48 protein-coding genes, 1 other RNA gene and 1 riboswitch (2 of these 50 running past the window's edge) are annotated in these 57396 nt (G+C 68.4%); of the genes, 23 read left to right on the top strand and 26 right to left on the bottom strand.

Annotated elements, in window-relative coordinates; all coding sequences use genetic code 11:
- The 3 genes from I5803_RS01250 to I5803_RS01240 form a co-directional block, all read right to left on the bottom strand.
- A protein-coding gene (locus tag I5803_RS01250; RefSeq protein ID WP_196984611.1) for an alpha/beta hydrolase family protein crosses the window boundary here: on the bottom strand, positions 1-810 show its start. 1206 nt of this gene lie to the left of the window's left edge; the window shows 810 of its 2016 coding nt (coding positions 1-810); the start codon lies at positions 808-810; the stop codon falls past the left edge of the window.
- Between the two features lie 45 nt (positions 811-855).
- Positions 856-1962 (bottom strand): ABC transporter substrate-binding protein, encoded by a 1107-nt coding sequence (locus I5803_RS01245; RefSeq protein ID WP_196984610.1) that lies wholly within the window; start codon positions 1960-1962, stop codon positions 856-858.
- Positions 1963-2114: 152 nt separating this feature from the next.
- Positions 2115-3719, bottom strand: a complete 1605-nt coding sequence (locus I5803_RS01240; protein WP_196984609.1) for a gamma-glutamyltransferase family protein — start codon at positions 3717-3719, stop codon at positions 2115-2117.
- A gap of 139 nt (positions 3720-3858) precedes the next feature.
- On the opposite strand from I5803_RS01240, the gene nth reads away from it, so the two are divergent.
- The 3 genes from nth to I5803_RS01225 are packed head-to-tail and all read left to right on the top strand — an operon-like array spanning position 3859 to position 6000.
- Positions 3859-4509 (top strand): endonuclease III, encoded by a 651-nt coding sequence (nth, locus tag I5803_RS01235; protein ID WP_196984608.1) that lies wholly within the window; start codon positions 3859-3861, stop codon positions 4507-4509.
- 16 nt (positions 4510-4525) lie between these two features.
- The gene (locus tag I5803_RS01230; RefSeq protein WP_196984607.1) at positions 4526-4801 is read left to right on the top strand and encodes a hypothetical protein; all 276 of its coding nucleotides are present in this window, start codon (positions 4526-4528) and stop codon (positions 4799-4801) included.
- Positions 4802-4833: 32 nt separating this feature from the next.
- Positions 4834-6000: an MFS transporter gene (locus I5803_RS01225; RefSeq protein WP_196988421.1), complete on the top strand. Its 1167-nt coding sequence runs from the start codon at positions 4834-4836 to the stop codon at positions 5998-6000.
- On the opposite strand, the gene I5803_RS01220 is transcribed toward I5803_RS01225, so the two are convergent.
- The 14 genes from I5803_RS01220 to I5803_RS01155 form a co-directional block, all read right to left on the bottom strand.
- Positions 5997-7535, bottom strand: a complete 1539-nt coding sequence (locus tag I5803_RS01220) for an adenylate/guanylate cyclase domain-containing protein (protein WP_196984606.1) — start codon at positions 7533-7535, stop codon at positions 5997-5999. The genes I5803_RS01225 and I5803_RS01220 overlap by 4 nt on opposite strands.
- Positions 7536-7592: 57 nt before the next feature.
- Positions 7593-8993: an efflux transporter outer membrane subunit gene (locus tag I5803_RS01215; protein ID WP_196984605.1), complete on the bottom strand. Its 1401-nt coding sequence runs from the start codon at positions 8991-8993 to the stop codon at positions 7593-7595.
- Positions 8990-12244 (bottom strand): efflux RND transporter permease subunit, encoded by a 3255-nt coding sequence (locus I5803_RS01210; RefSeq protein ID WP_196984604.1) that lies wholly within the window; start codon positions 12242-12244, stop codon positions 8990-8992. Before I5803_RS01210 ends, I5803_RS01215 begins: the two co-directional genes overlap by 4 nt.
- Positions 12241-15345 (bottom strand): efflux RND transporter permease subunit, encoded by a 3105-nt coding sequence (locus I5803_RS01205; RefSeq protein WP_196984603.1) that lies wholly within the window; start codon positions 15343-15345, stop codon positions 12241-12243. The genes I5803_RS01210 and I5803_RS01205 overlap by 4 nt, the downstream gene beginning before the upstream one ends.
- A gap of 22 nt (positions 15346-15367) precedes the next feature.
- Complete coding sequence (locus I5803_RS01200) at positions 15368-17068, bottom strand: efflux RND transporter periplasmic adaptor subunit (RefSeq protein ID WP_196984602.1); 1701 nt, start codon at positions 17066-17068, stop codon at positions 15368-15370.
- A 406-nt stretch (positions 17069-17474) separates the two neighbouring features.
- Positions 17475-18968, bottom strand: coding sequence for an acid phosphatase (gene acpA, locus I5803_RS01195; RefSeq protein WP_196984601.1), 1494 nt, complete (start codon positions 18966-18968; stop codon positions 17475-17477).
- A 36-nt stretch (positions 18969-19004) separates the two neighbouring features.
- On the bottom strand, positions 19005-19673 hold the full coding sequence (locus tag I5803_RS01190) for a class I SAM-dependent methyltransferase (RefSeq protein WP_196984600.1): 669 nt from the start codon (positions 19671-19673) through the stop codon (positions 19005-19007).
- A gap of 11 nt (positions 19674-19684) precedes the next feature.
- Complete coding sequence (locus I5803_RS01185) at positions 19685-20122, bottom strand: universal stress protein (protein WP_196984599.1); 438 nt, start codon at positions 20120-20122, stop codon at positions 19685-19687.
- A gap of 54 nt (positions 20123-20176) precedes the next feature.
- Positions 20177-21649, bottom strand: coding sequence for a cobyric acid synthase (locus I5803_RS01180; protein ID WP_435520869.1), 1473 nt, complete (start codon positions 21647-21649; stop codon positions 20177-20179).
- 31 nt (positions 21650-21680) lie between these two features.
- A complete protein-coding gene (locus tag I5803_RS01175) occupies positions 21681-22442 on the bottom strand; it encodes an ABC transporter ATP-binding protein (RefSeq protein ID WP_196984597.1) in 762 nt (253 codons plus the stop codon).
- Positions 22439-23425, bottom strand: coding sequence for a FecCD family ABC transporter permease (locus I5803_RS01170; RefSeq protein WP_196984596.1), 987 nt, complete (start codon positions 23423-23425; stop codon positions 22439-22441). The genes I5803_RS01175 and I5803_RS01170 overlap by 4 nt, the downstream gene beginning before the upstream one ends.
- The gene (locus I5803_RS01165; RefSeq protein WP_196984595.1) at positions 23422-24300 is read right to left on the bottom strand and encodes an ABC transporter substrate-binding protein; all 879 of its coding nucleotides are present in this window, start codon (positions 24298-24300) and stop codon (positions 23422-23424) included. Before I5803_RS01165 ends, I5803_RS01170 begins: the two co-directional genes overlap by 4 nt.
- Positions 24270-25088: a cobalamin-binding protein gene (locus I5803_RS01160; protein WP_196984594.1), complete on the bottom strand. Its 819-nt coding sequence runs from the start codon at positions 25086-25088 to the stop codon at positions 24270-24272. The genes I5803_RS01165 and I5803_RS01160 overlap by 31 nt, the downstream gene beginning before the upstream one ends.
- 8 nt (positions 25089-25096) lie before the next feature.
- A complete protein-coding gene (locus tag I5803_RS01155; RefSeq protein WP_196984593.1) occupies positions 25097-27043 on the bottom strand; it encodes a TonB-dependent receptor in 1947 nt (648 codons plus the stop codon).
- Positions 27044-27124: 81 nt separating this feature from the next.
- Positions 27125-27368: riboswitch (cobalamin riboswitch) on the bottom strand.
- Positions 27369-27404: 36 nt separating this feature from the next.
- Here I5803_RS01155 and I5803_RS01150 point away from each other — a divergent pair.
- From I5803_RS01150 to I5803_RS01130, 6 genes are all read left to right on the top strand, one after another.
- Positions 27405-27617 carry a cell division protein ZapB gene (locus tag I5803_RS01150; RefSeq protein ID WP_196984592.1) on the top strand — a complete coding sequence of 71 codons (213 nt, stop codon included), beginning with the start codon at positions 27405-27407 and terminating at the stop codon, positions 27615-27617.
- A 67-nt stretch (positions 27618-27684) separates the two neighbouring features.
- A complete protein-coding gene (locus I5803_RS01145; RefSeq protein ID WP_196984591.1) occupies positions 27685-28017 on the top strand; it encodes a cell division protein ZapA in 333 nt (110 codons plus the stop codon).
- Between the two features lie 219 nt (positions 28018-28236).
- Positions 28237-28417, top strand: a non-coding RNA gene (gene ssrS, locus I5803_RS22480) — 6S RNA.
- Between the two features lie 46 nt (positions 28418-28463).
- Positions 28464-29876 (top strand): adenylate/guanylate cyclase domain-containing protein, encoded by a 1413-nt coding sequence (locus tag I5803_RS01140; RefSeq protein WP_196984590.1) that lies wholly within the window; start codon positions 28464-28466, stop codon positions 29874-29876.
- Positions 29877-29920: 44 nt separating this feature from the next.
- On the top strand, positions 29921-30721 hold the full coding sequence (locus tag I5803_RS01135) for a sulfite exporter TauE/SafE family protein (protein ID WP_196984589.1): 801 nt from the start codon (positions 29921-29923) through the stop codon (positions 30719-30721).
- A gap of 20 nt (positions 30722-30741) precedes the next feature.
- Positions 30742-31659: a methionyl-tRNA formyltransferase gene (locus I5803_RS01130; RefSeq protein WP_196984588.1), complete on the top strand. Its 918-nt coding sequence runs from the start codon at positions 30742-30744 to the stop codon at positions 31657-31659.
- 162 nt (positions 31660-31821) lie between these two features.
- Here I5803_RS01130 and I5803_RS01125 read toward each other — a convergent pair whose 3' ends face one another.
- Positions 31822-32751: a LysR family transcriptional regulator gene (locus tag I5803_RS01125; RefSeq protein WP_196984587.1), complete on the bottom strand. Its 930-nt coding sequence runs from the start codon at positions 32749-32751 to the stop codon at positions 31822-31824.
- A 109-nt stretch (positions 32752-32860) separates the two neighbouring features.
- Between I5803_RS01125 and I5803_RS01120 the strand changes: the two genes are divergently transcribed.
- From I5803_RS01120 to I5803_RS01100, 5 genes are all read left to right on the top strand, one after another.
- The gene (locus I5803_RS01120) at positions 32861-33178 is read left to right on the top strand and encodes an HAD family hydrolase (RefSeq protein ID WP_231402316.1); all 318 of its coding nucleotides are present in this window, start codon (positions 32861-32863) and stop codon (positions 33176-33178) included.
- Positions 33179-33347: 169 nt separating this feature from the next.
- On the top strand, positions 33348-34361 hold the full coding sequence (locus tag I5803_RS01115; protein WP_196984586.1) for a Bug family tripartite tricarboxylate transporter substrate binding protein: 1014 nt from the start codon (positions 33348-33350) through the stop codon (positions 34359-34361).
- Between the two features lie 16 nt (positions 34362-34377).
- On the top strand, positions 34378-34899 hold the full coding sequence (locus I5803_RS01110) for a tripartite tricarboxylate transporter TctB family protein (protein ID WP_196984585.1): 522 nt from the start codon (positions 34378-34380) through the stop codon (positions 34897-34899).
- 27 nt (positions 34900-34926) lie between these two features.
- Positions 34927-36456 carry a tripartite tricarboxylate transporter permease gene (locus I5803_RS01105; protein ID WP_196984584.1) on the top strand — a complete coding sequence of 510 codons (1530 nt, stop codon included), beginning with the start codon at positions 34927-34929 and terminating at the stop codon, positions 36454-36456.
- A 20-nt stretch (positions 36457-36476) separates the two neighbouring features.
- On the top strand, positions 36477-37310 hold the full coding sequence (locus I5803_RS01100) for a cytidylate kinase family protein (protein WP_196984583.1): 834 nt from the start codon (positions 36477-36479) through the stop codon (positions 37308-37310).
- 125 nt (positions 37311-37435) lie between these two features.
- On the opposite strand, the gene I5803_RS01095 is transcribed toward I5803_RS01100, so the two are convergent.
- The gene (locus I5803_RS01095; RefSeq protein ID WP_196984582.1) at positions 37436-38044 is read right to left on the bottom strand and encodes a Crp/Fnr family transcriptional regulator; all 609 of its coding nucleotides are present in this window, start codon (positions 38042-38044) and stop codon (positions 37436-37438) included.
- A gap of 162 nt (positions 38045-38206) precedes the next feature.
- Between I5803_RS01095 and oxc the strand changes: the two genes are divergently transcribed.
- The 5 genes from oxc (at position 38207) to fdhF (ending at position 48087) form a co-directional block, all read left to right on the top strand.
- Positions 38207-39931 (top strand): oxalyl-CoA decarboxylase, encoded by a 1725-nt coding sequence (oxc, locus tag I5803_RS01090; RefSeq protein WP_196984581.1) that lies wholly within the window; start codon positions 38207-38209, stop codon positions 39929-39931.
- A 35-nt stretch (positions 39932-39966) separates the two neighbouring features.
- Positions 39967-41214 (top strand): formyl-CoA transferase, encoded by a 1248-nt coding sequence (gene frc / locus I5803_RS01085; RefSeq protein WP_196984580.1) that lies wholly within the window; start codon positions 39967-39969, stop codon positions 41212-41214.
- 10 nt (positions 41215-41224) lie between these two features.
- A complete protein-coding gene (locus tag I5803_RS01080; protein WP_196984579.1) occupies positions 41225-43357 on the top strand; it encodes an acetate--CoA ligase family protein in 2133 nt (710 codons plus the stop codon).
- 24 nt (positions 43358-43381) lie between these two features.
- On the top strand, positions 43382-45082 hold the full coding sequence (locus I5803_RS01075) for an NAD(P)H-dependent oxidoreductase subunit E (protein ID WP_196984578.1): 1701 nt from the start codon (positions 43382-43384) through the stop codon (positions 45080-45082).
- A gap of 164 nt (positions 45083-45246) precedes the next feature.
- On the top strand, positions 45247-48087 hold the full coding sequence (fdhF, locus tag I5803_RS01070; protein ID WP_196984577.1) for a formate dehydrogenase subunit alpha: 2841 nt from the start codon (positions 45247-45249) through the stop codon (positions 48085-48087).
- Here fdhF and I5803_RS01065 read toward each other — a convergent pair.
- Complete coding sequence (locus I5803_RS01065; protein WP_231402315.1) at positions 48084-49874, bottom strand: sensor histidine kinase; 1791 nt, start codon at positions 49872-49874, stop codon at positions 48084-48086. The two genes, fdhF and I5803_RS01065, sit on opposite strands and share 4 nt — an antisense overlap.
- Before the next feature lie 62 nt (positions 49875-49936).
- Entirely contained in the window at positions 49937-50413 is a 477-nt protein-coding gene (locus I5803_RS01060; protein WP_196984575.1) for a BLUF domain-containing protein, read from the bottom strand.
- 203 nt (positions 50414-50616) lie between these two features.
- Here I5803_RS01060 and I5803_RS01055 point away from each other — a divergent pair, with 203 nt between their 5' ends.
- From I5803_RS01055 to I5803_RS01040, 4 genes are read left to right on the top strand one after another with little or no spacing between them, the layout of a single operon-like run.
- A complete protein-coding gene (locus I5803_RS01055; protein ID WP_196984574.1) occupies positions 50617-51651 on the top strand; it encodes an ABC transporter substrate-binding protein in 1035 nt (344 codons plus the stop codon).
- Entirely contained in the window at positions 51652-52428 is a 777-nt protein-coding gene (locus tag I5803_RS01050) for an ABC transporter ATP-binding protein (RefSeq protein ID WP_196984573.1), read from the top strand.
- A 4-nt stretch (positions 52429-52432) separates the two neighbouring features.
- Positions 52433-53197, top strand: coding sequence for an ABC transporter permease (locus I5803_RS01045; RefSeq protein ID WP_196984572.1), 765 nt, complete (start codon positions 52433-52435; stop codon positions 53195-53197).
- A gap of 17 nt (positions 53198-53214) precedes the next feature.
- On the top strand, positions 53215-54129 hold the full coding sequence (locus tag I5803_RS01040) for a LysR family transcriptional regulator (protein WP_196984571.1): 915 nt from the start codon (positions 53215-53217) through the stop codon (positions 54127-54129).
- Between the two features lie 2 nt (positions 54130-54131).
- Here the strand turns inward: I5803_RS01040 and I5803_RS01035 are convergent, their stop codons facing one another.
- The 5 genes in view from I5803_RS01035 to I5803_RS01015 are tightly spaced (at most 59 nt apart) and all read right to left on the bottom strand, a layout consistent with a single transcriptional unit that may run on beyond the window.
- The gene (locus tag I5803_RS01035; RefSeq protein ID WP_196984570.1) at positions 54132-55205 is read right to left on the bottom strand and encodes a cytochrome P450; all 1074 of its coding nucleotides are present in this window, start codon (positions 55203-55205) and stop codon (positions 54132-54134) included.
- Positions 55205-55981, bottom strand: a complete 777-nt coding sequence (locus tag I5803_RS01030; RefSeq protein WP_196984569.1) for an SDR family NAD(P)-dependent oxidoreductase — start codon at positions 55979-55981, stop codon at positions 55205-55207. Before I5803_RS01030 ends, I5803_RS01035 begins: the two co-directional genes overlap by 1 nt.
- 52 nt (positions 55982-56033) lie before the next feature.
- The gene (locus I5803_RS01025; protein ID WP_196984568.1) at positions 56034-56192 is read right to left on the bottom strand and encodes a hypothetical protein; all 159 of its coding nucleotides are present in this window, start codon (positions 56190-56192) and stop codon (positions 56034-56036) included.
- A 59-nt stretch (positions 56193-56251) separates the two neighbouring features.
- Positions 56252-57028 carry an enoyl-CoA hydratase/isomerase family protein gene (locus I5803_RS01020; protein ID WP_196984567.1) on the bottom strand — a complete coding sequence of 259 codons (777 nt, stop codon included), beginning with the start codon at positions 57026-57028 and terminating at the stop codon, positions 56252-56254.
- A protein-coding gene (locus I5803_RS01015; protein ID WP_255553360.1) for a CaiB/BaiF CoA transferase family protein crosses the window boundary here: on the bottom strand, positions 57025-57396 show its 3' end. 834 nt of this gene lie beyond the right edge of the window; only the last 372 of its 1206 coding nucleotides appear in the window; its start codon lies beyond the right edge, outside the window; its stop codon occupies positions 57025-57027. Before I5803_RS01015 ends, I5803_RS01020 begins: the two co-directional genes overlap by 4 nt.

The raw sequence follows: 57396 nt of genomic DNA, 5'->3' as shown, positions 1-57396 counted from the left end.
ACCGTCCGGCGCGAAGCCGATCGGCGTCATGCGGTCCTCGCCCGTGACAGCGTCGTATTCCACGAGCTTCGTCCACTGGTTCTTCTCCGGGTCCAGGTAGTACACCGCGCCGCGGCCTGCCTCCTCGGTCACGGTCGCGCGCGGAACGTCCTTGGCGTCCATGTACCACGCCGTGGACTTGCCGGGCCGGTTGTACGGGCTCGCGATGCCGGTGCGCGTGTTCAGGCGATAGAGGGTGAGCGCCTCCAGCTCGTGCGTGGTGTCGCTGAACCGCGCCTGCGTGACGAAGATGTCGTCCGAGTTCACGTTGTTGGTGGCCGCGACGAAGCGCGTGGTCGGGTCCATCAGCTGGCGGTCACCGACGGAGCGCTCCATCCCCCAATCGAGCCGCGCGAGCTGCTTGTCGCCCGTCCCGTCGAAGTCCACCGCGAACAGGCCCGGACTGACATAGTTGGCGCGCTCCCCGATGCCCGCCTTGAAGTCGTACACGCTATAGACCAGCCGCTTGTCGCTGATCCAATGGACGCTGTTGATGTCGCCATCGGTGTAGCTCGCGATGGCCTTGGCGGTGAACTTCGCCGTGTCCACGACCACGAGCTGGATGCGGCCCGTGGTTTTGGAAGCGACCAGCAGGGCGACGTGCGCGCCCGTGGGCGACATCTCGCCGCCGGCGAAGGCGGGGTTCTGGAAGAAGGCTTCGATCGGCGGGCGACTGGCGGGCTGGGCGCCCGCGTGGGGAGGAAGTGCGAGCGCCCAGGCAAGAACACTGAAGGCGCACAGCAAAGTGCGTCGAACGAGCTTGAAATTCATGGGCAGCATTCTGCCCGCCCGTGGCCCGTCGCGATCTCAGGGTTTTCAGTTGCTCATCAAGCGGCCGTCGCGCGTGACCATCGCGAGGTCCACGAACTTGCTGCCGTGCTGCGCGCCCGCGCCGAAGGTGATCTTGTAGCCGCCGAGGTCATACGCGCCCAGGTTGGTCAGGGCCTCCAGCAGCGTCTTGGCGGTGACGGGCTTCTTCGCGCGCCGCATGCCTTCGGTCAGCACCTTCGCCGCGAAGCACGCCTCGAGCTGCGTGCTGTTCATGCCCTTCATGCCCGCGGCTTCCATCACCTTCGCGCATTCGCGCACGGCGGGAATCTGCGAATTCGGGTTGGGCACGACCTGCGAGATCGACACGCCCGCGCTGGCCGGCCCCGCCGCCACGATGAACTGGTCCGCACCGACGAAGGACAGGCTCGACGTCGGGATGACGCGCCCCATCTCCACCAGCGACTTCTGCATCTGCGCAGCCGCGCCCGAGAGGACCGTCGTGAGGATCAATTCGGGCTGCTGCGCGATCAGGGCCTGGATCTCCGGCTTGCCGACCTGGGCGTTCCGCTTGAGCGGAAATGCCTGCGGCGCGAGATTGATCTTCTTCAGGTAATTGACGACGACTTCCAGGTTCTGCTTGCCGACCTCGTCGTCGTAGTGGACGACGGTGACGCGCTTGAGGCCCAGGCTGGTCCAGAACTTGAGGATCTTCTCCATCTCGTCGCCGTAGGATGCGCGCACGGTGAAGAGCACAGGGTTGTTCACGCGCACCGGGTTCGCGCCGGAGAACGGCGCGAAGAAGGGAACCTCCTTCGCTTCGGCTTGCGGGATCGCGTCGAGGCTCAACGTGGCCGAGGCGAAGCCGAAGAGCGCGACGACGTTCTTGTTCTCGAGCAGCGTCTTCGCGTTGGCGCCGGCCGTCTTGCGGTCGTTCTTGTCGTCGATGGACAACAACTCGATCGGCTTGCCGCCGATGCCGCCCTTGGCGTTGACCGATTCGAAATATGCATTCGCACCGTCACGGATGTCCTTGCCGAATTGCGCATTGCCGCCGGTGAGCGGCGCGGACTGGCCGACGATGATCTTGTCCTGTGCGTGGACGGAGACGGCCGCAGCCCAGATTACCGCCGCGATGCCTGCCTTTGAAAACATGGATGTCTCCCGGTGTTACGTTCTAACGGGTGAGCCTAGCGGCTTCCAGCACGGCTGCACGCCGTTGCTAGCTCCTAAGTTCTAAGGAAAGTCGCAAGCGTTTGTTACCCGTGTGACGGGTTGCATGCTTACGGAACAACTTCACGCGCGCTCTAGAAGCCCGCGGCCAGGCCGTCCCGCCTCGAATCGGACGCCACGACATAGCCCTCGCGCGAGGGGTCGCCCGCGCGCCAGATGAACTGGCCCGAGCCGAAGTCCTGGTAGCTGTCGTTGATCACGTCGACCTTGTGGCCGCGGCGCTTGAGTTCCTCGACGGTGCCGGCGTCCATCTGGTGTTCCACGTTGATTTCCATCCCCGCGTTGAAGCGCCAGCGCGGCGCATCGCACGCGGCCTGCGGGCTCTGCTTGTAGTCGATCATGCGCACCAGCGTCTGCATGTGGCCCTGCGGCTGCATGTTGCCGCCCATCACGCCGAAGGACATCACGGGCTGCCCGTCCTTCGAGAGGAACGCGGGGATGATCGTGTGGAAGGGCCGCTTGCCCGGCGCCACGAGGTTGGCCGGGTTCACCAGGCTGAAGCCATGGCCGCGGTTCTGCAGGCTGATGCCGAAGGTCGGCTCGACGCAGCCGGAGCCGAAGCCCATGTAGTTGCTCTGGATGAAGGAGATCATCATCCCGCTCTCGTCGGCGGCGGTGAGGTAGATGGTGCCGCCCTTGACCGGGTTGCCCGCCTTGAAATCCTGCGCGCGCTTCATGTCGATCAGCTTCGCGCGGCTCGCGAGGTAGGTCGGGTCCAGCAGCTGCTGCGAGGTCACGCTCATGCTGTCGCCGACGTGATGGTAGACGTCCGCGAAGGCGAGCTTCATCGCCTCGATCTGCACGTGCTGCGAGTCCGCGCCGTCGACCTTCATGCCGGCGAGGTCGAACTGCTCCACGATGCCCAGCGCCATCAGCGCGGCGATGCCCTGCCCGTTGGGCGGGATCTCGTGCATGGTGAACCCGCGGTAGTTCTTCGCGATAGGCGTGACCCACTCGGGCTTGTACGACGCGAAGTCCTTCGCGGTGAGGCTGCCGCCGTTCGCGGTGGAAAACTTCTCGACGGCCTGTGCAATCTCGCCGCCGTAGAACGCAGCACCCTTCGTCTCGGCGATCGCACGCAGGCCGCGCGCCGCGCCCTTGAACTGGAACAGCTCGCCGACCTCGGGCGCGCGGCCCCAGGGCAGGAACGACTGCGCGAAGCCGGGCTGCGAGCCCAGCTCCTGCGTCGCCGCGGCCCATTTCTGCTGCACGACGACCGGCATGAGGTAGCCGCGCTCCGCGATCTCGATGGCGGGCTCCAGCAGGTCGGCGAAGGGCAGCTTGCCGAAGCGCTCGCTCAGCGCCACCCAGCTCGCGACCGCGCCGGGCACGCTGATGGAATCGATGCCGCGCTTGGGCGGCGCCTTCGCATCGCTGCCGTACTTGCGCCTGAAGTAGTCGACCGACCACGCGGCGGGCGCCGGGCCGGAGGCGTTCAATCCGTGCAGTTCCTTGCCGTCCCACAGGATGGCGAAGGAGTCGCTGCCCAGCCCGTTGCTCACGGGCTCCACGACGGTCATCGCGGCCGCAGCGGCAATCGCGGCGTCCACCGCGTTGCCGCCCTTCCACAACATGCGCAGGCCGGCCTGCGAGCCGAGGGGATGCGAGGTGGAGACCGCATTGCGCGCGAAGACCGGCAGGCGGGTGGTGGGATAGGGATTGTCGAAATTGAACTTCATGACGGCATTATCGTTTTTGGACGCAGAATTCGCAGAGGTTACGCAGAATGAAGACAAGAAAAAATCAAATGCAGTTTTGTCTTTTCTGCATTCCTTCTGCGTAACCTCTGCGAATTCTGCGTCCTTGAATTGAAAGCCAGTGAGAAAAGAATACATAGCCCCCTTCTTTGCCACCCTGCGCGCAGCCAATCCCCTGCCCACGACGGAGCTGGAATTCACGACGCCGTTCGAACTGCTCACGGCCGTGCTGCTCTCCGCCCAGGCGACCGACGTCGGCGTCAACAAGGCGACGCGCAGGCTCTTCCCCGTCGCCAACACGCCGCAAGCCATCCTGGACCTCGGGCTGGCGAAGCTCGAGGACTACATCAAGACCATCGGCCTCTTTCGCACCAAGGCCGCGAACCTGATGAAGACCTGCGCCATCCTGGTCGAGCAGCACGGCGGGCGCGTGCCGCGCACGCGCGAGGCGCTCGAAGCGCTGCCGGGCGTCGGCCGCAAGACCGCGAACGTCGTGCTCAACGTCGCCTTCGGGGAAGAAACGCTGGCCGTCGACACGCACATCTTCCGCGTCGCCAACCGCACGGGCCTCGCGCCCGGCAAGGATGTGCTGGAGGTCGAGCAGAAACTGATGAAGCGGGTGCCGAAGGAATTCATGGCGGATGCGCATCACTGGCTCATCCTTCACGGCCGCTACGTGTGCGTGGCACGCACGCCGCGCTGCTGGGAGTGCGCCGTGATCCAATACTGCGACTACCAACCCAAGACGCCGCCCCCGGCGGCGTCTTCCTGATACGGGCGAGGCCACCATGGACGACGAAGCGAAGCAGATGCAGGAGATGCTGGCGATGTACAGCGACAACATCAACGGCCTGATGGAAAACCAGCTCGCGCTCACCGCGCAGGTGCAGGTGCTGCAGGCCGCGCTCGCGAGCATGCTGCTGCACCACGGCAGCCGCGCGTCGCTGCTCGGCACCTTCCAGCAATACATGAAGCTCTCCAAGCAATCGGCGCCGCAGCTCGCCAGCCGCATGGAAGGCCTGGAAGCGGGGATGCTCTCGCTCATGGGGCAGCACCAGGCGTGACGCCCGCCGACGGCCGGCGGGCCACCTGGGTGATGCTGATCGCGCTGGCCAGCGCCTTCGCGCTCAGCCAGGCCTTTCGCACCGTCACGGCCATGATGGCCTCGCAGCTGAAGACGGACTTCAGCCTGACGCCGCAGCAGCTCGGCGTGTTCGCGGGCACCTTCCACTTCACCTTCGGCGCGATGCAGCTCTTCATGGGCATCGGCATCGACCTGCACGGCGTGCGCCGCACCATCCTCGCCGCGTTCCCGGTGGCGGTGGCCGGCGCCCTGCTCTCCGCGCTCGCACACGACTTCTGGGTCGTCGTCGCCGGGCAGGCGCTCATCGGCGTCGGCTGCGCGCCGGCCTTCCTCGTGTGCACGGTGTTCATCGCGCGCAGGTTCCCGGTCGCGCGCTTCGCCTCGGTGTCGGGCCTGGTGATGGGCATCGGCGGCATCGGCATGCTGCTCACCGCGACGCCGCTCGCGTGGGTGGTGCAGCACAGCTCCTGGCGCAACGGATTCCTGCTGCTGGCGGCGGGTTCGGCATTGGCGTGGATCGCGGTGTTCATCTTCGTGCGCGAAGAGGCCGCCGCGCGCAACCGCGGTGGGGAGACGGTGATGCAGGCCGTCAGGCAATTCGGCTCGCTCTTCGCGCTGCCCCATACCTGGGGCATCGTGGCGCTCGGCTCCGTGACATACGCATCGTTCATCACCTTGCGTGGCCTGTGGCTCGGCCCCCTCCTGATCGAACGCTACGGCTTCTCGCTGGTCGCAAGCGGCAATGTCGCACTCGCGGTGTCCATCGTCAGCCTGTTCGGCCCGCCCCTCTTCGGGCGCTTCGATCCGAACGGCGCGCGGCGGGGGTGGATCACGGGCTTCACCGCGGCGATGGCCGCGCTGTTCGCGGTGCTCGCGTTCGTGCATGTCGCCGCGCTTGCGGTAGCCATCGCACTAGTCGTGTCCTTCCTCACCGGCTACATCATCCTGCAGTACGCCGACGTGCGCATCGCCTACCCCGAGGCCCTCACGGGCCGCGCGATGGCCGTGTTCACGATGGCGATGTTCCTGGGCATTGCGCTGATGCAGTGGCTCACCGGCGTCGCGGCCACCGTCGGAGCCGCGCACGGCGTGGACCCGTTCGAGGCCGTGATGTTGACGACCGCGGTGATGCTCGCGGCAGGTGCCGCCGCCTTCCGCCTCCTGCCTGCGCCGCGCTAGGCGGACGAAAGCAGCTCGGACGCCTCCACGTCCGCCGCCTTGCCCTTCAGCTCGAAGGATCGCGGCGCACCGAACCTGAAGGCATCGCCCACCAGCGCGCGCGTGGTCGCGCTCACGAGCACCTGCCCGGCCTTGGCGCGCGACTCCAGCCGCGCCGCCGTGTTGACCGCATCGCCGAGCACGGTGTATTCCATGCGCTTGTCGGTGCCGATGCAGCCGGCCATCGCGGTGCCGGAATTGATGCCCATGCCGACGGCGATCGGGGTGTTCGACGGATGAGCCGCGTTGAATGCGCCCACGCGATCGCGGATCGCCAGGGAGCAGGAGAGCGCGCGCTGCGCCTGGTCCGGCTGCGCGAGCGGCGCGCCGAAGACCACCATCACCGCGTCCCCGATGAACTTGTCGATGGTTCCCTCATGGGTGAGCACGCAGTCCACCACCACCGCGAAGTAGCGATTGAGCTCCATGAACAGCTGGTCCGGCGCGAGCGACTCCGCGCGCGAGGTGAAGCCGCGGATGTCGCAGAAGAGGCAGGTCACCTCGCGCGATTCGCCGTTGACGACCGAGTCGATGGTGCGACTGTCCATCAACCGCCGCTTGACTTCCGGCGACACGAACTTTTCGAACACGCTGCCCAGCCGCGAAGAGTGCGCGCGTTCGCGCTCCAGCATGTTCTGCGCGCGCAGCAGCGGGTTGCGCCGGATCGCGTCGCGGTACACATCCACGCCGATGCCGCCCTCCTCGAGCAAGCGCCGCGCCTGCTGGTGGACGGTGAGGTGCCAGCCCGGGTCGCCTTCCAGCGCCGTGCCCTCGTTGAGGGCGGCGGAAACGGCCGGCCGCACCGCGTCCGTGATGAGCACGACTTCGCTCGCGGCCAGGCGCCCCACGCTCCCGCGGCCGGAACACGTGGCGCAGCCGCGCGCGCTGCGCAGCGACGCAGGCGCCTGGGTGCCCGGGAAGAGGTAATCGAGCTCGCTCGGCGCCAGGCTTGCCGGTTGGGCGCACGCCTCGCAGATCTGCGGGAGCAGGAACTGCGACCAGACGCAGCGCACGCGCGCGAGGAAGTCTTCGTAACTCACATTCATCTCGCGCAGCGCATACGCGACGTCCTGTCCGAGCAGGGGCGTCTCCACGGTCGCGAGCAGCCAGCGCCCCGGCGCCATCTGCCAGAAGGCCGGCGCGCTCTCGCGGTCGAGGAACACGAGCACGACCAATGCGGAGGGACTCGCGTCACGCAGCGCCGCCTCCCATCCGTCACGCCCGCCGGCCACCATCTGGTGCCGCCAGCCCCTGGGCAGCGGCTGGAACATGTCGAACTCGCGGGGCCGGTCGCTGGCGCTGAACAGGACGACCTCCTGGCCGGGCTTGGCGAGCATCTGCGCCAGGGCCATGAGCATGGTCTGCTTGCCGCTGGTCGCCTGCCCCGTGGCGAGCACGATGCCCGGCGGCTGCGCGGCGAGATTGCGGGCGATGGCGAGCAGCGCGTTGTCACCGGGCAAGGCTTCGGTGAGCGTCTCTATGGAATGGATCGGCATGGAATCCCTCCGCGGCCTGCGATGGCCGCGGACCAGTCTATGCCCGGCCCTGCCGCGCTACAAGCCCCGCCAGCCCCCGCCCAGTGACTGAATTAACGCTACCGCCGAAACTTGGCGGTCCGACTGCGCCTGCACCAGCGCGCGGCGTGCATTTTGCGCAGTCACCTGCGCCGTCACCACCTCGGTGTAGCTCACCTGCCCGGCCTGGTAGCGATTGAGCACCTGCTGCTCCACCAGCGTCGCGGCCTGCGCCGCCTGCTGGCGCAGCGCGAGCTGCTGCTGCAGCACCCGCGAGGCGACGAGCTGGTCCTCGACGTCCTGGAAGGCCGCGAGCACCGTCTGGCGGTAGCGCGCCGCGGCCTCTTCCAGCCCGGCGCGCGCGCCTTCCACCTGCGCGCGCGTCGCGCCCGCATTGAAGATCGACTGCGCGAGCGAGGCGCCGAGCGACCACACCAGCGCCGATGTGCTGAACAGGTCGCCGATGGTGGCCGACGCCGCGCCGATGTTGCCCGTGAGGCGCAGGCTCGGGAAGTACGCCGCCTGCGCGATGCCGATCTGCTCGTTGGCCTGTGCCGCACGGCGTTCGGCCGCGGCGATGTCGGGGCGGCGCTGCAGCAGCGTGGACGGCACGTCGAAGGGGATGTCGGGGATCATCCCCGCGAACACCGGCCGCGGCGCGATGGAGAAGTTGCCCGGCGCCTTGCCCACCAGCACCGCGATGGCATGTTCCAGCACCGCGCGCTGCCGCTCCAGCGTTAGTTGCTCGGCCTGCGCGTTCGCGAGCTGCGTCTGCGCCTGCAGCACGTCCGTGCGCGCGACGATGCCCGCGTCGTAGCGGTTCTGCGTGATCTTCACCGAGCGCTGGTAGCCCTCGATGGTGTCCGCCTGCAGCGCGCGCGCGGCGTCGAGCTGGCGCAGGTTGAAGTAGTTGATCGCCAGCTCGCCCTGGGACGCCAGCCTGGCCGCCTGCAGGTCCGCGAGGCTGGCCTGCGCGCCCGCGCGTGCGCTGTCCACGCCGCGGCGCAGGCGCCCGAACACGTCCGGCTCCCAGCTGCCGCCGATGCCGACCTGGTAGCTGCTGCGCTCGGCCGTGTCGCCGCGGCCGCCGCTGCGGTTGGCGCCCAGGCTCAGGTCGACGGTCGGGAAGAGCGACGCGCGCTGCTGCGCGACGAGCGCGCGCGCCTGCGCATACGAGGCAACCGCCGCGGCGACGTTCTGGTTGGACACCTCGACCTGCGATGCGAGCGCCGTGAGCTCCGGATCGTTGAACAGTTCCCACCACGGCCCGCGTTCCAGCGCATCGGCAGGCACGGCCTTGACCCATTCGCCCCGCCCTTCCTTGAAGGCGGCGGGCGTCTCCACCGTGGGGCGCTGGTAGGTCGGCCCGACGGCGCAGGCCGCGAGCAGGAGGGACGCCGCGAGGGCGACGCAGGTGATTCGATGTGGAACGGGTTTCATGTGCTTTGTGGCTCCGGCGCGGCGTCGTGATGCCGGCCGAGCTGGCGCTCGAGCGGGCTGCGGCGGCGCAGCTTGTCCAAAAGGAGGTAGACGACCGGCGTCGTGAGCAGCGTGATCACCTGGCTCGCGATCAGCCCGCCGATGATGGAGATGCCCAGCGGCCGGCGCAGCTCGGCGCCTTCTCCGAAGCCGATCGCGAGCGGCAGCGCGCCGAGGCCGGCGGCCAGCGTCGTCATGAGAATCGGGCGGAAGCGCAGCAGGCAGGCCTCCCGCACAGCCGCATAGGGCGAGAGCCCGCGCGATCGCTCCGCGTCGAGCGCGAAGTCGATGATGAGGATGGCGTTCTTCTTCACGATGCCGATCAGGAGGAACAACCCGATGAGCGCGATGATGGACAGCTCCATCTTGAAGATCAGCAGGGCCAGCACCGCGCCGATGCCCGCCGACGGCAGCGTGGATAGCACGGTGATGGGGTGCACGAGGCTCTCGTAGAGCACGCCCAGCACGATGTAGATGACCACCAGCGCCGCGAGGATCAGCATCGGCTGCTCCTTCTGGGAATCCTGCGCCGCGCGCGCCGTGCCCTGGAAGCTGCCGCGCACGTTGATCGGCATGCCGATCTGCGCCTCGGCCTCCTTCACGGCGTCCTGCCCGTCCTGCAGCGTGCTGCCTTCGGCGAGGTTGTACGAGATGGTGGTGGCGAGCTCCGCATCCTGGTGGTTGATGGAGCTGGCGGTCGGCCGTTCGGAGAATTTCGCGATGGCCGAGAGCGGCACCATCGTGTCCACCGTGGTGTTCACCGCCTGGCCGGAGGACTGGTCGCGCAGCGCGGGGTTGACCGAGACGCGCGAAGACGCCGCCGTGCTCGTCGTGCTCGCGCTGGAATTGACCGGCGTCGCGATGCTGCCCGTGGTGCCGCGCGCGGGCACGTAGATGTCGTTGAGCGCACCGGGGCTCTTCGTGTACATCGGCGCCACGCCCATGATCACGCGGTACTGGTTCAGCTCGTCGTAGATCGTCGCCACCTGCCGCTGGCCGAAGCCGTTGTACAGGGCGTTGTCCACGTCGCGGGAGTTGATGCCCAGCCGCGCGGCCGAGTCTTTGTCCACCTGCACATAGGTCTCGACGCCGTTCTCCTGCTGGTCCGTGTCCACGTCGGTCAGCTCCGGCTGGTTCTTCATGGATTCGGCGAGCTTCGTGGCCCAGGCGCGCAAATCGGCGATGTTGTCGCTCTTGAGCGTGTACTGGTAGGTGCTGTTGCTCTGGCGCCCGCCCATGCGAAGGTCCTGCACCGGGTTCAGGAACAGGCTCACGCCCGTGATCTTCGCGAGCTGCGGGCGCAGCCGCGCGATCACGGCCTGTCCCTTCACGTCGCGCTGGTTCGCGGGCTTGAGGTTCATGAACAGGAAGCCGCCGCCCGCGCGCGAGCCGCCCGTGAAGCCGACCACGGTGTCGACCGCCGGGTCGGCCTTGATGATGGCGACGAGCTGCTTGAGTTTTTCCTGCATGGCCTGGAAGGAGATGCTCTGGTCGGCGCGCAGGCCGCCGTTGATCTGCCCCGTGTCCTGCTGCGGGAAGAAGCCCTTGGGCACCATCATGAAGAGGTACACGTTCAGCCCGATGACGAGCGCGAGGATCAGCAGCACCAGCCACTGCGCCGACAGCGCCCAGTCCAGGCTGTGCTCGTAGGCACGCTGCACGCCCTTGAACCCGCGTTCGAATGCGCGCGAGATGCGCCCGGGCTCGTGCTTCTTCGCATCGGGGCGCAGCAGCCAGGCGCACATCATCGGCGTGGTGGTGAGCGAGATCACGAGGGAGATCATCACGGCCGCCGACAGCGTCACCGCGAATTCGCGGAAGAGCCGCCCGACCTGCCCGCCCATGAAGAGCAGCGGGATGAACACCGCCACCAGCGACAGGCTGATCGACAGCACGGTGAAGCCGACCTCGCGCGCGCCGAGCAGCGCGGCCTTGAAGCGGTCCATGCCGGCCTCGATGTGGCGGCTGGTGTTCTCCAGCACGACGATCGCGTCGTCCACGACGAAGCCCGTGGCCACCGTGAGCGCCATCAGGCTCAGGTTGTTGAGCGAGAAGCCGAGCAGGTACATCACGCCGAAGGTGCCGAGCAGCGAGACGACGGTGGCGACCGCCGGGATGATGGTCGCGCGGGTGCTGCGCAGGAAGGCGCTCACGACCAGCACCACCAGCGCGATGGCGATGGCGAGCGTCAGCTCCACCTCGTGCAGCGAGGCGCGGATGGACGTCGTGCGGTCGCTCGCGACCTGCAGCTTGATCGCATGCGGCAGCTGCTCCTGCAGCTCGGGCAGGAGGCCGCGCACGCTGTCGACCGTTTCGATCGCGTTCGCGCCGGGCGCGAGCGTGACGAGCACGATCACCGCCGGGTCGCCGTTGAAAAGGCCCAGCGTGTTGATGTTCTCCACGCTGTCGGTGACTTCCGCGACGTCGGTCAGCCGGATGGCCGCGTTGTTGCGCCACGCGACGACGAGGCCCCGATAGTCCGACGCCATCGGCCGCTTGCGGTCGCTGGTGCCGGAGCCGGTGTAGATCTGCAGCTGCCGCCCGTTGCCTTCGATCGTGCCCTTGGGCCGGTTCGCGCTGCTCGCCTGCAGCGCCGCGCGCACGTCCTCGCTGCTCACGCCGTAGCGGCTGAGCGCGAAGGGCAGCAGGTCCACGCGCACGGCGGGGAGCGAGCCGCCGCCGAGTTCCACGTCGCCGACGCCCTGCACCTGCGAGATCTTCTGCTGCACCACGTTGGAGACGGCGTCGTAGATCTGCCCCGGCGACAAGGTGGGCGATGTGAGCGCGAGGATGACGACCGGCGCCGCGGACGGATTCGCCTTGCGGTAGGTCGGGTTGCTGCGCAGGTTCGCGGGCAGGTCCGCCCGCGCCGCGTTGATCGCCGCCTGCACTTCGCGCGCGGCCGAGTCGATCTTGCGATTCAGGTCGAACTGCAGGCTGATGCGCGTCGAGCCGGTGCCGCTGCTCGACGTCATCTCGTTCACGCCCGCGATCACGCCCAGGCGCCGCTCCAGGGGCGTCGCCACGCTGGTCGCCATCGTGTCCGGGCTCGCGCCGGGCAGGCTGGCGCTCACGGAGATGACGGGAAAGTCCACCTGCGGCAGCGGCGCGACCGCGAGCATGAAGAACGCGGCCACACCCGACAGCGCCAGGCCGATGGTGAGGAGCACCGTGGCGACCGGGCGGCTGACGAAGGGCGCCGAGAGGTTCATGCGCGGCCCTCGGGTTGGACGGAGGGTGACTTCCTGCCCCACCGCCGCCCCAACGCATCGAACCCCAGGTAGATCACCGGCGTCGTGAACAAGGTGAGCAGCTGGCTCACGATCAATCCGCCGAAGATCGCGAGGCCCAGCGGTCGGCGCAGCTCGGCACCCTCGCCCCAGCCCAGCATCAGCGGCACGGCCGCGAACAGCGCCGCCAGCGTCGTCATCAGGATCGGCCGGAAGCGCAGCAGCGCCGCCTGGTGGATCGCCTCGCGCGGGCTCTTGCCTTCGTTGCGCTCCGCCTCGATCGCGAAGTCGATCATCATGATCGCGTTCTTCTTCACGATGCCGATCAAGAGGATGATGCCGATGATCCCGATCACGCCCAGCCCGTTGCCGCTCACCAGCAGCGCGAGCAGCGCGCCCACGCCCGCGGACGGCAGCGTCGAAAGGATCGTGAGCGGGTGGATGTAGCTCTCATAGAGCACCCCCAGCACGATGTACACGCAGATCACCGCGGCCAGGATCAGCCAGAGCTGGTTCGAAAGCGACGCTTCATATGCCCCGGAGGCGCCGAGGAAGGTCAGCGACACGCTGTTGGGCAGCTCGATGTCCTTCGCCGCCGCGCGGACCGCGTCCACCGCCGTGCCGAGCGACACCCCCGGCGCGGTGTCGAAACCGATGGTCGTCGCGGGGTATTGCGACACGTGCGTGATCTGCAGCGGCGCGCGCCGCTCGACGATGTTGGCGACGGAGGACAGCGGAATCGGGTCGCCGGACGAGCTCTTGAGCTGCACCATCCCGAGCGTCGCCGGCGAGGCCGCGCCGTCGGGCCGCGCCTCCAGGATCACGCGGTACTGGTTGGTCTGCGTGAAGATCGTCGAGACGATGCGCTGGCCGAACGCGCTGTAGAGCGCGGCGTCGATGTCGGCGGCGGAGATGTTCAGGCGCGCGGCGGTGTCGCGGTCGATGTCCACGTAGACGGCGGCGCTCGACGCATCGGAGTCCGTCACCGGGTTACGCACCTTGGGCTCTCCCTTCAGCTTCTCCACCAGGCGCGTCGACCATTGCGTGACGAGCGCGTTGTCCGCGCCCTCGAGCGACACGCGGTATTGCGTCGGCCCGCTTTCGGCGTCGATGGTGAGGTCCTGCGTCGGTTGCAGGTACAGGGTGATGCCCGGCACGCGCTGCGCCTGGCGTCGCAGTCGGTCCATGACGGCCTGCTGGTCGTCGTGGCTCTTCTTCAGGTTGATCAGCATGCGGCCGGTATGCAGCATGGTGTTGTTGGCAGCGTCCACGCCGACGAAGCTCGACAGCGTCTCGACGTCCGGGTCCTCCATCATGAACCGCGCGACTTCCTGCTGCATCTGCGCCATCGCGGTGTAGGAGACCGATTGCGACGCCTCCACCCGCGCCTGCAGCTGCCCCGTGTCCTGCGTGGGGAACAGCCCCTTGGGGATCCACAGGTACAGCAGCACGGTGAGCACCAGCGTGCCCAGCGCCACGAGCAGGGTGAGCTTCTCGCGATCCAGCACCCACACGAGCATGCCGTCGTACTTGTCCACCACGCGGTCGAACATGCGCTGGATCTTTCCGCCCAGGCCCTTCTCGCCGCCCGGGTGCGCGGTGAGCCAGCGCGCGGACATCATCGGCACGAGCGTGAGCGAAACCACGGCAGAGATGAGGATGGTGATCGCCAGGGTCACCGCGAACTCCCGGAACAGGCGCCCGACCACGTCGCCCATGAAGAGCAGCGGGATCAGCACCGCGATCAGAGACACCGTCAGCGAAATGATGGTGAAGCCGATCTCCGTCGCGCCCTTGAGCGCCGCCTGCATCGGCGGCTCGCCGTCCTCGATGTGGCGCGAGATGTTCTCGATCATCACGATGGCATCGTCCACGACGAAGCCCGTCGCGATGGTGAGGGACATGAGGCTCAGGTTGTTCAGGCTGTAGCCGAGCAGGTACATCATCCCGCAGGTGCCGATCAGCGAGATCGGCACCGCCAGGCTCGCGATCAGCGTCGCGCGCGGGCTGTGCAGGAAGGCGAAGATCACCAGCACCACCAGCACCACCGCGAGGATCAGCTCGATCTGCACGTGCTCCACCGAGGCGCGGATGCCGGTCGTGCGGTCGCTCAGCACGTCCACCTTCAGCTGGGCCGGAAGGCCCGCGGTGAGCTCGGGCAGGCGCTGCTTGATCGCATCGACGGTGGCGATGACGTTCGCGCCCGGTTGCCGCTGCACGTTCAGGATGATCGCGGGCTTGAGCTGCCCGTGGATCACGGCCCAGGCGCCGAGCTTGACGTTCTCCGCGCTCTCCACCGCCTTCGCGATGTCCGACAGGCGCACCGGCGCGCCGTTCTTGAACGACACGATGAGCTTCTGGTAGTCCTCCGCCGCCACGAGCTGGTCGTTGGAGTTGATGGTGTACGCGCGCGTCGGCCCGTCGATGCTGCCCTTGGCGCCGTTGGCGTTGGCCGCGGTGATCGCGGTGCGGACGTTGTCGAGCGTGAGGCCATAGGAGGCCAGCGCGCGCGTATCCACCTGGATGCGCACCGCCGGACGCTGCCCGCCCGACAGCGTGACGAGGCCCACGCCGTTCACCTGGCTGATCTTCAGCGCGAGCCGCGTGTTGGCGATGTTCTGCACGTCGGTGAGCGGCAGCGAATCGGAGGTGATCGCGAGCGTGAGTACCGGCGCGTCGGCCGGGTTCACCTTCGCGTACACCGGCGGCGCGGGCAGGTCCGCCGGCAGCAGGGACGCACCGGCGTTGATGGCCGCCTGCACCTGCTGCTCCGCGACGTCGAGCGCGAGGCCGAGGCCGAACTGCAGCGTGACGATCGAGACGCCCGCCGCGCTGGTGGAGCTCATGCGCGAGAGCCCGGGCATCTGCCCGAATTGCCGCTCCAGCGGCGCGGACACGGTCTGCGCCATCACCTCGGGGCTCGCGCCCGGGTAGAGCGTCTGCACCTGGATGGTCGGGTAGTCGACCTGCGGCAACGCGGACAGCGGCAGGAACTTGAAGCCCACGATGCCGGCCAGCACGATGGCCACCATCAGCAGCGAGGTCGCGACCGGCCGCAGGATGAAAGGACGGGATGGGGACATCAGAGCCCCCGCGCGAGAGGGATCACTGGCCGGCCCCTCCGCCTTCGCGGCGTCGCTGCTGCATCATGTGCCAGCGCTCCACGGCCTGCGGGTCGCCCTTGTCCAGCGCGTCCAGGAATTTCTTGCGGCGCGCGAGCTGCTCCGGGTCGTCCTTGGCGGAGTCGAGCAGGCGCTGGCGCTGCTCGGCGGTGGGCTTGTCGCTCAGCGGGGTTCCGGCGGCGGCAGGCGCCCCCGCCGGCGCGGAACCTGCCGTGCGGCGCTGCGCCTGCGCGGGGCCGTTCTGCGGCGTGGCGTCCGCCGGGCCGCTGGCGGCCGGGGTGCGCGAGCGCTGGCGGCGCTCGGAGTCGCCACCGGCTGCAACGGGCGCTTCCGCGGAACCCGAAGCTCCCGCCTGCGGCGCGGAAGCGCCTTCGGCACTGCGCCGTCGCCCGCCGCCCTGCCCTTGCCCGCGCCCGGCCCCGGGCGCATCGCCCGGCAGCACCACGCGCGAGCCGTCGCGCAGCCGGTCCGCGCCTTCGGTGATGACGCGTTCGCCGACCTGCAGGCCGGTCGCGATCTGCACCTTGTCGACGGTCGCCTGGCCCTTGGTCACCGGGCGCTGCGACACCGTGCGGTCTTCCTTCAGCACGAACACGTAGTCGCCCGCATTGCCGTGGCGCAGGGCCGAGACAGGCACGACGACGGCGTCCTTGATCACCCGCACGTTGAGCTGCAGGTTCACGAACTGGCTGGGAAAGAGCTGCAGCTTCGCATTGTTGAAGCGCGCCTTGGCGCGCACCGTGCCGGTCTGCGTGTCGACCTGGTTGTCCAGCGACGCGAAGACGCCCGTGTCGAGCACGGTCTGCCGCGTGCGGTCGAAAGCCTTGGCCTCCATCGCCGCGCCCGCATTCTGTTGGAGCAGCGGCGCCTGGTCCTGCGGCACCGCGAATTCCACGTCGATGGGGGAGATCGCGGTGATGAGGCCGATGCCGTTCGCATCGCTCGTGTTCACCACGTTGCCCACGTCCACCGCGCGCAGGCCCACGCGCCCGGCGATCGGCGCGACGATGCGCGTGTAGCCGAGGTTCAATCGCGCCGTGCCTTCGTTCGCCTTGTCCACCACGATGGTGGCTTCGAGCTGCTTCACGAGCGCCGCCTGCGTGTCCACGTCCTGCCGCGCGATCGAATCCTGCTGCAGCAGCGTGCGGTAGCGCTGCAGCGTGACCTGCGCCGCCTGCAGCTGCGCCTCGTCGCGCATGCGCTGGCCCGAGGCCTGCTGCAGCGCCATCTCGAACTGGCGCGGGTCGATGGTGGCCATGAGCTCGCCCTTGCGCACCATCTGGCCTTCCTTGAAGAGGACCTGCTGCAGCACGCCCGACACCTGCGGGCGCACGCGCACGGAGGCTTGCGGCACCACGGTGCCCAGCGCGTCCATGACGATGGGGATGTCGGTCTTCTCGGCGATGGCCACGCCCACGGTCGTCGCCGCGCCGCGGCCGCGTCCACCACCGCCAGGCCCGCCAGGCCCGCCGGCGCCCGGACCGCCCGGGCCGCCGGGTCCCCCGGGTGCCGATGCCGTCTTGTCAGGGTGGGTGAGGTCCCACGCGAGCCAGCCGACGCCCGCGACCACCAGCAATGCGACCACCGCGCCGATGATGGAAGCGCGCCGGCTCAGTTTCCTGCGGGGCGGCTCGCCGGGGAGCGGTTCGTGGGTGGGCGGATCGACCGGGGGCTGCGCTTGCATTCAGGTTTCCTTCTTATGGGAGGCCGGCAGCCGCGATGGTTGCGCGATGCATTCGCCCGGGTGGCGCCAGCGTGACGCACACCCCGTGGCACAGCCATAAGCCGCCGACGCAATCCAATGTAGGCCCGTTCCTGCGCCCAAACGGGCGGTTTACCGAGGTTTACCCGATTTTTACCCAGCATTCGCTTTGGATGTGCGTTTGACTCGACATCGGCGCGGCCGGGCTTTTTGAACGCAGAGGGCGCAGAGGTTGCGCAGAGGACGCAGAGAAATGCCAAAGGAACACAAAAGGAATTCAGGTTTTTAAATTCCTGGATTTCCTTGAATTCTTCTCTGCGCCCTCTGCGCAACCTCTGCGCCCTCTGCGTTCAAGAAGCCCTGGCCCCACCCCGGTCCGCCGCCACCCTCACTCCAGCGCCGAGCTGAAGTCCCCCATCTTCTCCCGCACCCCGGGCAGCGGCTCGAGGCCGAAGCGCTTCGTCACGAACTTCAGGATGGAGGTCGTGTCGTACGCCGTCGAGTCGACATGGTGCTTGCGCACCGTCGGGCCGATCAGCAGCGTGGGGATGCGCGTGCCGGGGCCGAACTTGTCGCCCCAGCCCGGGCCCGTCGGCGGCGGCACATGGTCCCAATAGCCGCCGTTCTCGTCGTACGTCACGATCACGAGCATGTCCTTCCACTGCGGGCTCGCGCGCAGCTTTTGCAGCAGCCCGTCGATGTGCATGTCGCCGGTCATGATGTCGGTGTACGACGGGTGCTGGGTGTCCCGCCCTGCCGGCTTGTAGAAGCTCACCGCCGGCAACGTGCCCGCCGCGATGTCGCGCTCGAAGTCCGAGCCGTCGAGCAAATGCTTCGCGCGGTCGGCGGTGCCTGGCGCGAAGCGCGCGTAATAGTTGAACGGCTGGTGGTGCGGCTGGAAGGCCGGGGAGTTGTCGGCGCGCTCGTAGATGATCTTGCGCTTCACGCTCGCGGGCTGCTCGCCGTCGGCCAGCGCCTGCTTGTACGCACCGGCATACCAGGCCCACGAGATGCCGCGCGCGCTCAGGCGGTCGCCGATGGTCGGCGTGGTCTGGGGCGGCAACGGCACGCCCTGCGCGGCATTGCCGGCGGGGTCGGCCGCGTTGAGCGGGCCATTGGCCGCAGGGGGCACGCCGCTCGGCTGCCACGGCGGCTGCGTCGTGTTGACCGACCAGCCGTCCGGCGTGACCTGCACGCCACCCCCGCTGAAGACCTGCACGGCGCCCTCGCTGGCCGCGGGCGAGCCGGGCCGCTTCTCGAGCTTGCCGTTCGCGTCCAGCCGGATGCGCATCGACGCGGGAGCAGTATCGTGCCGCGGCGCGCAGGCGCAGATGAGGTACTGGTGATTGAGGTAGGAGCCGCCGAACGCGCCCATGAAGAAGTTGTCGGCCAGCGTGTATTCCTGCGCCCACTTCCACAGGCGGAACTGGCTGCCGTCGTAATAGCCCATCGTCCAGCCGCCGACGGTGGACATCGCCGCGAACATGTTGTTGGCGCCGCCGTTGATCTGCTCCTGATTGTGGAAGAAGGCGTGGACCGGGCTCGGGACGATCTGCGTGGGCGGCTTGTTCAACGGCGGCGCGTCGATGCGGAAGGGCTTGTTGGGCATGCGCGGGTAGGCGGCATTGGGCTTGCCGTCGCCGCCCCACACGACCAGTTCGGGCAGCGGCTTGCCGTCATGGCCCAGCTGCGTGTATTGCGCGGGCGTGGCGTTCGCGATGCCGTTGGCGCCGGGGAACATGCCGTACATGTTGTCGAAGCTGTGGTTCTCGGCGTAGATCACCACCACGTTCTTGATGTGGCCGGCGCGGCGCTGGAAATCGGGGGCGCTCGCGCAGCCGGCGAGCAAGGCGGCGAGCGCAAGTGCGGTCAATCGATACATCGGAGTCTCCTTGGGTGTTGCCTGTTGTGGTTCGATTCAATGCGCGACGCTTCTGCCGGGGGCGTAGCGGCCCCTGGCGATGTAGATGCCGCCGAAAGCCGTGGTGACCACCTCGACATCGGAGAGGTGGCGGGCGAGCAGGTCCCAGGGCTTGCCCAGGCCCTCCAGCGACGTCACCGAGTACATCGCCGCGAGCATCACGAAGCCGTTGGTGGGCCAGGCCCAGGGCGGCGCCCACTGCAGGCCCGAGGCGACGACGTGCGCACCGGGCTGGAGGTGCGAGAGCACGTTCGCGATCGCCGCGGGTTCGCGCAGCACGTCGTGCGTGAAGTGGAAGAGCGCGGCATCGGCCTTGCCGCTCCAGCGCGCGATGGCCGCAGGGGCGCCGACCAGCTCCACGTTCGTCCAGTGCGCCGCATCCACCCGCGCCCGCGCCCTGGCGAGCATCTCGGGGCATTGTTCGATGCCGACGATGCGGCCGCCCTTGCCGATGCGGTCGTGCAGCATCTCGAAGGACAGGCCGGTGCCGCAGCCCACGTCGAGCACGACGTCGCCGCGGTGGACATCGAGCGCGGCGATCGCCTCGGTGCGGATCGGCTCGAAAAGCAGCAGCTCGCGGTCGTAGCCCGCGGCGCGGCGGCGATACTGGTCGAGCGCGGCGGAACGCGACGGCTTGCCCCCGCGCGGGGCGATGTGCGGCCTCATGGCGTGCCCCGCTACTGCGTGATGACGACCAGCACGCTGCACGGCGCGTGCTCGATCATGGCGCCCGAGATGGAGCCGCGCCACCAGCGGGCGGCCCAGCTGTCCAGGTGCTTGTGGCCGACGACGATGAGGTCGGCGTGGATCTTCTTGGCGTACTTGCAGATCTCGTCGACGGCCTCGCCCACCACCACTTCGCCGCGCGAGGTGAAGCCGGCTTCGGAGAGGCGCCGCAGGCCGTCGTCCAGCACGGCCTGGTGCTTCTTCTTCTCGCGCTCCTCCAGCTCCATGTCGTAGACCCCGCCTTCGAGGCCGACGAAGCTCATCGCCGACGGCATGACCGCGACGAGCGCCAGTTCGGACTGGCTCCAGTGCGCCAGCTCGCGCGAATCCAGCAGGGCTTTCTGCCCCGCGTCGGATCCGTCATAGGCCAACAGGATGCGTTTGTACATGGCGAGCTCCCAACGGTTTGGTCGCTGCAAGCATAGACGGTGGGGCCAGCGTTGTCACTCGCCTGCGGCACCGATGAGATGGGTAAGAACCCCAGTGTCGAAATGCGTGTCGATGAAGTCCGCAAGGCCGTCGAACACGCTGTCCAGCGTGCGCGCCTGCGCGCCGAACAGCGCATGCACCACCCGCGCGTCCTCGAACATGCCGTGCAGGTAGAGGCCCAGCACGTGGCCCTCGCTGCTCTGCCATGCGAGGCCTTCGGGCATCGCTTCATGCGCGCGCGCCATCGCGGGATGCTGCGCGCTGCGGCCATGGTGGATTTCGTAGCCGTCCATCTCCACACCCGACAGCGCGGACCACGCGCCCTGCAGCGCCTCGAAGCGCGCGGCGCGGCGGCGGAGCGTCTTGCGCGGCTCGAACACCGTGACCAGGGGCAGCAGGCCCAGGCCCGGCCCATTGCCGTCGATGCCTTCGGTGTCGATCAGCGCCTCGCCGAGCATCTGCAGGCCGCCGCAGATGCCCAGCACGCGGCCGCCCTTGGCGGCATGCTGCGCGATCGCGCGGTCCAGGCCCTGCGCGCGCAGCCACTGCAGGTCGCTGCTGGTGTGCTTGGAGCCGGGCAGGATGATCCAGTCGGCGGCGGCGAGGTCCTGCGGGGTGCGGGCCCAGGAGAGGTGGATCTGGGGGAGGTGCGCGAGGGGCTGGAATTCGTCGAGGTTGCTGATTCGGGGGTAGGCGACGATGGAGATCTTCGTTGGAGCGTGACGCCCGGTGTCCTCACCCCGGCCCTCTCCCAGGGGGAGAGGGAGTGAATTCGCCCCGCCAGCCTCGTGGAACCCGTCTTCTTCCGGCAGGCCGTGCCCGCGCCACATCGGGAGGGTGGCGACGGTGGGGATGCCGGTGAGGTCGCGCAGCATTTGCGGCGCGGGCGCAAGCAGCGACGCGTCGCCGCGGAACTTGTTCAGCACGAAGCCGTCGATCAGCCGGCGGTCAGCTTCCGCCAGCAGCGCCCAGGTGCCGTACAGGTGCGCGAACGCACCGCCGCGGTCGATGTCCGTCACGAGCAGGCAGCGCGCACCGGCATGGCGCGCGACGCGCAGGTTCACGATGTCGCTCGCCATCAAGTTGATCTCGGCGGGCGAGCCCGCGCCTTCGATCACCACCACGTCGTTCTCCGCACGCAGTTCGTCCAGCGCCGCCGCGACGCGGGGCCACACCACCGCGCCCCGATCGCGCCAGGGCATGCGCGACAGCGCCTCGTCGACCTGGCCGAGCATCACCACCTGGCTGTGCGTGTCGCTCTCTGGCTTGAGCAGCAGCGGGTTCATGCGGACTTCGGGCCCGGCGCGCGCGGCGAGCGCCTGGAAGTACTGCGCGCTGCCGATCTCACCGCCCGCCACCACGCGCGCGTTGTTGCTCATGTTCTGGGCCTTGAAGGGCGCGACCTTCAAGCCCTGCCGCGCGTACCAGCGGCACAGCGCCGTGGCGAGCCAGCTCTTGCCGGCGCCGCTGGTCGTGCCCAGCACCATCACGCAGCGTGCGGTCATGGGGCTTCCTGCGTCATGCGGGGAGCGCGACCCACTGCGCGGCCAGCGAATGGATCCGGATGCGCTGCGCGAACACCCGCTCGAGCGCGCGATGGGTGCCCGCGTCTTCGCAGGCGCCCTGGTGCACGACGCGCCCGGCGTCCATCACCACCACGTCGTCCGCGTGCAGTGCCATCGTGATCTCGTGCAGCACCGACAGCGCCGTGCCGCCGCGCGCCACATGCGCGCGCACGATGCGAAGCCAGTCGGCCTGGTGCGGCGGGTCGAGGTTGGCGAGCGGCTCGTCCATGAGCAGGATCGGCGCCTGCACCGCCAGCGCGCGCGCGAGCAGCACGCGCTGGCGCTGGCCGCCCGAGAGGCTGCCGAGGGGGCGATCGCGCCAGTCCCAGCATTGCGTTTCGTGCATCGCCGCCTGTACGGCTTCGCGGTCTGCCCCACTGGCCGCGCCGAGCCAGGACTGGTGCGGCACGCGCCCGAGCATCACCACGTCGCGCGCCAGCAGGTCTTCCGCGCCGCCCTCGTTCTGGCCCAGCCAGGCAAGCGTGCGCGCGCGCTCCTTGTGCGTCCACGACGGCGCGGCGCGGCCGAGCAGCGCGACTTCACCCGTGCCGTGCAGCAGGCCCGCCAGCGACTTGAGCAGCGTCGTCTTGCCCGCGCCGTTCGGCCCGACGATGGCGGTCCACCGCCCGGCCGGCAGGGACAGGTCCAAGCCGTGCAGCACTTCGACGCCGCCCAGCGCGACGCGCAGGCCCCGCGCGGAGAGTGCGGGCGTCACAGCGGCCTCCGGTGCATGGCCCACAGCAGGTAGCCGCCGCCGAGCACCGCGGTCAGGACGCCAACGGGCAGTTCGCGCGGGGCGAGCGCCCAGCGCGCGAGCACGTCCGCGGCCAGCAGCAGCACGCCGCCCGCCAGCGCCGACAGCGGCAGCAGCCAGCGATGCGTGGGCTTGCAGGTCGCGCGCACGAGATGCGGCGCGACGAGGCCGATGAAGGCGATCAGCCCGACCTGCGCCACGGCCGCGCCGGTGGCGAGCGCCATGACGCCGATCAGCACGACCCGCACCGGCGTGAGCGCGATGCCCAGGCTCGCGGCGGTAGTGTCGCCGAGCGCGAGGGCGTCGAGCGCGCGGCTGAAGGCGACCGCCGGCACGAGGCACACCACGGTGACGGCCGCGAGCAGTCCCGCGGCGCCCCACCCGAGAAAGCCCGTGGTGCCGAGCAGGAAGCCCTGCATCGCGCGCAGGATGTCCGGAGACCAGAACATCACGAGCGCCGCGAACGCGCCGAAGACCATGCCGACGACCACGCCCGCGAGCAGGAGGCGCAGGGTGTGCTGCACACCCTTGGCGAGGCCGAGCGTCACGAGCACGGCCGCCACGGCCCCGGCGAAACCCGCGCCCGTGGAACCGAGGCGCGCGGCCCAGCCCGCGGCCGACGGCGTGGCGCCCACGAGCACCAGCAGCACGGCCACACCGAGCGCGGCGCCCGTCGCGCTGCCGAGCAGGTAGGGGTCGGCCAGCGGATTCCTGAACAGCCCCTGCGCGACCGCGCCGGCGAGCCCGAGCAAGGCGCCCGCGAGCCATGCGCCCAGCGTGCGCGGCACGCGGATGTCCCACACCACAGCCGATGCCGTGTCCGTGGCACCGCTCCACAGCGGCTCCCATCCGAGGCTGCCGACGGCGGCGCCCGCGAGGCACAGCAGCGCCGTGGCCGCGAGCAGCAGCAGCGCGAGCGACGCCGGGTGCCGCAGCGGCCTCACGGCTTGCCGCGCCCCGCGATGCAGTCGACCATCAGCCGCACCGCCTGCGCCATGCGCGGCCCCGCGCGCACCATGACGTCGCCCTGCTCATGCGTGAACAGGCAGACGCGGGCGTCGTGCACCGCACGGATGCGGGCCCAGCCGGGCCGGGCTTTCACCGCCGGCGCATCGCGATCCGAAATCATGATCACCTGCGGATCCGCGCGCACGACGAATTCCGGGTTGAGCTTCGGGAAGGGCCCGAGCCGTCCCGGCACGATGTTCGCGGCGCCGGTGCGCGCGAGCAGTTCGCCGAGGAAGGACGATTCGCTCGCCGCGTAGGGCCCGTCGTTCACCTCGATGTACACGCGCGTGCCGCGCATCGCGGGCGGCAGCTTGCGCGTCTCCGCATCGACGGCGGCCTGCAGCCGCTGCCATGCCGCGGGCGCGTCCGCGACGCCCAGCGCCAGCCCGAGCTGCAGCCACACGCGATGCAGGTCGGCCACCGTCTTGGGTTCGAGCGTGAGCACCTTCACGCCCAGCCCCTCCAGCCGCGCGACCGCCCGCGAGGAAGACGCGAGCAGCACGAGATCCGGCTTGAGCGCGACGAGCCGCTCGATGTTCGTGTCCTCCAGCCCGCCCAGGCGCGGCACCGCAGCCACGCGCGGGGGAAAGTTCGAGTAGTCGTCGAGGCCCACCAGCCTGTCGCAGGCGCCGAGCTCGCACACCGTCTCGGTCAGCGACGGCAGCATCGCGACGATGCGCTGGGGCGGCGTCGCAATTTCCACCGACACGCCGCGGTCGTCCGTGACGCGCACCGCGTAGGCCTTCGCGGCGCATACGAGCAGCAGCCACGCCAGCCACTTCATGACGCGGGCCCCTGCGAGCGGCTCCATGCCATGACGATGCGATGCAGCTGCTCCACGCCGTCCGTCAGCGCGGCGGGGCCGGGCTGCAGGATGTCGGCGGACTTGATCTCGAAGAGCTGCGCGTGCTTCACCGCGGGCACCTCGCCCCAGCCCGCGCGCGCGGCGACTTTCTCCGGCCGGAATTTCTTGCCGCACCAGGAGCCGATGACGATGTCCGGCGCGCGGCGCACGATTTCGGCGCCGTCGGCAATGATCCTGTCCTTGCCCATGGCTTGCGTGGCGAGTTCCGGAAAGCAATCGTCGCCGCCCGCGATGCCCACGAGCTCGGACACCCAGCGGATCGCGCTGATATGCGGCTCGTCCCATTCCTCGAAGAAGACTTTGGGGCGGCGCGGCAACACGCGCGCCTGCGCTTCGATCTCCTTCAGGCGCGCGCGCATGCCCTCGATCAACTCCAGACCCCGGTCCGCCTGGCCCACCATCGCGGCGACCTGGTACAGCACCCCGAAGATTTCCTCGACGCTGCGCTGGTTGAACACCGTCACCTGCACACCCTTGCGGATGAGCTCGGCGGCGATGTCCGCCTGCAGGTCGGAAAAGCCGAACACGCAGTCGGGCCGCAGCGCGAGGATCCTGTCGATCTTCGCGCTGAGGAAGGCGCTCACGCGCGGCTTCTCCTGCCGCGCGCGGGCGGGCCGCACGGTGTAGCCCGAGATGCCCACGATGCGCGCCTCCTGCCCGAGCAGGTACAGCCACTCGGTCGTCTCCTCCGTGAGGCAGACGATGCGTTGCGGGCCGGGAAGCGGGGTGGGCATGGCGGCGATCAGAAGCTCACGCGGACGGCCGCCGTGACGGCGCGACCTGCTTCCGGGTAGATCGACGTGGTCGTGCCCGCCGCGCAGCCGAAGGCCTGCGAGTAGTACTTCCTGTCGAAGAGGTTCGCGACGCCGAGCGACAGTTCCACCTGCTGCCACTGGTAGGCGTAGCGGACGTCGGCGGTGGTGTAGGCCGGCATGGTGCAGGCGTTGTTGAAGTCGGGGTGCTGCGAGGATACCCAGTTCACCCCGCCGCTCACATGGTGCTGCGCCGCGGGCGACCAGTCCGCGCGCACGGCGAGTGTCTTGCGCGCGACCAGCGGCACGTCCTTGCCCGCGTAGGGGCCGGAGCGGAAGGTGGCCTCGCGCACGGCCGCGTTCACGCGCACGCCGAGCGTGGACGTGATCGCATGGCGCACGTCGAGCTCCACGCCCTGGCGGCGCGTCGGGTCGAAGTTCGTGTTGGCGCCGGCGAAGCCGAAGGGACCGGCGGCATTCGGATCGAAGCCGATCTCGTTGTCTACGAGGGTACGGTAGAGCCGTGCCTCGAACTTCGTCGCACCCGCCGTCCAGCGCGCGCCGATCTCGGCGTCGCGAGAGGTTTGCGGCTGGAGGATCACGCCGGGCGAGGTGTAACCGAACTCGTCGACGTTCGCGAGCCGGTAGCTGCGGCCGATGCGCGCATAGCCAGTGGCTTGCACCGTGAAGGGATGGCTCACGCCGAGCTCCCAGGCATGCATGCGGTCTGCCGTGCCGGCTGTCGCCGTGGTGTTGTCCTTGGCGATGCGCTCCGTGCGGTAGCCCGCGCTCACGCGCGTGCCGCCGGCGAGTGTCACGTCGTCCTTGAGGTACACGGCGCGCGACGATTGCCGGGCGGTGGAGCCGAAGGCGCCCAGCACGTCGCGCGTCCAGTCGAGGCGGTCCGCGCCGACCACGAACTGGTTGGCGAAGCCGCCGAACTTCCCTTCGTGGCGCGCACGCAGGGCATAGTTCTTCGCATCGACGTCGTAGTCGTACCCGAAGCCGCCGTTCATGCTGCGCAACTCCTTCTTGCGCTGCCCGGCGTCCGCGGCGATGCGCCAGTCGCCCACATGCGCTTCCGCGAAGAGGCTCGCGCGCTCGTTGCGGATGCTCGCCTCGTCGCCGGCCCGGGTGCTCTGGCGCGGGTCCGCCTCGTACTGCGCGGCCGTGAGCGCGCCGGGCAACTGCGTGTCCAGCGAATCGCGGGCGACGCGCGCGCCCGCGCGCAGCCAGTCGTTGGACCACTGGCCGGTGACGGAGACGGCGTCGGAATCGGACTTGAAGTTGTCGCGGTGGTTGTCCGCGCGGCGCTTTTGCGCGGCGGCGTCCAGCGAGAAGCCGCCGCCGCTCGCGGTGCCGCCGGCCCGCACGTCACGCGCGCCGAAGCTGCCCGCGCCCGCGTAGACCGACGCACTGTTGCCGCGCTGCTGGCCGGCCCCGGCCTTGGTCGTCACCACGATGACGCCGCCCGTGGCGCCTTCCCCGTAGAGCACGCCGGCGTTGCCGCGGATCACCTCGATGCGCTCGACGGACTCGATCGGGATGCCCGCGAGCCGCGAGCCGCCGAGGTCCCCTTCGGAAAAGCGCATGCCGTCGACCATCACCACCTGGTTGTTGTCGGCGGTGCCGCCGAAGCCGCGCAGGTCCAGCCCGTATTCGCCGCCGCCATAGAAGTCCTGGCGGCCGGCGATGCCGAGGATGCGGATGAGCGCCTCGTTGATGGTGGACGCGCCCGACGCGCGGATCTCCGCGGCGGTGACGACCGTGACGCCCAGGGGCAGCGATTGGGCGTCGTCCGTGAAGCGCGTCGCGGTGACGACGGTCTCGGGCAGGACGAGTCCTTGCGCGAACGCGGAGGGAAAGGCGGCGGCGAACGCGAGCGAAAGCGCCGAAGAACGCAACGGGGTGCGCGTCGAAATGCGGGAAAAAGTCATGATGGTTGAAAAAGCCGGATGCATGCCCGCACCGGCTTCCCCGCCGGTGAATTGGGCGTCACGGCCGCGCCTTCTTGCGAACGCGCGGCCACCTCGTTGGCCGGTATCCGGGCTGGCGGTCGACTTCCATCGCCTTCCCAGGCGCGCTGATTCATGCGCGCCCAGTGGCATTGCGTGATGGAAGCGGGATTCACGAGGAACCCATCCGCTTACCGTTGCGGGGGCAGCGCAGGTTAGGCTTGCCGCTGGGCGGCGCACCCTCCTGCTTCCCGTTGAACTGCGGCATGCGAACCACACCGCGAGCACCAACGCTTTCATTTTAGCTTTCAAATTCCATCGCCCCCCCTACAATCGAAGGCGTATGCCCAGTGCCTCCCAGATCGACCAGGTAGCGGAACGCGTCGAGCGACTGCTCGTGCGCTACGAGGAATTGCAGCGCACCAACACGCTGCTGGCCGAACAGGTCGAAGTGCTCACGCACGAACGGGACTCCCTCAAGTCCCGCCTCTCCGCCGCACGCGCCCGCGTCGACGCGCTCCTCGAGCGCCTGCCCGACATCAAGAGCGCGGCATGAGGCGCCCGGCCGCTCCGAAGCGCAATACCGCAGCCTGCAAGGCGAAGGTTTCCGAATGACTTCCGTGATGAAGCAACTCGAGGTCCAGATCATGGGCCAGAGCTACCTCCTCGCCTGCCCCGAGGGCGGCGAGCAGCGCCTGCTGGAAGCCGTGGAGAAGGTGGACACCGCCATGTGCAAGATCCGCGACGCCGGCAAGGTGAAGGCGCGCGACCGCATCGCGGTGCTCGCCGCGCTGAACCTCGCCTTCGACGTCGCCGACCGCGGCGTGGCGATCCAGACCCCAGTGATCGTCCCTGCGCCCGTCAAGAGCAACGGCAGCGACGTGTCCGATCCGCGTCTTGCGGCATTGATGGGGCGCCTCGATTCCGCGCTGGGCGACGACGGCCGGCTGATCTAGCCCGGGCGTGCCATGGTCTCTGTGAACGCAGAGGAATACAAAAAAATTCTTTGCCTTCCCTTGAATTTCCTCTCTGCGCCCTCTGCGAAACCTTTGCGTCCTCTGCGTTCAAAAAAATCCCGCCAGCTGCGCGCGATCCCCAAAAGTCAAGAATCTTTTTTTCAGTGCGGCAATGTGCGCTCGCGCACCCTCAGCCATACGCATCGGCCTAGAATGGCCACGTGTCTGCAGTGCATGCCGGGCTTTATATTTCCTTGAACCAATGCTCATAGAGCTCCGGGCCTGGAACATCTCCTGGTGAGCGTGATCGTCTCGCGTCAGACGAACCCAACGCCAGGCTGACCTAGCCCACCTGAACCCCGGTTCAGGATGCCGGTCCGGTGGCACTTGCAGACGCCTTTTTTTGGCCTACGATGGGGGACATCACTCCACCCGCCGGGGGCCCGATGAGCGAATCCGAAGCGCGGTTCACCGTCTTGCGGCAATCCGCCGACCCGCTCGCCGCAGCGGGCATCGAACGCCTCGTGCGGGACGGCACCGACCGCGAGCTGCACCGCATCAACGTCATCGACTTCGCCGCCGCCAACGGCCTGCCCGTGGACCGCGCGCTCGACGCCTTCCTGCACGCCACGCGCCTGGGCATGTTCGAAATGTCCTGGAACGTCCTGTGCCCCGGCTGCGGCGGCGTCCTCAACACCAACGCCACGCTCAAGACCATCCACCAGCACAGCTACGCGTGCGCCCTCTGCGCGGCCGGCTACGAGCCCTCGCTCGACGAAATGGTGGAAGTCGCCTTCAGCGTGAGCCCGCGCGTGCGCCAGATCGCCGCGCATGCGCCCGAGCAGCTGCCGATGTGGGAATACGTCCGCCAGATGTACTGGAGCTCGGGCATCGAATTCCCCGCGGAGATGCCCGCGCAGGAGGTGATGGAGCGCTTCGTCATCGACTGGACCGACCTCGGGGCCGGCGACAAGGCGACGATGTCGCTCCAGCTCCCCGCGGGCTTCATCATCCTGTTCGAGCCGGTGACGCACTCGGCCCAGTTCCTGGATGTGCAGGGCGAACCGACGCGCGAGCGGCAGGAGCTCGGCGTCGTGTTCAACAACGTGCAGGCGCCCACCGGCACCGTGCCCCTGCGCCCCGGCCCGCTGCGCCTCACGATGGAGAACCGCACCGACGCCCGGGTGCTGCCCGCGCTCTACATCGCGGGAGACGACCTGCACCACATGCTCGGCAAGCGCAAGAAGTTCCTCACCGCCCGCACGCTCCTCACGAACCAGACTTTCCGCGACCTGTACCGCGCCGACATGCTCGCGATGGACCAGCGCCTGAAGATCACGAGCCTCACCTTCGTCTTCACCGACCTCAAGGCCTCCACCGAGCTCTACGAGCGGGTGGGCGACCTCGCGGCCTACGAGCTCGTGAAGGCGCACTTCGGGGTGCTCAACGAGGTCGTCGCCCGCGAATCCGGCGCCGTCGTGAAGACCATCGGCGACGCGGTGATGGCGTCCTTCCCGACGCCCGACCGCGGCATCGCGGCCGTGCTGGGCATGCGCGAAGCGATGAAGGCGCTCAACGCGTCGCGCCACAGCGAGGACCTGACGCTGAAGATCGGCATCCACGAAGGGCCCTGCCTGGCGGTGACGCTCAACGACCGGCTCGATTACTTCGGCCAGACCGTCAACATCGCGGCGCGGGTGCAGGGCCTCGCCCAGTCGCACGCGATCTTCGCGACCGAACCCGTGGTGCGGCACGCGGACGCGGCCCGCCTGCTGGCCCAGGCCGGCCTCACGCCGGTGGCCCAGCGCTGCAACCTGCGCGGCATCGCCGAGGAACTCACGGTCTACGAAATCCCCTGAGCCGGGGGCGCGCCGCGCCGCTTTGCGACAATCGACGGCACAAGATGCTGATCGAACCCCAACTCATTCTCGAACTCCTGCTGATCGGCACCGTCACCGGCTTCCTCGCCGGCCTGCTGGGCATCGGCGGCGGCATGCTCATGGTGCCGTTCATGACCATCATCCTCACCGCCAAAGGGTTCCCGCCGGAATACACCGTGAAGATGGCCGTCGCCACCTCGCTCGCGACGATCTGCTTCACCTCGCTGTCCTCCGTGCGCGCGCACCACAAGCGCGGCGCCGTGCTGTGGCACATCGTGCGGGTGCTCGCGCCCGGCATCCTCGTCGGCTCGCTGCTCGGCGCGCAGATCGCCGTGGCCATGCCCGCGAAGCTGCTGGGCGTCCTGTTCGCGATCTTCGTCGCCTTCTCGGCGACGCAGATGTTCCTCAACAGGAAGCCCAAGCCCTCGCGCACCCTGCCCGGCCCGCTCGGCACCTTCGCGATGGGCGGGGTGATCGGCCTGCTCTCCTCGCTCGTCGGCGCGGGCGGCGCCTTCGTCTCGGTGCCCTTCATGACCTGGTGCAACGTGAAGATCCACGACGCCGTGGGCACGTCCGCGGCGCTGGGCTTCCCGATCGCGCTCGCGGGGACGGCGGGCTACATCTACGCGGGCCAGGGCCTGCCGCAGATGCCGCCCGGCTCCATCGGCTACCTCTACCTGCCCGGGCTCGTCACCATCGCGCTCGCCAGCATGGCGATGGCGCCGCTGGGCGCGCGCACGGCGCACCGCATGGACATCCAGCCGCTCAAGAAAGTCTTCGCCGTCGTGCTCTACTGCCTGGCCGCCTACTTCCTCTTTCGTTGAACCAGCTACAAACACACATCATGAAAATCGCGATCATCGGCCAGCAGGAATTCGGCAAGGCGGTGCTGGAAGCCTTTCGCGCGCGCGGGGACGAAGTCGCCGGCGTCTTCTGCAGCCCCGAGAAGGCGGGCGCCAAGCAGGACGTACTGCGCGAGGCCGCGCACGGCCACGGCCTGCCGGTGTTCCAGTTCAGCAGCCTGCGCAGCAGCTATGCGCAGGAGGCGCTGCGCGACCTGAAGGTGGACATCGGCATCATGGCGTACGTGCTGCAGTTCGCCCCGCAGGAGTTCGTCGGCATCCCGCGCCACGGCACGATCCAGTTCCATCCGTCGCTGCTGCCGAAGCATCGCGGCCCCTCGTCCATCAGCTGGCCCATCGCCACCGGCGCGGCCGAGACGGGCATCACCATCTTCCGCCCCACCGACGGGCTCGACGAAGGCCCGGTGGTGTTGCAGAAGTCCTGCCCGATCGGCCCGGACGAGACGTTGGGGGAGCTGTACTTCAACAAGCTCTTCCCGATGGGTGTGTCGGGACTGCTGGAAGCCGCGGACCTCGTCGTCGCGGGCAGGCACGAGGAGCGCGCGCAGGACGAATCGCAGGCCGGCTACGAGGGCTGGTTCCACGAGGAGGAGTCGCGCATCCACTGGTCGCAGCACGTCGACCAGGTCTACAACCTGATTCGCGCCTGCAACCCCGCGCCCGGCGCGTGGACCGAACTCGCCGGCGTGAAGGTGTGGCTCTACGACGCGCGCAAGCACACGGCGCGCACCTTCGGCGACGTGAAGGGCAAGCCGGGCGAGATCGCGGCGGTGACGGACACGTCGATCGTGATCAATGCCCAGGGCGGGCGGATCGAGGTCCTGAAGCTGCGGGCCGAGGGTGGGAAGAAGATGAATGCGGGGGAGTACGCGCGGTCGGTTGGGCTGGCCGGAGCGTGAGGGGCGAAGGCCTTTTGAACGCAGAGGGCGCAAAGGTTACGCAAAGAGCGCAGAGATGAAGTCAAGGAAAGCCAAAGGAAAGAACCTGAATTCCTTTTGTCTTCTTCTGGTATTTCTCTGCGTCCTCTGCGTAACCTTTGTGCCCTCTGCGTTCAAAAAATCCTAGCCGCGCCCCCTCTTCCCCAACGCCGCCTCGATCAACGACGCCCCGTCCTTCAGCAAGAACGCCTTGAACGCCTGCGCCACCGGCGGCAGGCGTTTGCTCTTGCGATGCACCACGTACCAGTTCAGCATCAGCGGGAAGCCTTGAACCTGCAGCACCACCAGGCTCTTCGCCTGCAGCTCGCGGCTGACCGTGTGCGCGGACAGGAAGCTCAGGCCCATGCCCGCCATCACGGCCTGCTTGATCGTCTCGGTGCTCTTGATCTCCATCGCCAAATTGAGCTGCGGCAGGTGCGCGCCGAACGCGTCCTCCATCGAGTTCCAGGTGTCCGAGCCCTTCTCTCGCACGATGAAGGGCTCTTTCGCCAGGCGTGACACCGGGATGCGCTTCCTGCCGGCCAGCGGATGGTCCGGCGCGGCCACGACGACGTAAGGGTGCGGCGCGAAGGCTTCGGCGATCGTGTCCGCATCCACCGGCGGGCGCACCATGATCGCGAGGTCGGTCAGGTTGTCGGCGAGTTGGCCCAGCAGCTCCTCGCGGTTGCACACGCCGAAGTTGAGGGTCACGCCGGAATGCCGCCGCGCGAATTCCACCAGCAGGCGCGGAAAGAAGTAGTCGCCCGCGCTGATCACCGTCACGTTCAGGCGGCCGCCGGAGACGCCCTTGAACTGCGTCATCGCCTCTTCCGCCTCGCGGAACTGCTGGATGATCGCTCGGCTCGACAGCAGCATCTGCCCGCCGGCGGGCGTGAGGTGGATCTTCTTGCCGAGCTGCTCGAAGAGCGGCAGCCCCGCATGCTCCTCCAGCTTGCGGACCTGCGTCGAGACGGCGGGCTGCGTGAGGTGCAGCTCTTCCGCGGCGCGCGAGAAGCTCAGGTGCCGGGCCACCGCTTCGAACACCTTGAGCTGGCGCAGCGTCGCGTTCTTCATGCGGGCACAACTATAACCCCGAGGCAATCGAAACGATCAAATACTTTCACTGTTATTAATCGTGCGCCCTGCCTACATTGGCCCGATCGACGCATTCAAGGAGACGACGATGTTCGCAGTTCACGCGCGCCAGCGGCACGAAGACAACGACCTGCTCGATGACCAGCAGGTCGAGAGCCACCGCGTGGCGTACAACGCCGCGTTCGACGAACTCGGCCTCAACTGGCACTGGGACCCCGTGACGTATGCGCTGCTGCCCGAGCGCGGTGCGGCGGGCGTGCGGCACTACCTGGAGAAAGAACACGGCCACCTGCTGCGCGCGTACGATGCCGACTTCCTAGTGCAGGCGGTGGAAGCGGCCAAGCAGCGCTGCCACAACGTCATGTCGGGCAGCCGCGCGAGCGAGCGAAAGTATTCCGTGCGCTAGTCCCACATTTTGTTACGGTCGGGACAAACCCTAAATCCCGGGGACGAATTTCGCAAACTTGATCCGAGTCAAGAGTTCATGCCGGGGATGCAAAGAGCATCCGCTTTGACGTCACGCGCGGGGAGCAGCAATACTCCGTGCGGAAGTAAATCAGTCAAAGGAGACAAACATGAACTCGTTGAACCGTATCCGCCTGGCCCTGTCCGTTACCGCGGCCGCCTGCATGGCGGTCGCGCCCTCCGCGCAGGCCGCGTGGGAGCCGGCCAAGCCCGTCGAATTCGTGGTGCCCGCAGGCACCGGCGGCGGCGCGGACCAGATGGCCCGCCTGATCCAGGGCATCGTCATCAAGTACAAGCTGATGAACCAGCCGATGATCGTCGTCAACAAGTCGGGCGGCGCGGGCGCCGAAGGCTTCCTCGACATCAAGGGCGCGAAGGGCGATCCGCACAAGCTCGTCGTCACGCTCTCCAACCTCTTCACCACGCCGCTCGCCACGGGCGTGCCCTTCAACTGGCGCGACATGACGCCGGTGTCGATGATGGCGCTCGACCAGTTCGTGCTGTGGGTCAACGCCGAGACGCCCTACAAGACGGGCAAGGAATACCTGGACGCCGTGAAGAAAGCTGGCCCGAGCAAGATGAAGATGGGCGGCACGGGCTCCAAGCAGGAAGACCAGATCCTCACCGCCGGCATCGAGAAGGCCACCGGCACCAAGTTCATCTACGTGCCCTTCAAGGGCGGCGGCGAAGTGGCGGTGCAGCTCGTGGGCAAGCACATCGACTCCACCGTCAACAACCCGATCGAGGCGGTCGCGCAATGGCGCGCGGGCCAGCTGCGCCCGCTGTGCGTGTTCGACGAGAAGCGCATGCCGTACAAGACGAAGGTGACCGACACCATGTCCTGGGGCGACATCCCGACCTGCAAGGAGTCCGGCGTGCCGACCTCGTACACGATGCTGCGCGGCGTGTTCACCTCGCCCGGCGTCACCGCGGACCAGCTCGCGTTCTATACGAACCTGCTGAAGAAGGTGCGCGAAACGCCGGAGTGGAAGGACTACATGGAAAAGGGCGCGTTCAACCAGACGACCATGAGCGGCGAGGAATTCACCAAGTGGCTCGGCAAGGCGGAGAACGACCACCGCCAGCTGATGAAGGACGCCGGCTTCATGGCCACCACCAACTGACGGGAGCGAGCGGCCGATGCAAGACAACGAGACTCCCGGCGACACGCCCCGTTCGGGCGTCGCCACCTACGTGATCGAGGGCGTCGTCGCCTTCGCGGTGCTGCTGCTGGGCATCGTCGTGCTGCAGGGCAGCTGGAAGCTCGGCTCGCGCTGGACCAGCGACGGCCCGGGCTCCGGCTACTTCCCCTTCTACATCGGGCTGATCCTGTGCATCGCCGGCATCGGCATCTTCTTCCAGACGGTCTTCGGGAAGAACCGCAACACCGAGATCTTCGTGGACAGCGAGCAGCTCAAGCGCGTGCTGCAGGTGCTCGTCCCCGCGATCGTCTATGTGCTGGTGGTGCAGTTCGTGGGCCTGTACGTCGCTTCGGCGATCTACATCGCGGGCTTCATGATCCTGCTCGGGCACTACTCGCCGCTCAAGAGCATCCTCACGGCGGTGATCATCAACGTCATCTTCTTCCTGATGTTCGAAGTGTGGTTCAAGGTGCCGCTGTTCAAGGGCTCGCTCGATCCCCTCGCCTTCCTCGGCTACTGAACCCGGTCAACCCAGAACACGAAATCCATGGACGAAATCAGCGCGCTCTTTCACGGCTTCAGCGTCATCCTGACGCCGATGAACATGGTCCTCATGCTGGTGGGCATCGTGCTCGGCGTGCTCATCGGCGTGCTGCCGGGGCTCGGCGGCGCGAACGGCGTCGCCATCCTGTTGCCGCTCACCTTCACGATGTCGCCGACCTCGGCGATCATCATGCTGTCGTGCATCTACTGGGGCGCGCTCTTCGGTGGCGCGATCACCTCGATCCTCTTCAACATCCCCGGGGAGCCCTGGTCGGTCGCGACCACCTTCGACGGCTACCCGATGGCGCAGCAGGGCCGCGCGGGGCAGGCGCTGACGGCGGCGTTCACCTCCTCCTTCATCGGCGCCTTCGTGGCGGTGGTGATGATCACCTTCCTCGCGCCGCTGGTCGCGAAATTCGCGCTCAAATTCGGGCCGCCCGAATACTTCGCCGTGTACCTGCTCACCTTCTGCAGCTTCGTCGGCATGGGCAAGGGCTCGCCCTTCAAGATCCTCGCGTCGATGGCGATCGGCTTCGCGCTGGCCGCGGTCGGCATGGACACGGTGACGGGGCAGCTGCGCCTCACCTTCGGCTTCCCGGACCTGATGCGCGGCTTCGACTTCCTCATCGGCGTGATCGGCCTCTTCGGCATCGGCGAGATCCTGCTGTCGATGGAAGAGGGCCTCGCGTTCAACGGCAAGTCCGCGAAGATCAACCCGCGCGTCGTGCTGGAAACCTGGAAGACGTTGCCGAAGTACTGGATCACCTCGATCCGCAGCTCGCTCGTCGGCATCTGGATGGGCATCACGCCCGGCGGCGCGACGCCCGCCTCCTTCATGAGCTACGGCCTCGCCAAGAAGATGTCCAAGGACGGCGCGAAATTCGGCACCGGCCAGATCGAAGGCGTGATCGCCCCGGAGACTGCCGCACACGCCGCCGGCACGAGCGCGCTGCTGCCCATGCTCGCCCTCGGCATCCCGGGCTCGCCCACCGCCGCGGTGCTGCTGGGCGGCCTGCTGATCTGGGGCCTGCAGCCCGGCCCGCTGCTCTTCGTCGAGCAGAAGGATTTCGTGTGGGGCCTGATCGCCAGCATGTACCTCGGCAACCTCGTCGGCCTCATCGTCGTGCTGACCACGGTGCCGCTCTTCGCGTCGATCCTGCGCATCCCGTTTTCCATCATCGCGCCGGTGATCGTGGTGATCTGCGCGATCGGCGCCTACACCGTGCACAACGCGATGCTGGACATCTGGTTCATGCTGGTCTTCGGCGTCGTCGGCTACCTGTTCAAGAAGCTCGACTATCCGCTTGCGCCGCTGGTGCTCGCGCTGGTGTTGGGCGACAAGGCGGAGGATTCGTTCCGCCAGGCGATGCTGGTCTCGCAGGGCGAGCTGGGCATCCTGTGGTCGAACCCGCTGGTCGGCACGATCTCCACGCTCGCGATCCTGCTGCTGCTGTGGCCGCTCATCTCCCGGCTCATCGCCAGGGTGCGCCCGCCCAAGCGCGAGTCCTTCGCCGAAGAACAGCCGGTCGACTGACCTGAACCGAGGAGCACGCCATGCCCGTCATCGCCCTCACCCAGGAAATGGGCTCGCTCGCGAAGGACGTCGCCATCGAGCTCGGCCGCGTGTCGCAGCTCGAGGTGCTGCGGCACGAGGTGCTGGAAGGCGTCGCCGGGCGCATGCAGGTATCCACCAGCCTGATCAGCCGCCTGCGGGAGGGCAAGGCCGGCCTCATGGAGCGGCTCAAGAGCGACCACGACACCGAAGCGGTGTACACGGCCAAGGAAGTCTATGCACTCGCGGGCCGCGGCAACGTGGTGCTGCGCGGCTGGGGCGCGACCTGCCTGCTGCGCGACGTGCCGCACGTCGTCACGGTGCGCATCACGCGATCCTTCGACAAGCGGGTGGACTGGCTGATGGAGCATCTCGGCACGGACGACCGCGACTTCGCGCAGGCCGAGGTGCGCCGCAGCGACGACGCCCATGCCACCCGCATGCACGACCGCTTCGGCGTGACCTGGGGCGACCCCCTCCTCTACGACCTGGTGCTCAACACCGATCGCGTGACGGTGGAAAGCTGCGCCGCGCAGATCCTGCACCTGGCCGGCCGCCCGGAATTTGCGGAAACCGAAGCCTCACGCGCGAAGCTGCAAAGCCTGGCGCTCAATTCCGCGATCCGCGCGGCGCTGCGCGACAACGAATCGACGCGCGAGGTGAACATCGAAGTCGATTCGTCGCAGGGGAAGGTGGTGCTGCAGGGCATCGTGCTGAACGACGCGGAGCGGTCGGAAACCGCGCGGGTGGCCAGCGCGGTCGCGGGCGCGGGCAATGTAGACAACCAGCTGCGGATCATGGCGGTGACGCGGCGGTTTGCACATGCGAAGACTTGATTTTGATACCGGACGCAGAATTCGCAGAAGTTACGCAGAAGAAATACAAGAAAAAATCAAATGAAATTTTGAATTCTTCTTGTCTTCATTCTGCGTAACTTCTGCGAATTCTGCGTCCTTGCCCCCTAAATCTTCCCCCGCTGCTTCAACCGGCTCAGCGTCTCCGCGGAGAGATTCAGGTAGGTCGCCAATTCCTTCTTGGGCACCCGGTCGAACAGCTCAGGGTGCTTGCGCTGGAAACGCTTCACGCGTCCCGGCGCATCCAGCAGGTGCAGCGTAATCGTGTGCGCCATGATTTCGCTCATTTCCTGCATCACGTAATACTCGAAGGATTGCTTCAATCCGGGGTGGCGCTCCAGGAAGCCCACCCACTCGCGCATCGGCAGCTTCGCCACCCTCGCCTTCGTCACGCTCACGATGCTGTACGGCGTCGGCGTGCCCAGGCGCCACGCGGCGTAGCTCGTCTCGAAATCGCCTTCGTCCGTGAAGCGCAGGATCATCTCCTTGCCTTCCTGGTTCGTGACCACACGTTTGAGCACGCCGTCCAGGATGAAGTACTGCTCCATTTCGTGCACGCCCTGGTTGAGCAGGTTCTCGCCTTTTTGCACGTCCAGCACCGCGAGATGCGTTTCCAGCTCCATCGTCTGGGCCGCGGTCATCCCCTTGAGGACGACGTTGTGCGCCAGCTGGACGCGGATGACGTTTCTTTCGGGATGGTTGTCGACGGATGACATGCAGGGGAAAGTTCGGTGCCGGGGTGCCCGCCGCGCGCCGGGTGGATTGGTGAAAATTGACCCCGGTCAAGAGTGCCGCGCAAGGCGTTTCCTATGATACCGCGCAGGGGTGAGCAGGCCTTCCGCACGGGGCGGGAGACGGCACCCGCAGGACCTGAAGACATGACGACAGAAACCCAATCGCAGGCCACGACCGACGGCTTTCACCTCGTCATCGACGCGCTGAAGCTCAACGGGCTGGACACCATCTACTGCCTCCCGGGCATCCCGATCACCGACTTCCTGCGCATGGCGCAAGGCGAAGGCATGCGCGTGATCGCCTTCCGGCACGAACAGCATGCGGGCAACGCCGCCGCGGCCGCGGGCTTCCTCACGCAAAAGCCCGGCATCTGCTTCACCGTGTCGGCACCCGGTTTCCTGAACGGCCTCACCGCGCTCGCGAATGCCACGACCAACTGCTTCCCGATGATCCTCATCAGCGGCTCCTCGGAACGCGAAATCGTCGACCTGCAGCAAGGCGACTACGAAGAGATGGACCAGCTCGCCATCGCGAAGCCGCTGTGCAAGGCGGCCTTCCGCGTGCTGCATGCCGAAGACATCGGCGTCGGCATCGCGCGCGCCATCCGCTCCGCCGTTTCCGGACGCCCGGGCGGCGTGTACCTCGACCTGCCGGCGAAACTCTTCGCGCAAACCATCGATGCGGCCGCGGGCAAGAAGTCGCTGATCAAGGTGGTCGATGCCGCGCCGAAGCAGATCCCCGCGCCGGATGCCGTCAAGCGCGCCGTGGACCTGCTCAAGGGCGCGAAAAAGCCCCTCATCCTCCTGGGCAAGGGCGCGGCCTACGCGCAGGCCGACGCGGACATCAAGGCGCTCGTCGAGAAAACCGGCATCCCCTACCTGCCGATGTCGATGGCCAAAGGCCTGCTGCCCGACAACCATGCGCAGTCGGCTTCCGCCGCGCGGTCCTATGTGCTCGCCGAAGCCGACGTCGTGATGCTCGTCGGTGCGCGCCTGAACTGGCTGCTGTCGCACGGCAAGGGCAAGACCTGGGGCGGCGCGTCGGGCAAGGACGGTGGCGGCCAGCAGTTCATCCAGGTGGATATCTCGCCGACGGAAGCCGACAGCAACGTCGCGATCGCGGCGCCGGTGATCGGCGACATCGGCTCCTGCGTCGCGGCACTGAACGCGGCGATCGGCTCCTCGTGGGCCAAGCCGCCGGCCGAGTGGACCAGCGCGATCTCCGAGCGCAAGGACAAGAACCTCACCAAGATGGCCGAGACGCTGGCGAAGGATCCTTCGCCCATGAACTTCCACAGCGCGCTCAACGTCGTGCGCAACAAGATCAAGGAGCGTCCCGACGCGGTCCTCGTCAACGAAGGCGCCAACGCGCTCGACTTCACGCGCAGCATCGTGGACATGTACGAGCCGCGCAAGCGCCTCGATGTCGGCACCTGGGGCATCATGGGCATCGGCATGGGCTTCGCCGTCGCCGCTGCCGTCGAGACGGGCAAGCCGGTGATCGCCGTGTGCGGCGACAGCGCCTTCGGGTTCTCGGGCATGGAAGTCGAGACGATCTGCCGCTACAACCTGCCGGTGTGCGTGGTGGTGATGAACAACAACGGCGTCTACAAGGGCACCGACCAGAACGCGAGCGGCGGCAAGGACGTCGCGCCCACGGTCTTCGTGAAGGACGCGCGCTACGAGATGCTGATGCAGGCGTTCGGCGGCACGGGCGTCTACGCGAAGACCACGGCCGAGCTGAAGAAGGCGCTGGACGAGGCGGTGTCTTCCGGCAAGCCGACCCTGATCAATGCCATCATCGACGAGACGGCGGGCACCGAGAGCGGACGCATCACCAGCCTGAACCCGAACGCGAAGAAGAAGTAACCGGTTTTTGAAACTTTGAAGAGAGAGAACAAGCCATGAGCAAAGCCCTGGACGGCGTCAAGATCCTCGATTTCACGCACGTGCAATCCGGCCCCACCTGCACCCAGCTGCTCGCGTGGTTCGGCGCGGACGTGATCAAGGTGGAGAAGGCGGGCGAAGGCGACGCGACGCGCGGCCAGCTGCGCGACATCGACGGCGTGGACAGCCTCTACTTCACGATGCTCAACCACAACAAGCGCTCCATCACGATCAACACCAAGGACCCAAAGGGCAAGGAAGTGCTGGAGCGCCTGGTGAAGGAATGCGACGTGCTGGTCGAGAACTTCGCGCCCGGCGCGCTCGACCGCATGGGCTTCTCGTGGGAGCGCATCCAGGAGCTGAACCCGCGCATGATCATGGCGTCCGTCAAGGGCTTCGGCCCCGGGCCGTACGAGGACTGCAAGGTCTACGAGAACGTCGCGCAGTGCGCGGGCGGCGCGGCCTCCACCACCGGCTTCGACGACGGCCCGCCGCTCGTCACGGGCGCGCAGATCGGCGACAGCGGCACGGGCCTGCACCTGGCCCTGGGCATCGTCGCCGCGCTCTACCAGCGCAACACCACCGGCCGCGGCCAGAAGGTGCTCGCCGCCATGCAGGACGCCGTGCTGAACCTGTGCCGCGTGAAGCTGCGCGACCAGCAGCGCCTGGACCGCAAGCACGTGCTCGAAGAGTATCCGCAGTACCCCGACAAGGAATTCCTCGAGGCCGTGCCGCGCGCGGGCAACGCCTCGGGCGGCGGCCAGCCGGGCTGGATCCTCAAGTGCAAGGGCTGGCAGACGGACCCGAACGCCTACATCTACTTCATCACGCAGGCGCCGGTGTGGGGCGCGATCTGCAAGGTGATCGGCGAGGAAGGCTGGATCACCGACCCCAGCTACGCGACGCCCAAGGCGCGCCTGCCGCACCTGAAGACGATCTTCTCGCGCATCGAGGAATGGACCAAGCAGCACGACAAGTTCGAGGCGATGGACATCCTCAACAAGTACGACATCCCCTGCGGCCCGATCCTCTCGATGAAGGAGATCGCCGAGGAACCGTCGCTGCGCGAAACGGGCACCGTGGTCGAAGTCGACCACCCCAAGCGCGGCAAGTACCTGACGGTGGGCAACCCCATCAAGATGTCCGACAGCATCACCGAAGTGACGCGCTCGCCCCTGCTGGGCGAGCACACGGAGGAAGTGCTGGCCCAGCTCGGTTATTCCCGCGAACAGATCGCCGATCTGCGCGAATCCAAAGTCATCTAAGGAGCTTCACATGGCAATCGACAAAGCAAAGGTCCGCAAGATCCTCGACGCCGTCAAGGCGTCCGGCCGCGATTCGCTGACCGCTCCCGAAGGAAAGGAAATCTGCGATGCCTACGGCATCAAGGTCCCGGGCGAAGGCGTCGTCACCAGCGCTGCCGAAGCTTCCAAGCTCGCCGGCTCCATGGGCTTCCCCGTTGTGATGAAGATCGTCTCGCCTGACATCCTGCACAAGACGGAAGCCGGCGGCGTGATCGTCGGCGTGAAGAGCGCGGACGAGGCGTCCAAGGCCTACGACACCATCCTCGCCAACGCGAAGAAGTACAAGGCCGACGCGAACATCCTGGGCGTGCAGGTGCAGCAGATGATCAAGGGCGGCACCGAGGTGATCGTCGGCGCGATCTCCGACGACAGCTTCGGCAAGCTCGTGGCCTTCGGGCTGGGCGGCGTGCTGGTCGAGGTGCTGAAGGACGTGACCTTCCGCCTCGCCCCCGCGACGAAGGAAGACGCCGCGTCCATGCTCGACGGCATCCAGGCCGCTGAAATGCTCAAGGGCGTGCGCGGCGGCAAGCCCGTCAACCGCGCGGCCCTGCAGGACGTGATCGTCGGCGTGTCGCAGCTCGTGTCCGACTTCCCGGAAATCTCCGAGATGGACCTGAACCCCGTGTTCGCGAGCGAGGAAGGCGCGATAGCCGCCGACGTGCGCATCGTGGTGAACTTCACGCCGAAGGCGCCGCGCTATCGCCCCTCCGAGAAGGACGTCGTCACCTCGATGAACCGCATCATGAAGCCCAAGGCGATCGCGGTGGTCGGTGCGTCGAACGAGGCCGGCAAGATCGGCAACTCGGTGATGAAGAACCTCATCAACGGCGGTTACAAGGGCCAGATCTACCCGATCAACCCCAAGGACGCGGAAGTGATGGGCATCAAGGCCTTCAAGAGCGTGAAGGACGTGCCCGGAGAGATCGACACCGCCGTCTTCGCGGTGCCCGCGAAGTTCGTCGCGAGCGCGCTCAAGGAATGCGGCGAGAAGAAGATCGCCGGCGCGGTGCTGATCCCCTCGGGCTTCGGCGAGACGGGCAACATCGAGGGCCAGGAAGAACTGCAGCGCATCGGCCGCGAATACAACATCCGCCTGATGGGCCCGAACATCTACGGCTTCTACTACACGCCCTCGAACCTGTGCGCGACCTTCTGCACGGCCTACGACGTGAAGGGCTCCACCGCCCTCTCCTCGCAGTCCGGCGGCATCGGCATGGCGATCATCGGCTTCTCGCGCTCCGCGAAGATGGGCGTCTCCGCCATCGTCGGCCTGGGCAACAAGTCGGACATCGACGAGGACGACCTGCTGCTCTTCTTCGAGCAGGACGACAACACCAAGGTCATCGCGCAGCACGCGGAAGACCTGAAGGACGGCCGCGCCTTCGCCGAGGTCGCCAAGCGCGTCTCGAAGAAGAAGCCCGTCATCATGCTCAAGGCCGGCCGCACGGCGATGGGCGCCGCCGCCGCGGCCTCGCACACGGGTGCGGTGGCCGGCACGGACAAGATCTACGAGGACGTGCTCAAGCAGTCCGGCGTGATCCGCGCGCGCAGCCTGCGCCAGATGCTGGAGCTCTCGCGCGGCGTGCCCATCCTGCCGACGCCCAAGGGCGAGAACGTGGTGATCATCACCGGCGCCGGCGGCTCGGGCGTGCTCCTGTCGGACGCCTGCGTGGACAACGGCCTCAAGCTGCTCAAGCCCATGCCCGACGACCTGGACGCGGCGTTCCGCAAGTTCATCCCGCCCTTCGGCGCGGCCGGCAACCCGGTGGACATCACCGGCGGCGAGCCGCCCATCACCTACGTGAACACGGTGAAGCTCGGCCTGGAAGACGACCGCGTGCACGCGCTCATCCTGGGCTACTGGCACACCATCGTCACGCCGCCCATGGTGTTCGCGAAGAACATGGTGCAGATCGTCAACGAGATGAAGGCCAAGGGGAAGGTCAAGCCCGTGGTCGCCTCGCTGGCGGGCGACGTGGAAGTCGAGGAAGCCGCGCAGTACCTGTACGAAAACGGCATCCCGGCCTATGCGTATTCCACCGAGCTGCCGGTGGAAGTGCTCGGCGCGAAGTACCAGTGGGCCCGCTCCGCCGGCCTGCTCTGAGCTCCTGAAGGAAGGCGCGACGTTTTGTTGAAGAAAGTCATCCCCATCGCGCCATCCCGCGAAGAAGTGCGCGAACGCAAGCGCCGCGGCCCGAAAGGCCGCCGCGCGAGCGCGCAGGCCGTCGCCGAGGTGCGCGAGCTGCTCGGCAGCGCGTCCCGCCAGCGGGACCTGCTGATCGAGCACCTGCACCGCATCCAGGACCGCTACCGCTGCCTGTCGTCGGACCACCTCGCGGCGTTGGCGGAGGAGATGGACCTCGCGCAGACGGAGGTGTACGAGGTCGCGTCCTTCTATCACCATTTCGACATCGTCAAGGAAGGAGAGGATGCGCCGCAGGCACTGACGGTGCGCGTGTGCGACGGCCTGTCGTGCGAGATGGCCGGCGCGCAGGATTTGCTGGACCGCCTGCCCGCGATGCTGGGGCGCGACGTGCGCGTGTTGCACGCGCCCTGCATCGGCCGCTGCGAACAGGCGCCCGCCTGCGTCGTCGGCCACAAGCCCGTGCCGAACGCGACGGCGGAGAAAGTGGTCGCGACCGTGAATGCGGGCGTTGCCACGCACGAACCCGAACCGTACATCGGCCTGGATGCCTATGTCGCCGACGGCGGCTACAAGCTGCTGGGCGAATGCCTGTCGGGCCAGCGCGATGTCGACTCGGTGATCGCCGTGATGGAAGCCTCCGGCCTGCGCGGCCTGGGCGGCGCGGGCTTCCCGGCCGGCCGCAAATGGAAGATCGTGCGCGCCGAACCCGCGCCGCGCCTCATGGCCGTGAACATCGACGAAGGCGAGCCCGGCACCTTCAAGGACCGCGTGTACCTCGAGAAAGACCCGCACCGTTTCCTCGAGGGCATGCTCGTCGCCGCGTGGGCGGTGGGCATCGCCGCGATCTACGTTTACCTGCGCGACGAATACCACGGCTGCCGCGCGGTGCTGGAGCGCGAGATCGCCGCATTGAAAGCCGACCCCGCCCTGAAGGACATGCCGGCGATCGAGCTGCGCCGCGGCGCGGGCGCGTACATCTGCGGCGAAGAGTCCGCGATGATCGAATCGATCGAGGGCAAGCGCGGCATGCCCCGCCTGCGCCCGCCCTACGTGGCGCAAGTGGGCCTCTTCGGCCGACCGACGCTGGAGCACAACTTCGAGACGCTCTACTGGGTGCGCGACCTGGTCGAGAAAGGCCCCGAGTCCTTCAGCTCACACGGCCGCCATGGCCGCAAGGGCTTGCGTTCCTTCTCGGTGTCGGGCCGCGTGAAGAACCCGGGCGTGAAGCTCGCACCCGCCGGCATCACCATCCAGGAATTGATCGACGAATATTGCGGCGGCATGCTGGACGGGCAGACCTTCTATGGCTACCTGCCCGGCGGCGCGTCGGGCGGCATCCTGCCGGCGGCGATGAACGACATCCCGCTCGATTTCGACACGCTGCAGCCTTACGGCTGCTTCATCGGCTCGGCGGCGATCGTCGTGCTCTCCGACAAGGACACCGCGGCGGCGGCGGCGCGCAATTTGATGCGCTTCTTCCGCGACGAATCCTGCGGCCAGTGCACGCCATGCCGCACCGGGACGGCGAAGGCGCTGATGCTGATCGAGCAGCCGAAGTGGGACACCCCGCTGCTGGCGGAACTCTCGCAGGTGATGCGCGATGCATCGATCTGCGGGCTGGGGCAGGCGGCGCCCAATCCGGTGGACTGCGTGGTGAAGTATTTTCCGCAGGAGCTGTCATGAACTGCTGGATACCGGACGCAGAATTCGCAGAAGTTACGCAGAATGAAGACAAGAAAAATTCAAAATTTCTTTTGGTTTTATTCTTGAATTCCTTCTGCGTAACTTCTGCGAATTCTGCGTCCGGATGTCCTGCCTCCGCAGTAGCCTCACGCTAGGCACCCAACATGAACGCCATCACCAGATCCGAACTCGCCCACCTCGACGCCCCCACCGTCACCTTCAAGCTCGACGGCAGGGAAGTCACGTGCCGCGCCAATGAGACGCTGATCGAAGTGGCCGACCGTGAAGGCGTGGAAATCCCGCGCCTTTGCTACAAGCCCGGCCTCGACAAGGTCGGCAACTGCCGCTCCTGCATGGTCGAGATCAAGGGGGAGCGCGTGCTCGTCCCCAGCTGCTGCCGCTACCCCACGCAGGGCATGGAAGTCAGCAGCAACAGCGAACGTGCCGTCGCCTCCCAGAAGATGGTGCTCGAGCTGCTCCAGGCCGACATGCCCGAGGCCGACTACACGCGCCACAACGAGGTGGACGAGTGGGCCGCAAAACTCGGCGTCGGCAAGCCGCGCTTTCCCTCGCGTGCACAGGTTCCCGCCGACCTGTCGCACCCCGCCATCGCCGTCAACCTCGACGCCTGCATCCAGTGCACGCGCTGCCTGCGCGCCTGCCGCGACGAGCAGGTGAACGACGTCATCGGCCTCGCCTTCCGCGGCGAGCAGGCCAAGATCGTGTTCGACATGGACGACCCCATGGGCGTGTCCACCTGCGTGGCCTGCGGCGAATGCGTGCAGGCCTGTCCCACCGGCGCGTTGATGCCCGCGCGCGACGCCGCGCTCGCCGTGCCCGACAAGCAGGTCCCCTCCGTCTGCCCGTACTGCGGCGTGGGTTGCCAGCTCACCTACAACGTGAAGGACGGCAAGATCCTCTTCGTCGAAGGACGCGACGGCCCGTCCAACCACAAGCGCCTGTGCGTGAAGGGCCGCTACGGCTTCGATTACGCGAACCATCCGCAGCGCCTCACCGTGCCCCTCATCCGCCGCAAGGACGCACCGAAGGTCGCCGACGCCGAGATGGACCCCGACCGCCTGATGGACATCTTCCGCGAGGCGAGCTGGGAGGAAGCGCTGGAATTCGCCGGCGGCACGCTCGCGAAGCTGCGCGACACGCACGGCCCGAAGTCGCTCGCGGGCTTCGGCTCCGCCAAGGGCAGCAACGAGGAGGCCTACCTCTTCCAGAAACTCGTGCGCACGGGCTTTCGCAGCAACAACGTGGACCACTGCACGCGCCTGTGCCATGCGTCGTCCGTCGTCGCGCTGCTCGAAGGCATCGGCTCCGGCGCCGTCTCCAACCCCGTGATGGACGTGACGCGCGCCGAAGTCGTGATCGTCATCGGCGCCAACCCCACGGTGAACCACCCGGTGGCCGCGACCTGGATCAAGAATGCGGTGAAGAACGGCACCAAGCTCATCGTGATGGACCCGCGCAAGTCGGACCTGTACCGCCACGCGCACCGGTACCTGCAGTTCAAGCCGGACACCGACGTCGCGATGCTGAACGCGATGATGTACGTGATCGTGCACGAGGGCCTCGTCGACGAAGCCTTCATCGCGAGCCGCACCATCGGCTACGAGGACCTGAAGAAGAACGTCGAAGGGTACAGCCCCGAAGCGATGGCGCCCATCTGCGGCATCGACGCCGAGACGCTGCGCTACACGGCGCGCCTGTACGCAAGCTCCAAGGGCTCGATGATCCTCTGGGGCATGGGCGTGTCGCAGCACATCCACGGCACGGACAACGCGCGCTGCCTGATCGCGCTCGCGCTGATGACCGGCCAGATCGGCCGTCCCGGCACCGGCCTGCATCCGCTGCGCGGCCAGAACAACGTGCAGGGCGCCTCCGACGCGGGCCTCATCCCCATGATGTACCCCGATTACCAGCGCGTGGTCGACCCGGCGGCGCGCGCGCGCTTCGAGAGGGCCTGGCAGCTGCCTGCCGGCACGCTCGACGACCAGCCCGGCCTCACCGTCGTGGAAGTCATGCATGCCATCAAGGCCGGCACCGTCAAGGGCATGTACGTGATGGGCGAGAACCCCGCGATGTCCGATCCGGACGCGAACCACGCGCGCGAATCGCTCGCCGCGCTCGAGCATCTCGTGGTGCAGGACATCTTTCTCACCGAGACCGCCTACCTCGCCGACGTGATCCTGCCCGCCGGCGCCTTCCCCGAGAAGACCGGCACCTTCACCAACACCGACCGCCTCGTGCAGATGGGCCGCCAGGCGATCGATCCGCCCGGCGACGCGAAGCAGGACCTCTGGATCATCCAGGAGATCGGCAAGCGCCTCGGCCTGCCGTGGAACTACGGCCACGTGAGCGAGGTGTTCGACGAGATGCGCCACACCATGCCCAGCATCGCGGGCATCACCTGGGAGCGGCTGGAGCGCGAGCATGCCGTCACCTATCCGTGCCGCGAGGAAGACGACCCCGGCGAGCCCGTGGTGTTCGTGGAGGACTTCCCGCGCGAGGGCGGCCGCGGCCGCTTCGTGCCGGCGGACATCATCCCCGCCGACGAGCGGCCCGACACCGAGTTCCCCATGGTGCTCATCACGGGTCGGCAACTCGAGCACTGGCACACCGGCAGCATGACGCGCCGCGCCACCATGCTCGACGCGATCGAGCCCGACCCGGTGGCACTGATCCATCCGCTGGATGTCGAGCAGCTCGGCATCCGCCCCGGCGACGTGGTGACCATCGAATCGAGGCGCGGCAGCGTGTCGCTCTATGCACGCGCCGACGACAGCTCGCCGCGCGGCGCGGTGTTCGTGCCCTTCTGCTACTACGAGGCCGCCGCGAACAAGCTCACGAATGCCGCGCTGGACCCGTTCGCGAAGATTCCCGAGTTCAAGTATTGCGCCGTGCGGCTCACGCCCGGCGGCGACGAACCGCGGCAAAGCAGCTTCGGCGGCGGGCAGGCCCTGGCGAACGAACTGCGCCGCGATTTCGCGGACTAGTCGGCGAAGTAGAAGTAGAAGGCCGCGCCGTGCCCCACGGCACCCTCCGCCCACACGCGGCCGTGGTGCCGGTCGACGATGCGCTGCACCGTCGCGAGGCCGATCCCCAGGCCCGGGTAGTCCTTGTTGCCGTGCAGCCGGTGGAAGGCCTCGAAAAGCCGCGACGCGTACTTCTCGTCGAAACCCGCGCCGTTGTCGCGCACGCAGATCGCGATATGCCCGCCCTCCGCCAGCACGGGGATCACGGCGATCTCCGCGCGCTGCGTGTGGCGCGTGAACTTCCATGCGTTGGACAGGAGGTTGGCGAGCGCCGCCTGCATCAGGCGCCGGTCCCCGCGGGCCGACATGCCGTCCGCCACGCGCACCTTCACCTCCCGGCCGGGCTCCGCTTCGCGGCACTCCTGCGCCGCTTCGCGGGCCATCGCGCTCACGTCCAGCGGCTCGGGGACGATCTCCGCGCGGTTGATCTGCGCCAGCGCCAGCATGCCTTCGATCAGCGCGTCCATGCGCCGCGCCGCGGCCAGGATGCGCGCGAGGAAGTGCCTGTCCTTCGCGTCGGCCAGCACCTGGCGCTCCTCCAGCTGCTGGCTGAACGCGGTGATGGTGGCGACGGGCGCGCGCAGGTCGTGCGACACGGAATAGGTGAAGGCCTGCAGGTCGCGGTTGGACTGCTCGAGCTCCAGCGTGCGTTCGCGCACGCGCGATTCGAGCCCGGCGCGGTCGCGCTCGATCGCATCGAGCATCTGGTTCACCGCGAGCTCCAGCGGCGTGATGTCGTCCACCACGCGCACGGCGACGCGCGCGCCGTAGGCGCCGCCTTCCACGTGCGTGGCGACGCGCAGCAGGCCGCGGTAGCGCCCGAGCACGACGGGGCGGAACACCAGCACCGCCAGGCCCATCACCGCGGCCGCCAGCAGCCCGACGATGGCCAGGTTGCGCCGCCGCGCCTCGAAGGCGAGCTGCTCCAGCGCCTCGACCTGCGCGCCGCTGGCGATCCACGCCACCGTCTCCCCGCGAAACCGCACGGGCTGCGTCACGTACAGGCGGCGCACGCCGTCCGGCCCCGCCAGCACCGTCGGCTTGCCGGCGACCTGCTCGCGCCGCCGGAAGATGTCGCTGTCCGCCAACTGCTGGCCGCGCGGCATCACCACGTCGGTGGACCGGCTCACGAGCGTGCCGCGCCGGTCCAGCATCATGAGCGTGAGGTGCAGGCTGTCGTCCAGCGGGATGCCGTCCAGCAGCGTGGCGGCCGTGAGGCCCGCGACGACGAGCGCATCCGTCGAGCCGCCGGCGCCCAGCTGGATCGGCACGACGAGCTGCAGGTTGTCCTGCCCGCTGACGCGCCCGACCGCGAAGTCGCTCACGACGGGCCGCTGCGACGCGAGCGCGCTGATCACGTGCGGCCGGTCGCCGACGTTGACGCGCCAGGTCAGCGGGCGGCCGCTGCACAGCACGTCGCCGGCCGGGCTCACGGCGATGAAGTTCGTGACGCGCGGCCCCGCGGCGGCGACGACGCGCGCGAGCGTCAGCGAACAGCTGCCCAGCGTGTCGGGATGCACGACCGAGCCGACGGCCTGGCTCACGACCTCGGCGTTGACGAGATCCTGCTCCAGCCGCCGCGCGGCGACTTCGGCGAGGTTGTTGGTCGCGTCCACGGCGGCGGTACGGATGCGCGCCGAGTCGCCGCGCAGCTGGAGCGCGCTCAGCGTGAGCACGGGCACGGCGCACAGCAGCGCGAAGATCGCGAGGCGCGCGCGCAGCGAGAACAGCGGCGCGAGGTGCGCCATGGCGCGGCACCAGCGGCGCCGGGTCCGCGAGGCCCAGCGGCGCCGCAGCTCGCGGGGGCCGCTCACTCCTCCAGCGCCCGGGCGTAGCGGGTGCCCAGGCCCCGGTTCCAGAAGGCCTGCAGCAGCAGCAGCGCCGGCGAGCCGGCCCGCGGCGGGTCCGCCAGCGTGCGCGCCACGTCGTCGAGGGGACTGGGCAAGCCCATGCCGGACGCCGCGGTGGTGCGCAGCTCCATCGTCCACTGCGCGAATTCGCGCCGGGCGATCGGCTCGCGCAGCACCTCGAAGATGTGGTGGTGCAGCGGGTCCAGGCGGATGGCCTCGTAGACCCGGTCCAGCGCGTCCTGCGTGCCCTCGATGTACTGCATGAAGGAGCCTTCGGAGTACAGCAGCACCCCGGTGACCCCGTGCGTCTCGTTGCGGGCGCGGGCCCGCGCGAGGAGGTGGTCCAGGTCCTCGCGCGTGGGGGTCCCCACGGCCGTGGACATGTAGACCAGGGCTTGCAGGTCGGTGGCGGGCGGCGTGCTGGGGAATGACGACATCACAAGGGCTCTGGCGATCGGGGAAATGCAAATACCGCGGGTCGGCGCGCCGGCACACGGCTGCGCTGCGACTCGAGGGGGAAGCACTAGGGTAGGGGTTGACCCTGTACAGCTCAAGCATTGATTTCCGCTCGGCCCGTTGCCGAAATGCGCACACGGGACCGGTTTTCGGCTACCCTTTTCCACTTCGAAGTCCTCCCTCCATGCGCAAACCTCCACCCCTCGGGCGACGGGCATTCATCGCGGATTCCCTGCTGGCCAGCGCCGGCGCCACCACGGCGCTCGTCTCGGTGGGCGCGCGCGCCCAGGGCGGCCTCCACCCGATGAGCCTGCAGCTCGGCTGGGCGCTGGGCAGCACGCAGATGGGCGAGATCGTCGCGCGCCGCAAGGGTTTCTATGCGCAGGAGGGCCTCGTGCTCACGCTGCAGCCGGGCGGGCCGAACTTCGACGGCGTCGCCGTGGTGGGCTCCGGCCGCGCGGAGCTGGGCCAGACCTCGTCCAGCCCCTCGCTCATGCTTGCCGTCTCCCAGGGCGTGCCCATCCGCTGCTTCGCGGTGGGCGCGCAGCGGCATCCCTACACTTTCTTCTCGCTGCCCGGACACGCGGTGCGCAAGCCCGCGGACCTGCGCGGCAAGCGCATCAGCATGAACCCCACCGGCATGGTGCTGCTGCGGGCGCTCCTCGCGCAGCACGGAATGAGCGAGCGCGACGTGCGGGTCGTGCCGAGCGGCGCGGGCATGGGCCTGCTGCTCACGGGCCAGGCGGACGTGGCGACGGGCTGGGCGACCAACACCGCGGCCATCAGGGAACTGGGCGCGGGCGTCGTGCAGATGTCGCTGTGGGACGCGGGCATCCGCCTGTACGCCCTGCCCTATTACGCCGCGACGCGGACGCTGGAGACCCATCCGCGCGAGATCGAGGGTTTCCTGCGGGCGACGGCGCGCGGCTGGCGCTATGCGGCCGAGCATCGAGACGAAGCCGTGGACATCGCCGTGAAGGACTATCCGCAGCTCGGGCGCGCCGACGAGCGCGTGGCGCTGGATCGCATGCTCGAATACAGCCTCGGCGGACGGGCCGCGACGGAAGGCTGGGGCGCGATGGACCCGGTGTTCTGGCAGCAGCAGATCGACCTGTGCGCGAGCCTCGGCCAGTTCAGCGCCGGCAAGCCCGCCCTCGCCGACGTGATGACGCCCGGCCCGCTCAACGCGACGAAAGGTGCCCGCCTGCGGGCGGCCTGAATGGCGCCCGCCATCGAGGCGCGCGGCATCGGCGTGACCTTCCGCGGCGGCGGCCGCGCGATCCAGGCGCTGGACGCCATCGACCTCGCCGTCGCGCCCGGGGAATTCGTGACCGTGCTCGGCGCATCGGGCAGCGGCAAGTCGACCCTGCTGCGCGTCGTCGCCGACCTCGTCGCGCCGACGCGCGGGACGATCGAGGTTCTGGGCGGCTCGCCGGCGCAGGCCCGGCAGCGGCGCGCAATGGGCTTCGCCTTCCAGGATGCCGCGCTGCTGCCCTGGCGCACGGCGCTCCAGAACGTGATGCTGCCGCTGCAGGTCGGCAGCGGCGCGGCGCGCGCTGGCACGCGCACGCCGCAGGATTTGCTCGCGCTCGTGGGCCTTGCGCATCGCGGGGACGCGCTGCCCGCCGAACTGTCCGGGGGCGAGCGCCAGCGCGTGTCGCTCGCGCGCGCGCTCGTCGGCTCGCCGGACATCCTGCTCATGGACGAGCCCTTCGGCGCGCTCGACGAACTCGTGCGCGACCGCCTCAACGAGGAACTGCTGCGCGTGTGGCGGGACACGGGCTGCACCATCGTCTTCGTCACGCACAGCATCCAGGAGGCCGCCTTCCTCGGCTCGCGGGTGATCGTCATGCACACCGGGCCGCAGGGCGGCTGCGAGTCGGTGGCGGTCGACCTTCCGCGCGCGCGCACGCTCGCGATCCGCGAGACCGGCGACTTCCTTCGCATCACCTCCCGCTTGCGCCACGCGCTGGAAGCGGGAACGGTGGCCGCCTGACGCCATGGCACGCCCGCCCCCGTTTCGACCCTGGCTCGCGCGCCGCCATGTGCTGGCGGTGCTCGGGTTCGCCGTGCTGCTCGCGGCGTGGTGGGCGGTGATCGCGTTTTTCGACGTGAAGCCTTTCATCGCGCCCTCGCCCGCACAGGTGGTCGACACGCTCGCCGCCAGGCGCGCACTGCTCGCGGCGAACCTGCTGCCGACGGCACTGGAGGCGGCGGGCGGCTTCCTGCTGGGCAACCTCGCGGCCCTGCTGCTCGCCACCGCCTTCGTGCACAGCAAGACGCTGCACGACATGTTCTTCCCGGTGGTGGTGATGTTCAATTCCATCCCGGTCATCGCGAAGGCGCCGATTCTCGTGCTCATCCTCGGCAACGGCCTGGAGCCCAAGATCGCGATCGCCGCGCTGGTGTGCCTGTTCCCGACGCTCGTCAACGCGGTGCGGGGGCTGGAGGCGGTTCCCGCGCAACAGCTGGAACTGATGCGCGTGCTCTCGGCCAGCCGCGCGGAGGTGTTCTTCCGGCTGCGCGTGTGGAACGCCCTGCCCTTCGTCTTCACGGGCCTGCGCATCTCGGCCACCGCGTGCGTGATCGGCGCGGTGGTGGGGGAATGGATCGGCACGGACGTCGGCCTGGGCGCGCTCATCATCCAGGCCACCTTCAACTTCGACTCGCCCCTGCTCTACGCCGCGATCGTGTGCTGCGCGGCGCTCTCGGGCTGCTTCTTCGCGCTGGTGTCGCTGGCCGAGCGGCTTATCGTCCGCTGGTAACACGCAAGGGGATCGCCATGCACGCCATCGTCCTCAAGTACTTCGCGGAAGTCGCGCTCCAGGGCTCCGTGCGCAAGGCGGCGGAGAAGCTGCACGTCGCGCCGAGCGCGGTGAACCGCCAGATCCTGCAGGTGGAGGAGGAGTTCGGCGTGGAGCTGTTCGACCGCCTGCCCAAGGGCCTGCAGCTGAACGCCGCCGGCGAGCGGCTGCTGCGCCACGTGCAGGCCACGCTCTTCGACTTCGAGGTGGTGCGCACGGAGATCGACGCGCTCAAGGGCGAGCGCACGGGCCACATCCGCGTGGTGTCCATGGATTCGCTCTTCGTGGACCTGCTGCCCACGGTGGTGGAGGAGTTTTCGCGCAGCTTCCCGGCGGCGACCTACACCGTGACCGCGGCCTCGCCGATCGACGTGCCGGGGCTGATCCAGTCGGGCCAGACCGACATCGGCTGCACCTTCGTCGGGCGCATCCCCACGGGCGTAACCCTCGCCGCATCGGCCGCGATGCCGCTGGGCGTCGTCATGCCGCCGGGCCACCCGCTCGCGGCGAAGAGCCGGATCACGCTGGCGCAATGCGGCAGCTACCCTTTCATGCGCTCGAGCACCAGCTCCGCGGTGACGACGGCGATGTCCCCCGAGTTCGCCAAGTTCTGGGAGGAAACCGAGCCGGTGGCGACGGTCACCTCCACCATCATGCTCAAGCGGCTGATCTGCGCGGGCAAGGGCATCTCGGTGTTCTCGAAGATCGCCTTCGTGGAGGAACTCGCGCGCGGCGAGCTGGTGTGGCGGCCCTTCGACCTCGAGTCCATGAACCAGATCCGCGTCGGCATCCTCGTGCCCTCGCAACGCGCGCTCCCGCACGTGGCGCAGAACTTCCTCGCCCGGATGATCAAGAAGCTGAAGCTGGTGGAGGTCGCGACGGCGCAGCTGTGAGTTCAGCCGGCGAAGACGGGGATGCGCGCGTTGGGCAGGGGGCGATAGCCGGCGAGCACGCCGAATCGCCCGGACGCTTCGGCCAGCAGCACAGGCAGCGCGGCCGCCACGATGCGAATCGCCAATGCCTCGCCGGGACAGGCATGCGCGCCCGCGCCGAAACCCAGGCTGCGCCGGTTCGCGCGCGCGGTCGCGAAGCGCTCGGGCGCCTCGTTCAGGGCCGCATCGCGGTTGGCCGACGCCAGCACGACCAGGACGCCCTGGCCGCGCTGCACCTCCACCCCGCCCCATTGCAGGTCTTGCGCCGCGAAGCGCCGGGTGTTGTGCACGGGCGCGTCCCAGCGGGCGCATTCGGCGACGAAGGGGATGGCGTCCTTCGGGTTCCACGCGCCGGCGTGGGTCCGCGTCGCCAGCAGGCTGTTGCCCAGAAGCGCCGCCGTGGCATCGACCGATTGCTGCATCAAGGCGATGCGGTTGGCGGCGCGGACCTCGTCGAGTCCTTCCGCCATGCCCTGCTGCATGAGCGCTTCGGCGGCGGTGTTCGCACGCGCGATCGCGTCGGCAGGGGCGCCCCCGGCGATGCCCTGCGTGAAGGCCAGCACGGCGGCCGTCGTCTCGTCGAGCGCGCCGGGCGCGACACCCAGCAGCCGCGCCATCGCCCGGACGGGCACGGCCGTCAGCAGCGCGTTCGCGTCCAGGCGCGGCGCCAGTTCGCGCGCGGCGCTGCGCGCCGCTTCGGCGATCTGCCCGTCGTCCCACCGGCTCGCGGATGCGGCGACGTGCGGGCGGTGCATGCGGTGGAATTCGCCGTCGGTCATCCGCACGAGTCTGGAGAACACGCCGCCCGTGGCCGTGCCCAGCAGGGCTTGGGGCACAGGCTCCGCGGGCGGGCGCACGCGCAGGCCCGGATGGGCCAGCGCCCCGGTCACGGCGGCCGCACTGGAAGCCACCCACAGCGAAAGCCCTGCATCGAAGAAGAGCGGCCGCGACGCCCGCAAGGCGGCGTAGTACGGATAGGGATCGGCGTGCGTGACGGCGGCAACCGCGTCGCGCGGCGGGCTCGAAGCGGCCTGCATCAGAACTTGGTGTAGCCGCCGTCGATGAGGAACTGCTCGCCCGTCGCATAGGACGACGCGTCGCTCGCGAGGTACACCGCGATGCCGCCGAAGTCGTCGATCTCGCCCCAGCGGCGCGCCGGGATGCGCGGCAGCACCGCATTCGCGAACTTGTCGTTCCCCACGGCGTTCTGCGTCATGTCCGTGACGATCCACCCCGGGAGGATCGAGTTCACGCGGATGCGGTGGCGCGCGAGTTCGACGGCCAGGGCGCGAACCATCGACGTCACCGCGCCCTTGGACGCGCCGTAGTGGCTGTTGCGCGACGCGCCCTCGACCGCCGCCGTGCTCGCCGTGGCCACCAGCGAGCCGCCCTGCCCGTGCTCCGCCATGTGGCGCGCGGCGGCGCGAAAGGTGAGGAACACGCCTTCGACGTTCACGCGCTGCACGCGGCGGAACTCCTCCAGGCTCATGTCCACCAGCGGCGTGCCTTTGCTGGAGACGCCGGCGTTGGCGAAGCACGCGTCCACGCGGCCCAGCGATTGCACCGATGCCGCGAATGCCGTCACGACCTGGACCTCGTCGCCCACGTCGCAGACGAAGGCATGCACGCGCTTCGCGTCGCCGCACTCGGCCGCCAGGCGTTCGCCCGCGTCCTTCGACTTGGCCGGGTTGGAGCCCCAGATCGCCACGTTCGCGCCCGAGGCCAATAGCGCGCGCGCCATGCCGTAGCCGATGCCGCCATTGCCGCCGGTGACGACGACGCCGCGACCCGTCAGGTCGAAAGGTGAATACATGCAGCCCCCACGCAAATGAAAGCAGCGAGTGTCGCCAGCTTTGGGCGCTTTGTCACGGATGGCGTGGGATGGGCTCCGGGGGTGGCGGCGCGGGCGTCCGGCCGGCGTTGTCCGCCGGCTTGGCGGGAATGTCCAGGCTCGCACCCGGATCTTCCTCGCCGGCCACGGATTCTTCCAGCGGGACTTTCGGCGCTTCGGGTGCTTGCTGCATCGCCCCATCGTAGGCAGTGCGCGCGGGCGCCGCTGTAGGACGCCGTCGTGGCTTGCGGCTCAGCGGCCGCGCCAGGCGGGCGCGCGCTTCTCGGTGAACGCGGTCACGCCTTCACGGAAATCCTCGCTGCCATAGGCGCGGACGATCAGGTCCCTCGCTTCCGGCAAATGGCCGAGCAACAGGCGCTGCAACGCTTCCTTGCTCACGGCCTGCGTCACGGGCGCCATGCCCGCGAGTTGCTTGCACAGCTTGGCGGCCGCGGCGTCCAGCTCGGCCGCATCGACGACCTGCGCGAGGTAACCGGCGCCGCGCGCCTCGTCCGCAACCAGCACTTCCGCCGCGATCAGCATGCGCTGGACACGGGGCTTGCCAAATGCAGCAACCAGACGCGCGATGTTGGCGATGGACAGGCAATTGCCGAGCGTCCTTGCGATAGGCACGCCGAAACGCGCCGACGGCGTGGCGATGCGGATGTCGCAAGCCGTCGCGATCGCGAGCCCGCCTCCGACGCACCAGCCTTCGACGACGGCGACCGTCGGGATCGGCAGCGCTTCCAGCCGCGCGATGCCTTCGTCGATGCCGCGCTCGTATTCGACGCCCGAGTCGCCGTCCTTGAAAGCCTTGAACTGCTCGATGTCCGTGCCGGCGACGAAGGCTTCGCCGCCCGCCCCGCGAAAGCACGCCACGCGGATGGCGGGGTTCGCCTTCAGCTGTTCGCAAATCTCGCCGAGCTGCTGGTACATCGCCCAGGTCATCGCGTTGCGCGCGGCCGGGCGGTCGAAGGTGACGGTCGCCACCGCGCCGTCGATGGCGAGCCGTGTCGTGCCGTCGCTCATGCGGAGAATGCGCCCTGCGCTTCGAGCCCGGCCAGCTCGGATGCGCTCACGCCGATTTCCGCGAGCACTTCGGCGTTGTGCTCGCCCAGCAGCGGCGGATGGCGACGCACCTGCTGCGGCGTGCCCGAGAGCTTGACCGCGAAGCCGATGTTGGGCACCTTGCCCTCGATCGGGTGGTCGATCTCCATCTTCATCTGGCGCGCGGTGCCGTGCTCGCCTTCGAAGGCTTCCGGGTACGTGAGGATCGGCCCGGCGGGAATGCCGGCGGCCAGCAGCGTCTCGACCCAGTAGTCCTTGGGCTTCTGGCGGAAGGTCTTCTCCAGCTCCTGCTCCAGCGCGTGGCGGTTGCCCAGGCGCAGCGAGATCGT

Source organism: Caenimonas aquaedulcis (assembly GCF_015831345.1).
In the GTDB taxonomy this organism is placed as follows: domain Bacteria; phylum Pseudomonadota; class Gammaproteobacteria; order Burkholderiales; family Burkholderiaceae_C; genus Ramlibacter; species Ramlibacter aquaedulcis.
The sequence above is the reverse complement of the archived record's forward strand: the minus strand, read 5'-3'. Positions and strand labels throughout refer to the sequence as shown.

What these genes read in the sequence shown, in the direction of transcription:
- I5803_RS01245 (WP_196984610.1), bottom strand. Translation starts at nt 1,962, where the DNA reads ATGTTTTCAAAGGCAGGCATCGCGGCGGTAATCTGGGCTGCGGCCGTC.
- I5803_RS01240 (WP_196984609.1), bottom strand. Translation starts at nt 3,719, where the DNA reads ATGAAGTTCAATTTCGACAATCCCTATCCCACCACCCGCCTGCCGGTC.
- I5803_RS01230 (WP_196984607.1), top strand. Translation starts at nt 4,526, where the DNA reads ATGGACGACGAAGCGAAGCAGATGCAGGAGATGCTGGCGATGTACAGC.
- I5803_RS01225 (WP_196988421.1), top strand. Translation starts at nt 4,834, where the DNA reads ATGCTGATCGCGCTGGCCAGCGCCTTCGCGCTCAGCCAGGCCTTTCGC.
- I5803_RS01220 (WP_196984606.1), bottom strand. Translation starts at nt 7,535, where the DNA reads ATGCCGATCCATTCCATAGAGACGCTCACCGAAGCCTTGCCCGGTGAC.
- I5803_RS01215 (WP_196984605.1), bottom strand. Translation starts at nt 8,993, where the DNA reads ATGAAACCCGTTCCACATCGAATCACCTGCGTCGCCCTCGCGGCGTCC.
- I5803_RS01210 (WP_196984604.1), bottom strand. Translation starts at nt 12,244, where the DNA reads ATGAACCTCTCGGCGCCCTTCGTCAGCCGCCCGGTCGCCACGGTGCTC.
- I5803_RS01205 (WP_196984603.1), bottom strand. Translation starts at nt 15,345, where the DNA reads ATGTCCCCATCCCGTCCTTTCATCCTGCGGCCGGTCGCGACCTCGCTG.
- I5803_RS01200 (WP_196984602.1), bottom strand. Translation starts at nt 17,068, where the DNA reads ATGCAAGCGCAGCCCCCGGTCGATCCGCCCACCCACGAACCGCTCCCC.
- acpA (WP_196984601.1), bottom strand. Translation starts at nt 18,968, where the DNA reads ATGTATCGATTGACCGCACTTGCGCTCGCCGCCTTGCTCGCCGGCTGC.
- I5803_RS01190 (WP_196984600.1), bottom strand. Translation starts at nt 19,673, where the DNA reads ATGAGGCCGCACATCGCCCCGCGCGGGGGCAAGCCGTCGCGTTCCGCC.
- I5803_RS01185 (WP_196984599.1), bottom strand. Translation starts at nt 20,122, where the DNA reads ATGTACAAACGCATCCTGTTGGCCTATGACGGATCCGACGCGGGGCAG.
- I5803_RS01180 (WP_435520869.1), bottom strand. Translation starts at nt 21,649, where the DNA reads ATGGTGCTGGGCACGACCAGCGGCGCCGGCAAGAGCTGGCTCGCCACG.
- I5803_RS01165 (WP_196984595.1), bottom strand. Translation starts at nt 24,300, where the DNA reads ATGGAGCCGCTCGCAGGGGCCCGCGTCATGAAGTGGCTGGCGTGGCTG.
- I5803_RS01160 (WP_196984594.1), bottom strand. Translation starts at nt 25,088, where the DNA reads ATGCCCACCCCGCTTCCCGGCCCGCAACGCATCGTCTGCCTCACGGAG.
- I5803_RS01155 (WP_196984593.1), bottom strand. Translation starts at nt 27,043, where the DNA reads ATGACTTTTTCCCGCATTTCGACGCGCACCCCGTTGCGTTCTTCGGCG.
- I5803_RS01150 (WP_196984592.1), top strand. Translation starts at nt 27,405, where the DNA reads ATGCCCAGTGCCTCCCAGATCGACCAGGTAGCGGAACGCGTCGAGCGA.
- I5803_RS01145 (WP_196984591.1), top strand. Translation starts at nt 27,685, where the DNA reads ATGAAGCAACTCGAGGTCCAGATCATGGGCCAGAGCTACCTCCTCGCC.
- I5803_RS01140 (WP_196984590.1), top strand. Translation starts at nt 28,464, where the DNA reads ATGAGCGAATCCGAAGCGCGGTTCACCGTCTTGCGGCAATCCGCCGAC.
- I5803_RS01135 (WP_196984589.1), top strand. Translation starts at nt 29,921, where the DNA reads ATGCTGATCGAACCCCAACTCATTCTCGAACTCCTGCTGATCGGCACC.
- I5803_RS01130 (WP_196984588.1), top strand. Translation starts at nt 30,742, where the DNA reads ATGAAAATCGCGATCATCGGCCAGCAGGAATTCGGCAAGGCGGTGCTG.
- I5803_RS01125 (WP_196984587.1), bottom strand. Translation starts at nt 32,751, where the DNA reads ATGAAGAACGCGACGCTGCGCCAGCTCAAGGTGTTCGAAGCGGTGGCC.
- I5803_RS01120 (WP_231402316.1), top strand. Translation starts at nt 32,861, where the DNA reads ATGTTCGCAGTTCACGCGCGCCAGCGGCACGAAGACAACGACCTGCTC.
- I5803_RS01115 (WP_196984586.1), top strand. Translation starts at nt 33,348, where the DNA reads ATGAACTCGTTGAACCGTATCCGCCTGGCCCTGTCCGTTACCGCGGCC.
- I5803_RS01110 (WP_196984585.1), top strand. Translation starts at nt 34,378, where the DNA reads ATGCAAGACAACGAGACTCCCGGCGACACGCCCCGTTCGGGCGTCGCC.
- I5803_RS01105 (WP_196984584.1), top strand. Translation starts at nt 34,927, where the DNA reads ATGGACGAAATCAGCGCGCTCTTTCACGGCTTCAGCGTCATCCTGACG.
- I5803_RS01100 (WP_196984583.1), top strand. Translation starts at nt 36,477, where the DNA reads ATGCCCGTCATCGCCCTCACCCAGGAAATGGGCTCGCTCGCGAAGGAC.
- I5803_RS01095 (WP_196984582.1), bottom strand. Translation starts at nt 38,044, where the DNA reads ATGTCATCCGTCGACAACCATCCCGAAAGAAACGTCATCCGCGTCCAG.
- oxc (WP_196984581.1), top strand. Translation starts at nt 38,207, where the DNA reads ATGACGACAGAAACCCAATCGCAGGCCACGACCGACGGCTTTCACCTC.
- frc (WP_196984580.1), top strand. Translation starts at nt 39,967, where the DNA reads ATGAGCAAAGCCCTGGACGGCGTCAAGATCCTCGATTTCACGCACGTG.
- I5803_RS01080 (WP_196984579.1), top strand. Translation starts at nt 41,225, where the DNA reads ATGGCAATCGACAAAGCAAAGGTCCGCAAGATCCTCGACGCCGTCAAG.
- fdhF (WP_196984577.1), top strand. Translation starts at nt 45,247, where the DNA reads ATGAACGCCATCACCAGATCCGAACTCGCCCACCTCGACGCCCCCACC.
- I5803_RS01065 (WP_231402315.1), bottom strand. Translation starts at nt 49,874, where the DNA reads ATGGCGCACCTCGCGCCGCTGTTCTCGCTGCGCGCGCGCCTCGCGATC.
- I5803_RS01060 (WP_196984575.1), bottom strand. Translation starts at nt 50,413, where the DNA reads ATGTCGTCATTCCCCAGCACGCCGCCCGCCACCGACCTGCAAGCCCTG.
- I5803_RS01055 (WP_196984574.1), top strand. Translation starts at nt 50,617, where the DNA reads ATGCGCAAACCTCCACCCCTCGGGCGACGGGCATTCATCGCGGATTCC.
- I5803_RS01050 (WP_196984573.1), top strand. Translation starts at nt 51,652, where the DNA reads ATGGCGCCCGCCATCGAGGCGCGCGGCATCGGCGTGACCTTCCGCGGC.
- I5803_RS01045 (WP_196984572.1), top strand. Translation starts at nt 52,433, where the DNA reads ATGGCACGCCCGCCCCCGTTTCGACCCTGGCTCGCGCGCCGCCATGTG.
- I5803_RS01040 (WP_196984571.1), top strand. Translation starts at nt 53,215, where the DNA reads ATGCACGCCATCGTCCTCAAGTACTTCGCGGAAGTCGCGCTCCAGGGC.
- I5803_RS01035 (WP_196984570.1), bottom strand. Translation starts at nt 55,205, where the DNA reads ATGCAGGCCGCTTCGAGCCCGCCGCGCGACGCGGTTGCCGCCGTCACG.
- I5803_RS01030 (WP_196984569.1), bottom strand. Translation starts at nt 55,981, where the DNA reads ATGTATTCACCTTTCGACCTGACGGGTCGCGGCGTCGTCGTCACCGGC.
- I5803_RS01025 (WP_196984568.1), bottom strand. Translation starts at nt 56,192, where the DNA reads ATGCAGCAAGCACCCGAAGCGCCGAAAGTCCCGCTGGAAGAATCCGTG.
- I5803_RS01020 (WP_196984567.1), bottom strand. Translation starts at nt 57,028, where the DNA reads ATGAGCGACGGCACGACACGGCTCGCCATCGACGGCGCGGTGGCGACC.